Origin of the sequence: Pseudomonas spelaei, assembly GCF_009724245.1 — a bacterium.
Classification (GTDB): Bacteria; Pseudomonadota; Gammaproteobacteria; order Pseudomonadales; family Pseudomonadaceae; genus Aquipseudomonas; species Aquipseudomonas spelaei.
Window position 1 is genome coordinate 57023 of sequence record NZ_WNNK01000018.1, and the last position, 56978, is coordinate 114000.

The 56978-nt window shown below is 61.0% G+C and carries 55 protein-coding genes (2 of these 55 running past the window's edge); 40 read left to right on the top strand and 15 right to left on the bottom strand.

Annotation, left to right across the window (positions count from 1 at the left end; all coding sequences use genetic code 11):
* Positions 1–502, top strand: the 3' end of a protein-coding gene (locus GNF76_RS20105; protein WP_155584870.1) for an MATE family efflux transporter. Its footprint begins 842 nt before the window's first position; the window shows 502 of its 1344 coding nt (coding positions 843–1344); its start codon lies beyond the left edge, outside the window; it ends in the stop codon at positions 500–502.
* Between the two features lie 63 nt (positions 503–565).
* Here GNF76_RS20105 and speA read toward each other — a convergent pair whose 3' ends face one another.
* The 4 genes from speA to GNF76_RS20125 form a co-directional block, all read right to left on the bottom strand.
* The gene (speA, locus tag GNF76_RS20110) at positions 566–2479 is read right to left on the bottom strand and encodes an arginine decarboxylase (RefSeq protein ID WP_155584871.1); all 1914 of its coding nucleotides are present in this window, start codon (positions 2477–2479) and stop codon (positions 566–568) included.
* A gap of 212 nt (positions 2480–2691) precedes the next feature.
* The gene (locus tag GNF76_RS20115; RefSeq protein ID WP_017849660.1) at positions 2692–3063 is read right to left on the bottom strand and encodes a translation initiation factor Sui1; all 372 of its coding nucleotides are present in this window, start codon (positions 3061–3063) and stop codon (positions 2692–2694) included.
* Between the two features lie 185 nt (positions 3064–3248).
* The gene (locus tag GNF76_RS20120; RefSeq protein WP_155584873.1) at positions 3249–3785 is read right to left on the bottom strand and encodes an NUDIX hydrolase; all 537 of its coding nucleotides are present in this window, start codon (positions 3783–3785) and stop codon (positions 3249–3251) included.
* A 2-nt stretch (positions 3786–3787) separates the two neighbouring features.
* Complete coding sequence (locus tag GNF76_RS20125; protein WP_155584874.1) at positions 3788–4855, bottom strand: DUF2333 family protein; 1068 nt, start codon at positions 4853–4855, stop codon at positions 3788–3790.
* A gap of 298 nt (positions 4856–5153) precedes the next feature.
* Between GNF76_RS20125 and GNF76_RS20130 the strand changes: the two genes are divergently transcribed.
* The 13 genes from GNF76_RS20130 (at position 5154) to GNF76_RS20190 (ending at position 22264) form a co-directional block, all read left to right on the top strand.
* Entirely contained in the window at positions 5154–6824 is a 1671-nt protein-coding gene (locus tag GNF76_RS20130; protein WP_155584875.1) for a response regulator, read from the top strand.
* Between the two features lie 972 nt (positions 6825–7796).
* A complete protein-coding gene (locus GNF76_RS29975; RefSeq protein WP_425502851.1) occupies positions 7797–8840 on the top strand; it encodes a methyl-accepting chemotaxis protein in 1044 nt (347 codons plus the stop codon).
* Positions 8841–9137: 297 nt separating this feature from the next.
* Positions 9138–9593, top strand: coding sequence for a type II 3-dehydroquinate dehydratase (gene aroQ, locus GNF76_RS20140; RefSeq protein ID WP_155584877.1), 456 nt, complete (start codon positions 9138–9140; stop codon positions 9591–9593).
* A 24-nt stretch (positions 9594–9617) separates the two neighbouring features.
* A complete protein-coding gene (gene accB / locus GNF76_RS20145; protein ID WP_155584878.1) occupies positions 9618–10079 on the top strand; it encodes an acetyl-CoA carboxylase biotin carboxyl carrier protein in 462 nt (153 codons plus the stop codon).
* 17 nt (positions 10080–10096) lie between these two features.
* The gene (accC, locus tag GNF76_RS20150; RefSeq protein ID WP_155584879.1) at positions 10097–11455 is read left to right on the top strand and encodes an acetyl-CoA carboxylase biotin carboxylase subunit; all 1359 of its coding nucleotides are present in this window, start codon (positions 10097–10099) and stop codon (positions 11453–11455) included.
* 281 nt (positions 11456–11736) lie between these two features.
* Positions 11737–12615: a 50S ribosomal protein L11 methyltransferase gene (gene prmA, locus GNF76_RS20155; RefSeq protein ID WP_155584880.1), complete on the top strand. Its 879-nt coding sequence runs from the start codon at positions 11737–11739 to the stop codon at positions 12613–12615.
* Between the two features lie 30 nt (positions 12616–12645).
* Positions 12646–13875 (top strand): DUF3426 domain-containing protein, encoded by a 1230-nt coding sequence (locus GNF76_RS20160; protein WP_155584881.1) that lies wholly within the window; start codon positions 12646–12648, stop codon positions 13873–13875.
* Between the two features lie 185 nt (positions 13876–14060).
* On the top strand, positions 14061–15074 hold the full coding sequence (gene dusB, locus GNF76_RS20165; RefSeq protein ID WP_155584882.1) for a tRNA dihydrouridine synthase DusB: 1014 nt from the start codon (positions 14061–14063) through the stop codon (positions 15072–15074).
* Complete coding sequence (gene fis / locus GNF76_RS20170; protein WP_003186237.1) at positions 15071–15391, top strand: DNA-binding transcriptional regulator Fis; 321 nt, start codon at positions 15071–15073, stop codon at positions 15389–15391. Before dusB ends, fis begins: the two co-directional genes overlap by 4 nt.
* A gap of 81 nt (positions 15392–15472) precedes the next feature.
* Positions 15473–17080, top strand: a complete 1608-nt coding sequence (gene purH / locus GNF76_RS20175) for a bifunctional phosphoribosylaminoimidazolecarboxamide formyltransferase/IMP cyclohydrolase (protein ID WP_155584883.1) — start codon at positions 15473–15475, stop codon at positions 17078–17080.
* Between the two features lie 204 nt (positions 17081–17284).
* Positions 17285–18577, top strand: a complete 1293-nt coding sequence (purD, locus tag GNF76_RS20180; protein ID WP_155584884.1) for a phosphoribosylamine--glycine ligase — start codon at positions 17285–17287, stop codon at positions 18575–18577.
* A 101-nt stretch (positions 18578–18678) separates the two neighbouring features.
* Entirely contained in the window at positions 18679–21450 is a 2772-nt protein-coding gene (locus GNF76_RS20185; RefSeq protein ID WP_178123441.1) for a hybrid sensor histidine kinase/response regulator, read from the top strand.
* Between the two features lie 217 nt (positions 21451–21667).
* On the top strand, positions 21668–22264 hold the full coding sequence (locus GNF76_RS20190) for a MarC family protein (protein ID WP_003217330.1): 597 nt from the start codon (positions 21668–21670) through the stop codon (positions 22262–22264).
* Between the two features lie 3 nt (positions 22265–22267).
* Here GNF76_RS20190 and GNF76_RS20195 read toward each other — a convergent pair whose 3' ends face one another.
* The 5 genes from GNF76_RS20195 to cobG form a co-directional block, all read right to left on the bottom strand.
* Positions 22268–23047: a hypothetical protein gene (locus GNF76_RS20195; protein WP_155584885.1), complete on the bottom strand. Its 780-nt coding sequence runs from the start codon at positions 23045–23047 to the stop codon at positions 22268–22270.
* Positions 23048–23284: 237 nt separating this feature from the next.
* Positions 23285–24925, bottom strand: a complete 1641-nt coding sequence (gene cobJ, locus GNF76_RS20200) for a precorrin-3B C(17)-methyltransferase (RefSeq protein WP_155584886.1) — start codon at positions 24923–24925, stop codon at positions 23285–23287.
* Positions 24925–25656 carry a precorrin-2 C(20)-methyltransferase gene (locus GNF76_RS20205; RefSeq protein ID WP_155584887.1) on the bottom strand — a complete coding sequence of 244 codons (732 nt, stop codon included), beginning with the start codon at positions 25654–25656 and terminating at the stop codon, positions 24925–24927. Before GNF76_RS20205 ends, cobJ begins: the two co-directional genes overlap by 1 nt.
* Positions 25656–26282 carry a precorrin-8X methylmutase gene (locus GNF76_RS20210; RefSeq protein ID WP_155584888.1) on the bottom strand — a complete coding sequence of 209 codons (627 nt, stop codon included), beginning with the start codon at positions 26280–26282 and terminating at the stop codon, positions 25656–25658. Before GNF76_RS20210 ends, GNF76_RS20205 begins: the two co-directional genes overlap by 1 nt.
* Complete coding sequence (cobG, locus tag GNF76_RS20215; protein ID WP_281354933.1) at positions 26275–27567, bottom strand: precorrin-3B synthase; 1293 nt, start codon at positions 27565–27567, stop codon at positions 26275–26277. The genes GNF76_RS20210 and cobG overlap by 8 nt, the downstream gene beginning before the upstream one ends.
* A 111-nt stretch (positions 27568–27678) precedes the next feature.
* Here cobG and cbiE point away from each other — a divergent pair, with 111 nt between their 5' ends.
* The 24 genes from cbiE to GNF76_RS20335 all read left to right on the top strand — a co-directional run bounded on the left by cbiE (position 27679) and on the right by GNF76_RS20335 (position 50141).
* A complete protein-coding gene (gene cbiE, locus GNF76_RS20220) occupies positions 27679–28884 on the top strand; it encodes a precorrin-6y C5,15-methyltransferase (decarboxylating) subunit CbiE (RefSeq protein ID WP_155584889.1) in 1206 nt (401 codons plus the stop codon).
* The gene (locus tag GNF76_RS20225; protein WP_155584890.1) at positions 28881–29600 is read left to right on the top strand and encodes a cobalt-precorrin-6A reductase; all 720 of its coding nucleotides are present in this window, start codon (positions 28881–28883) and stop codon (positions 29598–29600) included. Before cbiE ends, GNF76_RS20225 begins: the two co-directional genes overlap by 4 nt.
* A gap of 246 nt (positions 29601–29846) precedes the next feature.
* Positions 29847–30149 carry a type II toxin-antitoxin system RelE/ParE family toxin gene (locus GNF76_RS20230; RefSeq protein ID WP_155584891.1) on the top strand — a complete coding sequence of 101 codons (303 nt, stop codon included), beginning with the start codon at positions 29847–29849 and terminating at the stop codon, positions 30147–30149.
* Between the two features lie 3 nt (positions 30150–30152).
* The gene (locus GNF76_RS20235; RefSeq protein ID WP_155584892.1) at positions 30153–30443 is read left to right on the top strand and encodes an addiction module antidote protein; all 291 of its coding nucleotides are present in this window, start codon (positions 30153–30155) and stop codon (positions 30441–30443) included.
* A gap of 97 nt (positions 30444–30540) precedes the next feature.
* A complete protein-coding gene (locus tag GNF76_RS20240; protein ID WP_155584893.1) occupies positions 30541–30936 on the top strand; it encodes a DUF2946 domain-containing protein in 396 nt (131 codons plus the stop codon).
* Positions 30937–30982: 46 nt separating this feature from the next.
* Positions 30983–31462: a copper chaperone PCu(A)C gene (locus tag GNF76_RS20245; RefSeq protein WP_155584894.1), complete on the top strand. Its 480-nt coding sequence runs from the start codon at positions 30983–30985 to the stop codon at positions 31460–31462.
* Between the two features lie 21 nt (positions 31463–31483).
* Complete coding sequence (locus GNF76_RS20250; RefSeq protein ID WP_155584895.1) at positions 31484–31909, top strand: DUF2946 domain-containing protein; 426 nt, start codon at positions 31484–31486, stop codon at positions 31907–31909.
* A gap of 92 nt (positions 31910–32001) precedes the next feature.
* Entirely contained in the window at positions 32002–34077 is a 2076-nt protein-coding gene (locus GNF76_RS20255) for a TonB-dependent copper receptor (RefSeq protein WP_155584896.1), read from the top strand.
* A gap of 126 nt (positions 34078–34203) precedes the next feature.
* Entirely contained in the window at positions 34204–35586 is a 1383-nt protein-coding gene (locus GNF76_RS20260; RefSeq protein WP_155584897.1) for a PepSY-associated TM helix domain-containing protein, read from the top strand.
* Positions 35587–35757: 171 nt separating this feature from the next.
* Complete coding sequence (locus tag GNF76_RS20265; RefSeq protein ID WP_155584898.1) at positions 35758–36546, top strand: ABC transporter ATP-binding protein; 789 nt, start codon at positions 35758–35760, stop codon at positions 36544–36546.
* Positions 36543–37490, top strand: a complete 948-nt coding sequence (locus GNF76_RS20270; RefSeq protein ID WP_155584899.1) for an ABC transporter substrate-binding protein — start codon at positions 36543–36545, stop codon at positions 37488–37490. The genes GNF76_RS20265 and GNF76_RS20270 overlap by 4 nt, the downstream gene beginning before the upstream one ends.
* On the top strand, positions 37487–38497 hold the full coding sequence (locus GNF76_RS20275; RefSeq protein ID WP_155584900.1) for a FecCD family ABC transporter permease: 1011 nt from the start codon (positions 37487–37489) through the stop codon (positions 38495–38497). Before GNF76_RS20270 ends, GNF76_RS20275 begins: the two co-directional genes overlap by 4 nt.
* 184 nt (positions 38498–38681) lie before the next feature.
* Positions 38682–39947: an urea ABC transporter substrate-binding protein gene (gene urtA, locus GNF76_RS20280; RefSeq protein ID WP_155584901.1), complete on the top strand. Its 1266-nt coding sequence runs from the start codon at positions 38682–38684 to the stop codon at positions 39945–39947.
* Positions 39948–40082: 135 nt separating this feature from the next.
* Entirely contained in the window at positions 40083–41585 is a 1503-nt protein-coding gene (gene urtB, locus GNF76_RS20285; RefSeq protein WP_155584902.1) for an urea ABC transporter permease subunit UrtB, read from the top strand.
* Positions 41585–42664 carry an urea ABC transporter permease subunit UrtC gene (gene urtC / locus GNF76_RS20290; protein ID WP_155584903.1) on the top strand — a complete coding sequence of 360 codons (1080 nt, stop codon included), beginning with the start codon at positions 41585–41587 and terminating at the stop codon, positions 42662–42664. Before urtB ends, urtC begins: the two co-directional genes overlap by 1 nt.
* Positions 42661–43521: an urea ABC transporter ATP-binding protein UrtD gene (gene urtD / locus GNF76_RS20295; protein ID WP_155584904.1), complete on the top strand. Its 861-nt coding sequence runs from the start codon at positions 42661–42663 to the stop codon at positions 43519–43521. The genes urtC and urtD overlap by 4 nt, the downstream gene beginning before the upstream one ends.
* 130 nt (positions 43522–43651) lie before the next feature.
* Complete coding sequence (urtE, locus tag GNF76_RS20300) at positions 43652–44350, top strand: urea ABC transporter ATP-binding subunit UrtE (RefSeq protein ID WP_155584905.1); 699 nt, start codon at positions 43652–43654, stop codon at positions 44348–44350.
* A gap of 30 nt (positions 44351–44380) precedes the next feature.
* Positions 44381–45220, top strand: a complete 840-nt coding sequence (locus GNF76_RS20305; RefSeq protein WP_155584906.1) for an urease accessory protein UreD — start codon at positions 44381–44383, stop codon at positions 45218–45220.
* 177 nt (positions 45221–45397) lie between these two features.
* The gene (gene ureA / locus GNF76_RS20310) at positions 45398–45700 is read left to right on the top strand and encodes an urease subunit gamma (protein WP_003171437.1); all 303 of its coding nucleotides are present in this window, start codon (positions 45398–45400) and stop codon (positions 45698–45700) included.
* Between the two features lie 9 nt (positions 45701–45709).
* Entirely contained in the window at positions 45710–46231 is a 522-nt protein-coding gene (locus GNF76_RS20315; protein WP_155584907.1) for a GNAT family N-acetyltransferase, read from the top strand.
* Between the two features lie 5 nt (positions 46232–46236).
* Entirely contained in the window at positions 46237–46770 is a 534-nt protein-coding gene (locus GNF76_RS20320; protein ID WP_155584908.1) for a GNAT family N-acetyltransferase, read from the top strand.
* Complete coding sequence (locus tag GNF76_RS20325) at positions 46767–47072, top strand: urease subunit beta (protein ID WP_155584909.1); 306 nt, start codon at positions 46767–46769, stop codon at positions 47070–47072. Before GNF76_RS20320 ends, GNF76_RS20325 begins: the two co-directional genes overlap by 4 nt.
* 140 nt (positions 47073–47212) lie before the next feature.
* Entirely contained in the window at positions 47213–48913 is a 1701-nt protein-coding gene (ureC, locus tag GNF76_RS20330) for an urease subunit alpha (RefSeq protein ID WP_155584910.1), read from the top strand.
* Between the two features lie 100 nt (positions 48914–49013).
* Entirely contained in the window at positions 49014–50141 is a 1128-nt protein-coding gene (locus GNF76_RS20335; protein WP_155584911.1) for a sensor histidine kinase, read from the top strand.
* A gap of 141 nt (positions 50142–50282) precedes the next feature.
* Here the strand turns inward: GNF76_RS20335 and GNF76_RS20340 are convergent, their stop codons facing one another.
* Both GNF76_RS20340 and GNF76_RS20345 read right to left on the bottom strand, forming a co-directional pair.
* Positions 50283–50591, bottom strand: coding sequence for a chaperone modulator CbpM (locus tag GNF76_RS20340; protein ID WP_155584912.1), 309 nt, complete (start codon positions 50589–50591; stop codon positions 50283–50285).
* 2 nt (positions 50592–50593) lie between these two features.
* Positions 50594–51541, bottom strand: a complete 948-nt coding sequence (locus tag GNF76_RS20345) for a DnaJ C-terminal domain-containing protein (protein ID WP_155584913.1) — start codon at positions 51539–51541, stop codon at positions 50594–50596.
* A gap of 299 nt (positions 51542–51840) precedes the next feature.
* Between GNF76_RS20345 and GNF76_RS20350 the strand changes: the two genes are divergently transcribed.
* Positions 51841–53109: an Hsp70 family protein gene (locus GNF76_RS20350; protein WP_155584914.1), complete on the top strand. Its 1269-nt coding sequence runs from the start codon at positions 51841–51843 to the stop codon at positions 53107–53109.
* 642 nt (positions 53110–53751) lie between these two features.
* Positions 53752–54021: a hypothetical protein gene (locus GNF76_RS20355; protein ID WP_155584915.1), complete on the top strand. Its 270-nt coding sequence runs from the start codon at positions 53752–53754 to the stop codon at positions 54019–54021.
* 35 nt (positions 54022–54056) lie between these two features.
* Here the strand turns inward: GNF76_RS20355 and GNF76_RS20360 are convergent, their stop codons facing one another.
* From GNF76_RS20360 to GNF76_RS20375, 4 genes are all read right to left on the bottom strand, one after another.
* A complete protein-coding gene (locus tag GNF76_RS20360) occupies positions 54057–54551 on the bottom strand; it encodes a peptidylprolyl isomerase (protein ID WP_155584916.1) in 495 nt (164 codons plus the stop codon).
* Positions 54552–54721: 170 nt separating this feature from the next.
* Entirely contained in the window at positions 54722–55735 is a 1014-nt protein-coding gene (locus GNF76_RS20365; protein ID WP_155584917.1) for an AI-2E family transporter, read from the bottom strand.
* Positions 55736–55840: 105 nt separating this feature from the next.
* Positions 55841–56155: a PsiF family protein gene (locus tag GNF76_RS20370; RefSeq protein ID WP_155584918.1), complete on the bottom strand. Its 315-nt coding sequence runs from the start codon at positions 56153–56155 to the stop codon at positions 55841–55843.
* 71 nt (positions 56156–56226) lie between these two features.
* Positions 56227–56978, bottom strand: partial view of an AraC family transcriptional regulator gene (locus GNF76_RS20375; protein ID WP_155584919.1) — the 3' portion only. The gene runs 37 nt beyond the window's last position; the window shows 752 of its 789 coding nt (coding positions 38–789); its start codon lies off the right edge, out of view — the gene reads right to left on this strand; its stop codon occupies positions 56227–56229.

Consider the following 56978-nt stretch of genomic DNA (forward strand, 5'->3'; position numbering starts at 1 on the left):
CGGCCTGTTGCTGACGGCCCACGCCCTGGATGGCCTGGCCCATGCGGTTGAAGCATTGTGCGGTCATGCCATCGGCGCCCATGACCGCCAGGCCCTGCGCCGCTCGCTGGTGGTTGCCTGCGGCTGGTCACTGCTGGCCAGCGCAGGTTTCGCCCTGCTGTTCGCGGTGTTTGGCCATTTGTTTATCTCCATGCAAACCGACATCCCCAGCGTGCGCGAAACAGCCGACCTGTACCTGCCCTATCTCGCGGTGCTGCCATTGATTGCGGTGTGGAGCTATCTGCTGGACGGCCTGTTCATAGGCGCCACGCGGGCCCGGGAAATGCGCAACGGCATGCTGCTCAGCGTCGCCCTCTTGGCACCCTTTGCCTGGGCGCTGAAAGGTCTGGGCAATCATGGCCTGTGGCTGAGTTTCTTGCTGTTCATGATCCTGCGCAGCGCAATCCTGGCCGCCTTTGCCTGGCACTTGAGCCGCCAGAACCAATGGTTCCCTCAAGGCTGAGCCCGGCGAGCACCCATAAAAAAACCCACCGGGATCGGTGGGTTTTATTTAGCTACTAATGACTCACGAAGACAGGTATGACGAACGCGTCAACCCCAACCGCAACGCATCCAGGAACTGAGTCCGCTCCGCCGCCGTGATCTTCGCGCTGGCGCACTTGTCGCGGTAGTGAGTCATCAACTCTTCCGGCGACAAGTGCACGTAGCGCAGCATGTCTTCGATCGTGTCGTGGGTCTCGATACCGGCGCTGTACACCGAACCATCTTCGCGCTGATAGATGTTCACCGAGTCGGTGTCACCAAACAGGTTATGCATGTCGCCGAGGATTTCCTGGTAGGCGCCCACCAGGAAAATGCCCAACAGGTAGTCTTCACCTTCGTTCACCGCATGAACCGGCAAGCTGGTCTCGATGCTCTGCTCGTCAACGTACTGCTTGATCTTGCCATCGGAGTCGCAGGTCAGGTCTTGCAGCACGGCGCGGCGCAGCGGCTCTTCGTCCAGGCGATGCAGCGGCAGGATCGGCAGCACCTGGCCGATGGCCCAGGTGTCCGGCAGGCTCTGGAATACCGAGAAGTTGCAGATGTACTTGTCGGCCAGCTTGTCGTTGAGCTCGTCCAGCACCTGACGGTGGGAACGCTGACGGGCTTTCAACGAGTCGTGCAAGCGACGGCACACAGCAAAGTAGCACTGCTCGGCCAGGGCTTTTTCGGCCAGGGTGATCTTGCCATCGGCGTACTGGGTGGCCACGTCGCTGATGTAGTGGCTGGCGCGCCAGTAGGTTTCGGTGACCATTTCAATGTCGGTCGGGCCCAGCAGGTCCACCAGCCATTGCACGGTTTCCGGCAGGCTTTCCTTGTTTTCGATCAGGGGCACGTCGTCGTTGTGCTTCTCGACGTCGGTGACTTGCACCACCAGCATGGCGTGGTGGGCGGTCAGGGAACGGCCGCTCTCGGAGAAGATGTGCGGGTGCGGCAGGCTCTGCGCATCGCAGAACTCCTTGAGCATACCCACCACGACACCGGCGTAATCGTCCATGTCGTAGTTGATGGAACTGGCGTTACGCGAGTGGGTACCGTCGTAGTCCACGCCCAGGCCGCCGCCGACGTCAATGTGGTCCACCGGCAGGCCGAGGTTGCGCAGTTCGCCGTAGTACCGAATGGCTTCCTTGAACCCGTGCTGGTAGTCCGCCAGGTTGGCGATCTGCGAACCCATGTGGAAGTGCAGCAGGCGGATGCCCTGGTCCAGGCCGGCAGCGCGGAAGCGCTCCACCACGGACAACAGTTGTGCAGCCGACAGGCCGAACTTGGATTTCTCGCCGCCGGTGTCGGCCCACTTGCTCGACGCCAGGGACGACAGACGCACCCGCAAGCCAACCTGTGGCTTGACCTTGAGGTTGGCGGCTTCTTCGATCACCAGGCCGACTTCGGACTCTTTCTCGATCACGATAAAGACGTTGTGGCCCAGTTTCTGGCCCATCAGCGCCAGACGGATGAACTCGCGGTCCTTGTAACCGTTGCAAACGATAGTGCCGCCTTTCGGCGCCAGCGCCAGCACGGCCAGCAGCTCAGGCTTGGAGCCGGCTTCCAGGCCGATGGATACGTCCTGGGTAGCGATGATGTTCTCGATCACCGCTTCCTGCTGGTTCACCTTGATCGGGTACAGCGCGGTGTATTGGCTCTGGTATTCCAGGCGCTCGATGTTGGCGTCGAAAGCGCCGGTCAACTGGCGTACACGGTCTTGCAGAATATCCGGGAAGCGCACCAGCAGCGGCAAGGACAGGCCGCTTTTACGCAGCTCGTCCACTTGCTCGTACAAGTCGATGGGCGAACTGTTCGGGCCGTTCGGACGAACTTCGACGCGACCGGCGTCATTGATCGCGAAATATCCGGCCCCCCAATGGCGAATCCCGTAAACACTGCGGCTGTCCGCAACTGTCCATTGGCTGCCATCGTCTTTGCGTGTGCGTCGTACGGACATCGAAGTCCCCTATAAATGAAGTCGAAGTGCACCAGCCTGATCAGAGGCTGGGGCAGTCTAAAAAATGAAAGTGACGATTTGCCTGTGCGAGGGATAGACCCCGCTTGCAGGACAGAGTTTAGACACCGGTCAGGAACAGGCTCTGTGAAAACCATGGGGACGACAGCGCAGGTTCAGCGAGTGGGTCGTCAGGGTGGTTTTCACAGAGGCTGCTAGCCGCCGGATTTCTTCGCCTTGTAACCGAGCTTGATCAACTCGGCCAACAGCAACTCGACGTGGTCGCCCTGGATTTCGATGACCCCGTCTTTCAGGGCGCCACCGGTGCCACAGCGCTTTTTCAGCGTGGTGGCCAGTTCCTTGAGCGCGTCTTCAGCCAGGGGCACGCCGGTGATGGTGGTCACCGTCTTGCCGCCACGGCCTTTGCTCTCGCGACGTACGCGGGCAATGCCATCGCCTTCGGGAATCAGGGTTTGTTTGCAGGTACAAGCGTCCACGGGCTGACGACAGTCCGGGCAATGTCGACCTGCGTCGGTGGAAAATACCAGGCCACCAAGGGCGGCGAAGGATGCGGCTTTTTTGGCCACCGGCAATCCTCTTGGGAGGACAAAGACTGATCAGCGCCCAACCGGGTCACCGACCGCGAAGCCCCACTCAGGCAGGGGCAGCGCTACTGAACCGGGGCAACGCGCCGGTTCAGTTTGAAAAGTCGCGCAGTGTAACGACAAAACGCCTGCTTGCTAAGAGCCAAATGGCGCCAATTTATGCAACTTTAGCGACGTGAGGCCAGATAACGACGCAAGCCTTCCTGAGCGTCCGGGCAGTAAGGCTTTTCGTCAGCTTCTCGCAATACCGCATCGAGTGGTATGAAGCGTGCTTCCATGACCTCTTCAGGCTGCAGGTGCAGAGGGCCATCCCAAACGGCGGAGAATGAAGTACACCAGAGCCGGCTGTTGCCGTCTTGAAAGTAGAAGTGGTCGTGAGCAGTCAACTCCACACCACTGACGCCCAACTCTTCTGCCAGTTCGCGAGCAGCCGAGTCGGCATACGACTCCCCTGCCGCGACCATCCCGCCCGCCGCCGTATCCCAAAACCCGGGATAGATGGCTTTACTCAGGGTACGCCGATGCACACAGAGTTCACCGGCAGAGTTGAACAGGAAGATAAAAGTGCAGCGGCCGATCAGACCTCGCTGACGCAGGTCGGAACGCACCAGGGCGCCGAGCAGGTTGTCCTGCTCGTCGACCCAGGCGATCAGTTCGGCATCAGAGGCCGCGCGATGGGCGGCCTCCTGGGAGGAAGCGTCCATTATCAGCCTTGGTTAAGGAGCTGACGCAAGTCGATCACTGCAGCGTTCGCCCGGGAAATGTAGTTGGCCATGACCAGCGAGTGGTTGGCCAGGATGCCAAAGCCGCTGCCATTGAGAATCATGGGGCTCCACACTGGCTCCTGGGAAGCTTCCAGCTCACGAATGATCTGGCGCACGCTGACCGTGGCGTTCTTCTTGGCCAATACATCGGCGAAGTCGACTTCAATGGCACGCAGCAGATGGGACAAGGCCCAGGCCTGGCCACGCGCTTCATAGAACACGTTATCGATCTGCATCCATGGCGTTTCCACCACTTCTTCATCGACCTGCGGCACTTCACCCGGGGCCAGGGCCTCGGTCTTCAGCGCGGTATTGAGCTTGACCCGGCCAACGCTGGCCGACAGCCGTTGGGACAACGACCCCAAGCGCGTCGCCACATCACCCAGCCAGTTGTTCAGGTTGTCGGCACGGGCGTAGAACAGCGCGCCTTTCTGGTTAGGATCCGACAAGCGGGCTTCATAGCGGCTCAGGGAATTGATGCCTTCCTGGTATTCCGACTCAGTGGACGGCAGCACCCAGCTCTTGTTGTCGAAGTTGAAACGCGGTTCGGCCTTGGCCAAGTCGGCATCTTCAGCGGACTGCGACTGCGAGCGGGCGAAGTCTTTACGCAGGGCACGGGTCAGGTCACGCACCTGCACCAGCACGCCATATTCCCAGCTCGGCATGTTGTCCATCCACAGGCCTGGCGGGAAACGGTCGTTGGAGATGTAGCCGCCCGGCTTGTTCAGCAAGGTGCCGACCACAGTCTTGAGGGTTTCCACGGTGGTGTAACCCACCACCATCTGCTTGCCTTCCTTCTCGGCGGCAAGCTGGGCGTTCTGCTGGACCGGAAACAGGGCAGGCTCTTCGCTCCAGTACCAACCCAGGGCACCTGTCACCAACAGGTACAGGGCAATCAGGGAGAGCAAGGCCCGGCTCATCAGCAGGTTACGAAAATAGCTGCGGGGAGCCGACTTGGGCTCGGGGGCCGGGCCCTTGGCGCTGTCTGCACGGTTTTTCCAGTCCAGCATGGCGATATCCTTTCAATCACTTGAGTTGATGCACTTGAATTAACAGCATGCGTTAAAAACTACGACCACAACCCTACCCCATCGTGCTGGTAAACGGCGCTTTTAATCAAACTGGCGCGTGGCAATAGCTCGACTATAAAGGATGCACGCTTTTTTGCGCCTACGCGACCAACAGGTCGGCAAATGAATAACCGGGACCTTGCAGTTAATTGACGTATGACACTCGTGCGATGGAAAAGAGATGCTAGCATAGAGCCACCAGTCGACCTCAGCATGCACCCTAACTAGTAGTCAGGATATGACCGAGCCAGAAGACCCCAGCCGTGAGCGCCTCAAGCACCATTTTGCCCAGCGGGTAATTCATCAGGCACGTCAAATTCTTGAGATCTGGCAGCGCCTGCAACGCAGCGAGTGGTCGAACGCCGACTTATCCGAACTCAACGAGGCCAATCTGCGCCTGCTGCGTTTTGCCGAGCGTTTTGAACAGCCTGAACACAGCCAACTGGCGCGACATATCAGCGACTCCCTCCAAGCCGTGGACGACAATCGCGGCCGCTTGAGCAGCCACCTGATCACCGACCTCAACCGCTTGATGCAGCGCCTGTCGCGCACCGGCCTGCGCCAGGGCGATCAGTTGGAACAAACCTTGCTGCCGCCCATGCGCAAGCCGATCTACGTGATGCTGGCCGATCACGACCGGGCCGAGCGCCTGGCCAAGCAGTTGGAGTTCTTCGGCTTGAGCGCCCAGCACCTGGACAGCGTGGCGGCGTTCCGCGCATCCATGGCCGAGCGTCTGCCGGCGGCGATTGTGATGGATGTGGATTTCTGCGGCCCGGGACTGGGCCTGAAGCTGGCGGCCGAAGCCCAGGAAGGCCTGGAGCAAAAGCTGCCACTGCTGTTTTTCAGCCTGCACGAAACCGATACCCCGACCCGCCTGGCCGCCGTGCGCGCCGGTGGCCAGGAATTCCTGACCGGCACCCTCGAAGCGTCGAGCCTGCTGGAAAAAATCGAAGTACTGACCTGCGTCGCTCAGTACGAGCCTTATAAGGTGCTGATCATCGACGACTCCAGGGCCCAGGCCTTGCACACCGAACGCCTGCTCAACAGCGCCGGTATCGTCACCCGCACCCTGATCGAACCGATCCAGGCCATGGCCGAGCTGGCAGATTTCCAGCCGGACCTGATCATCCTCGACATGTATATGCCGGCCTGTACCGGTACTGAATTGGCCAAGGTTATTCGCCACAATGACCGCTATGTCAGCGTGCCAATCATCTACTTGTCCGCCGAAGACGACCTGGATAAGCAACTGGACGCCATGAGCGAAGGCGGCGATGACTTCCTCACCAAGCCGATCAAGCCGCGCCACCTGATCACCACCGTGCGCAACCGGGCAGCGCGCGCGCGTAACCTCAAGGCGCGGATGGTCCGCGACAGCCTGACCGGGCTGTATAACCACACTCACATTCTGCAATTACTCGAAGACTGCAGCTTCCGCTCCCGGCGCGAGAGCAAGCCGTTGAGCTTTGCCATGCTCGACATTGACCACTTCAAGCGAGTCAACGACAGCCACGGCCATCCCATGGGCGACCGGGTGATCAAGAGCCTGGCGCTGTTCCTCAAACAGCGTTTGCGCAAGACCGACTACATTGGCCGATACGGCGGTGAAGAATTCGCCATCGTCATGCCCGACACCGACCTCGACGCCGCCTGCCAGGTGCTGGATGAAATCCGCAGCCGCTTCGCCGAGATTCACTACCCTGCCCAGCCCCAGGATTTGTGGTGCACCTTCAGTGCCGGCGTGGTGGAGCTGACGGAAGGCTGCGACAGCCTGATGATGGCGGCCCAGGCTGATGAGGCCCTCTACCGGGCCAAGGATGCCGGACGCAATCGAGTACAGCCGACGCGAGCATCAAAGCAAAGTGCCACCTTTTCACCGGAATCCGCCGAATCCGTCATAACCTTGTAATGAAAACGCAATAACTTCAGGCGCTTATCCTACAGCCGTTGGTTGAAACCACGCATGCGCCTGAAGCTGCTGACGAATCTGAACACCCTTCTTCTGGTCGCCGTTTGCCTGGCCCTGGGCGCTACGCTCTGGTGGTCGCAACGGGCGCTGGAACGACCTTATCTGTTAATGGAACGCTACCTGGGCCTGTCGCAGGCCTTTCAGAACCAGGCCGCGCGCAATATCGACGACTACCTGGCCAGCGGCGACGCCCTGCGCTTGAGCAGCGCCGGCCAGAGCCTGGAAAGTCTGTTGCAGCATCTGGACGAACTGCCAGCCGACCTGGCGCAAAGCCTGCGGCCCAGCCTTGTCGACCTCGATAGTTTCAGCAAGACCGACCTGCTGGCTGCCGGCAAGCTGGCAGGCGACCCGCAAGCGTTGCTGCTGCAAGCCGAACGGGAGTTAGGGGCCAATCTGGAACAACTCAGCCAGTACGCCAGCGGGGTCAGTTCACCGGAGGCTGCGCGTTATCTGCCGCCCTTGCTGGCCGCGTCCCAGCACCTGGCCAAACTGTCCCTGGCCCGGGACAAGCTGGTCAGCAGCGGGCGCAGCGAACTGGCCGACGATGTCGAACGCGAAGTGACCAATATTCGTAGCCAAGCGGATCAGCTTGAACAGCTGCCGTTGCTCGGCGTCACCACCAACACTGAATCCAGTACCGATGATTTCTCGGCACTGATGGGCCTGGAAAATACCGAAAAAACCGTCGCCCAGGACTCCGGCGTCGACCTCAAACGTGAACTCAACAGCCTGTTGACCCGCTACCCTGCGGAGCTCAAGCGCACCCGCGAGCAAATCCGCCAGCGGGCAGACCTGGCCAGCGCCACGCACCTGAAAATCGACGCTGTGCAGCAATCCATCGCCGGCCTGGAACCGGTGGTGCGGGCCCAGCATGGAAAAATCCAGGGCGAAGTGAGAGTGATGCAAGGCGTGATGATTGGCTTGATTCTGCTGATCGCGCTGCTGATCGACACCTTGCAGCGTCGCCTGGCCCGGGTACTGACCAACCTGGCGCCGGCGCTGTCGACCTGGGCCGAAGGCAATTTCAGCCAGCCTATCGCCCTGGGCGCTACCAATCGCGAGTTGCACGATATTGAAGAGTCCCTCAATCGCCTGCGTGCCTATCTGGTAGAACTGGTGGGCACCATCAGAGACAACGCCGAACAAGTGGCCGGCAGCAGCCGCACCCTGGCAGAACTGAGCAGCGGGCTGCACGACGGAGCCGAACGACAGGCCGGCGATACCGCGCAAATCCGCGACTCGCTGGGGGAGCTGGAAGCCACGATTCAGCAAGTGGCGGGCGATGCCAGCCAGGCTGCCGGTGCCAGCCGCAGTGCCGGGCAGGCGGTGGAACAGGGCCAGCGGGTAATCGGCCTGAGCCTGACCGGACTGCACGCACTGGTGGGCGAAGTGCAGGGCAATGCGCAGATGATCGAAAAACTGGCCGAAGAATCCGCCACCATTGGTGGCGTACTGACGGTGATCCGCTCGATTGCCGACCAGACCAACCTGCTGGCCCTCAATGCCGCCATCGAGGCGGCCCGAGCGGGTGAAGCCGGTCGCGGGTTTGCCGTGGTCGCCGATGAAGTCCGCTCCCTGGCCCAGCGCACCGCCGGCGCCACCGCCGAAATCCAGGCCCTGATCGCCAGCTTGCAAACCGCGGCCAGGCAGTCCGTGGAAGGCATGCGCGCCCAGGTCGAGCACGCCGAAGCCACAGCCCAGCAAGCCCAGGCGGCTGACGGCGCACTGGATGAAATCGTCGGCGCAATCCAGACCATTTCCGACACCGCCGTACGTATTGCTGACGTGACCGCCCAGCAGAGTGGTGCTGTGAGTGAAATTCGCGATAACAGTGAGCGGATTCACCAACTGGGTGAAGATAATCTGCTGCGCATTGGTCAGGGGCGTAGCCAGGGCGAGCACTTATTAGTGCTAGGCGGGCAACTCAACACCGCCGTGCAGGCCTTTCGTGTCTAACCCGACCCCTTGCCTTATGGAGATCAAAATGTGGGAGCTGGCTTGCCTGCGATAGCGGTGTATCAGGTTGCAAATCTGCCACTGAGGCACCGCTATCGCAGGCAAGCCAGCTCCCACATGGAATCAGCGCTGTCTTCAAGACCGTATTACCCATGACCAAATCCTGCCACTTGGTCACATACTTTGCGCAATCCTCGCTAATCGTGCTGGCTATTGCAGGGAACTGGACAGTCACAAAGGCTTTGCGGCATAGTCGCCGGGTTCTGCCGTACCCACACTAATAACTAGGAACAGCCGATGGCGACCTTACTGGTTCTGCACGGACCCAACCTGAACCTGCTTGGCACCCGTGAACCGGGCGTTTACGGTGCAGTTACCCTCGAACAGATCAACCTTGATCTGGAACGACGGGCCCGTGATGCCGGCCACCATTTGCTCTACCTGCAAAGCAATGCCGAGTACGAATTGATTGATCGCATCCATGCCGCGCGCGGCGAAGGTGTGGACTTTATCCTGATCAATCCCGCCGCTTTTACGCATACAAGCGTTGCATTACGTGACGCGCTGCTGGCGGTGAGCATCCCATTCATCGAAGTGCATTTATCGAACGTGCACAAACGAGAACCTTTCCGCCATCACTCTTACTTCTCCGACGTTGCGGTAGGAGTGATCTGCGGCCTTGGCGCCAGCGGTTATCGACTGGCCCTGGAGGCCGCCCTGGAACAGCTTGAAGAACAGGCTAAACGCCCCTGACCGACCCTTGGGAGTTGATGATTCATGGATATCCGTAAAGTTAAGAAATTGATCGAACTGCTGGAAGAATCCGGTATCGACGAGCTGGAGATCAAGGAAGGCGAAGAATCCGTACGGATCAGCCGTCACAGCAAGACCCCGGCCCAGCAGTTCTACGCACCACAAATGCAAGCCCCGGCGCCTGTTGCAGCACCTGTAGCGGCCGCTCCGGTCGCCACCGTTGCTGAAGCGCCAGCCGCGCCGAAGCTGAACGGTTTCGTGGTCAAGTCGCCAATGGTCGGTACGTTCTACCGCACCCCGGCACCGACCTCGCCAGCCTTCGTTGAAATCGGCCAGACCGTCAAAGTCGGCGACACCATCTGCATCGTTGAAGCGATGAAGATGATGAACCACATCACCGCCGAAAAAGCCGGTGTCATCGAATCCATCCTGGTAGAAAACGGTCAGCCGGTTGAGTATGACCAGCCGCTGTTCACCATCGTTTGAACCGCGGAGTACCTTCGATGTTGAAACCTGCGAAGCTGGAAAAAGTCCTGATCGCCAACCGCGGCGAAATTGCCCTGCGCATCCTGCGTGCCTGTAAGGAAGAGGGCATCAAGACCGTCGCGGTGTACTCGACTGCCGACAAAGAGCTGATGCACCTGGGTCTGGCGGACGAGACGGTTTGCATCGGCCCGGCCCCTGCCAACCTGTCTTACCTGCACATCCCGGCGATCATCGCGGCCGCTGAAGTGACCGGCGCTACCGCCATTCACCCAGGCTACGGTTTCCTCGCGGAAAACGCCGATTTCGCCGAACAGGTGGAAAAATCCGGTTTTGCCTTCATCGGCCCGAAAGCCGACACCATTCGCCTGATGGGCGACAAGGTATCGGCCAAGCACGCCATGATCGCTGCCGGCGTGCCAACCGTTCCAGGCTCCGACGGCCCACTGCCTGAAGACCCGGAAACCGCTCTGCGCATTGGTCGCGAAGTCGGTTACCCGGTGATCATCAAGGCCGCTGGCGGCGGCGGTGGTCGCGGCATGCGCGTTGTGCATAAAGAAGAAGACCTGATCGAAGCGGCCAAGCAAACCCGTGAAGAAGCGGGCGCCTGGTTCAGCAACCCGATGGTCTACCTCGAGAAGTACCTGACCAACCCACGTCACGTGGAAGTTCAGGTGCTTTCCGATGGCCAGGGTCACGCGATTCACCTGGGCGACCGTGACTGCTCGCTGCAACGTCGTCACCAGAAGGTTCTTGAAGAAGCACCGGCACCGGGCCTGGATGAAACTGCCCGTGCCGAAGTGTTGGCGCGTTGCGTCAAGGCATGCATCGACATCAACTACCGTGGCGCCGGCACGTTCGAGTTCCTTTACGAGAACGGCCGCTTCTACTTCATCGAGATGAACACTCGTGTGCAGGTAGAGCACCCCGTATCGGAAATGGTCACCGGTATCGACATCGTCAAGGAGATGCTGAGCATCGCCGCTGGCAACAAGCTGTCGTTTACCCAGGATGACGTGAAGATCCACGGTCACTCGCTTGAGTGCCGGATCAACGCCGAAGACCCGAAAACCTTTATCCCAAGCCCTGGCATGGTCAAGCATTTCCATGCACCCGGTGGCAACGGCGTTCGCGTCGATTCGCACCTGTACAGCGGCTACAAGGTTCCGTCGAACTACGACTCCCTGATCGGCAAGCTGATCACTTGGGGCTCGACCCGCGATGAAGCCATGGCACGCATGCGCAATGCCCTGGATGAAATCGTGGTAGACGGCATCAAGACCAACATCCCGCTGCATCGGGATCTGGTTCGCGATGAAGGGTTCTGCGAAGGTGGTGTGAATATTCACTACCTGGAACACAAGCTGGCTAATCAGTAAGTGCTCCACCCAACAAAGCCGCCTTCGGGCGGCTTTGTTGTTTATGGGGTACCAGGCTTGCCCGCGATCGCAGTTGTAGCCGCTGCCGAGGTACGAGGCTGCGATGCGTGTCCGCAGGACCGCCCTTGGGGCCGCTACGCAGCCCATCGCAGCCTCGTACCTTGGCAGCGGCTACAGCCAGGTGTATCCAACGGTGTCGTCTTCTGCCCCCCGCTCGCGTAAACTTGCGCGCTTTCACAGCCTCACCCGGCTGCACACTCATATTTTCAAAGGTGCCCGCCATGCCTTGGCTGCAAGTCCGTCTCGCCATCAGCCCAGAACAAGCCGAAACCTACGAAGACGCGTTCCTTGAAGTGGGCGCCGTGTCGGTGACCTTCATGGACGCCGAAGACCAGCCGATCTTCGAGCCGGAACTGAACACCACCCCACTGTGGTCCCACACCCATCTGCTGGCCCTGTTCGAAGACGGCACCGATGCCGCCAGCGTCCTGGCCCACATGGAACTGCTCACCGGCAGCCCGCTGCCCGAGCACCACAGCGAAATCATCGAGGACCAGGATTGGGAACGCAGCTGGATGGACAACTTCCAGCCCATGCGTTTCGGCCAGCGCCTGTGGATCGTACCCAGCTGGCACGCCGCTCCCGAGCCTGACGCAGTCAACCTGCTGCTGGACCCGGGCCTGGCTTTCGGCACCGGCACTCACCCGACCACCGCCCTGTGCCTGGAGTGGCTCGACGGCCAGGACCTTGCTGATTGCAACGTGCTGGACTTCGGCTGCGGCTCGGGCATCCTCGCCATCGCCGCCCTGCTGTTGGGCGCCAAGGAAGCCGTCGGTACCGATATCGACGTGCAGGCCCTGGAAGCCTCCCGCGATAACGCCGGGCGCAACAACATCCCGGAAGACAAATTCCCGCTGTACCTGCCCGAGCAACTGCCTCAAGTGCAGGCCGACGTGCTGGTCGCCAACATCCTCGCCGGACCGCTGGTCTCGCTGGCACCACAACTGTCCAGCCTGGTCAAACCGGGTGGTCGCCTGGCGTTGTCGGGGATCCTCGCGGAGCAAGGCGAAGACGTCGCCGCCGCCTACGCCAAGGATTTCGAGTTGGATCCGATCGCCAACCGTGATGGCTGGGTACGCATCAGCGGTCGTCGGCGCTAGAATGAGCGCCTGCATGAATCGGATGGCCGCATGACCGACAGTTTCGTCACCCAGTGCCCGCATTGCCAAGCGCGCTTTCGCGTCAACCACGCTCAACTGAGCGTGGCCCGCGGCGTGGTTCGCTGCGGCGCATGCCTGCAAACGTTCAATGCTGCCCGCCAGTTATTGGAACAACATGCCAGCCCCGCTGCGCCAGCACCTCAAGCGCCGGCAGCCGCAGAACCGATACCTGAATCACCGCGCGCCATCAGCCAAAAACAATGGACTGCCGAAGAGCTGGACCTGGACAACCTGGACCTCGACGAAGAGTTGGCCAAGCTTGAGCGCCGGGAGATCCAACACACCCAGCCGCCGGGCACCGATCGCCGGCAAAAGGAAGACACCCTCAGCGCCACCCGAGACTCGGCCAAGGCCGAAGAAGAACAATGGGCCGCCAGCCTGTTCAGTGACACACCCGACGAACGGGCCAAGGCCATAAAACCAACAGACGATGAGCCTGAACCGGCGGCACCGACTGTCGGCAAAGCCAAGCGCACCGAGCCCTCGATGTCGTTCAGCACTGTCAAGGCGCCGGACGAGCCTGTCCTCCACACCGAACATGCCGACGAAGACCGCGACCCTCCCGTAACGCCCGTCAGTATCGAACCGGAACCTGAACAGACAGAACGCACACAGCCACGCCGTAAACGCACTCGCCGCGACGCCAGCGCCCACGATGAGATGCTCCAGGACCTGGAAGACGACCCGCTGCACCTCTACGCCCAGAAACGCCCCTCGGGCTGGAGCAGCCGCCTGTTCTGGGGCTTGCTGGTGCTCCTGGCCGCCGCAGGCCTGGCGGGCCAGTACGTCGCCTATCAATTCGATGACCTGGCACGCCAGGACGCCTATCGCCCCTGGTTCCAGGAATTGTGCCCTAAAGTAGGCTGCGCCGTGCCATCACGGGTCGACATCGCCCACATCAAGAGCAGCAACCTGGTGGTGCGTAGCCATCCGGAATTCAGCGGCGCACTGGTGGTGGATGCGATCATCTATAACCGCGCGACCTTCTCCCAGCCCTTCCCGCTGCTGGAGCTGCGCTTCGCTGACCTCAATGGCAACCTGATCGCCAGCCGGCGCTTCAAACCCGCCGAGTACCTCAACGGCGAGTTGGCAGGCGTGACCGAGATGCCATCCCAGACACCTATTCACATCGCCCTGGACATCCTCGACCCAGGCAACAAGGCCGTGAATTACAGCCTGAGTTTCCACTCCCCCGAGTGAATCGGCTCAGGCACTGAGGTTTGACGGCGGATTATTGACTGCGCCCTCCGCGACCAAACCGGCGGCGATAAGAAAATAACTGTTCAGATTTTATCCAATTCAGCCTTTATCCAGTCATCGAGAGCGGGTATCATGCCAACCCTTTTTCGAACTCTAATGATCCGGCCCCACAACAGGGAAGTCCTATGTCGGCGGTACGCATCGGCCCATACACATTGCACAACGGCTTGATTCTCGCCCCCATGGCGGGCGTCACCGACCAGCCCTTTCGTCAGCTTTGCAAGCGATTGGGAGCAGGCCTTGTAGTCTCGGAAATGGTCACCAGCGACATGAGCTTGTGGAACACCCGCAAATCGCGGATGCGCATGATCCACGAAGGTGATCCCGAGCCCCGCTCGGTACAGATCGCCGGCGGTGATGCGCAGATGCTGGCGGATGCGGCCCGGGCCAACGTCGAGTTGGGGGCGCAGATTATTGATATCAACATGGGCTGTCCGGCAAAAAAAGTCTGCAACAAAGCGGCAGGTTCTGCTTTGCTCAAGGATGAAGCACTGGTGAGCGAGATCCTGCATGCCGTTGTCGCTGCAGTGGATGTGCCGGTCACCTTGAAGATTCGCACCGGCTGGGACCGGGACAACAAGAATGGCCTGACAGTGGCGAAGATCGCTGAACAGGCGGGCATTACAGCGCTGGCGGTGCATGGCCGCACCCGCGCCGACCTTTATACCGGTGAAGCCGAGTACGACACCATTGCCGCGATCAAGCAGGCGGTGTCGATTCCGGTCTTTGCCAATGGCGACATCGACTCGGCCGAGAAAGCCCGGCACGTGCTGCACGCGACCGGTGCCGATGGTCTGTTGATTGGCCGGGCCGCCCAGGGGCGGCCATGGATTTTTCGTGAGATCGAGCATTTTCTGCGTACCGGCGAAACCTTGCCGGCACCGGAGTTGATCGAGGTGGAACGTATTCTGCTGGAGCATCTGGCCGCCCTGCACGTCTTCTACGGAGACGTGATGGGAGTACGCATTGCTCGCAAGCATGTCGGCTGGTATCTCGCAACCCTGCCGGGCGCCAGGGAGTTTCGCGCCCACTTCAATCGTTTGGATGATACGGAAGCACAGTGCGCCAACGTTCGTGAGTTTTTCAGCGAGCGTTACAAGAGCCTGGGGACAGGGGACGGAGAAGGGGTGGCCGCATGACGATGATGACCGAGACTTTAGTGAGTGGAACAACACCCGTGAGCGACAACGTCAATTTGAAACAGCACCTCAACACGCCGAGCGAAGAAGGCCAGACCCTTCGCGGGAGTGTCGAGAAAGCGCTGCACAATTATTTCGCCCACCTTGAGGGCGCAGCCGTCACGGACGTGTACAACCTGGTGCTCTCCGAAGTCGAGGCGCCCTTGCTCGAAAGCGTGATGAACTACGTCAAGGGCAACCAGACCAAAGCCAGTGAGCTGCTGGGCCTCAACCGGGGTACCTTGCGCAAAAAGCTCAAGCAGTACGATTTGCTGTAAGCATTCAATCAAACCAGAAAGGCGCCCGCGTAAAACCGGTCGCCTTTTTTGCTGACTCCTTTGCTTTTGATGGAAATTGAGATGACCGACCAGACTACCCGCCTGCCGATCCGCCGTGCCTTGATCAGTGTCTCCGACAAGACCGGGATCCTCGAATTTGCCCGGGAGCTGGAAGCCCTTGGCGTGGAGATTCTCTCCACCGGCGGGACCTTCAAACTGCTGCAGGACAACGGCGTGGCCGCAGTAGAAGTCGCGGACTACACCGGTTTCGCAGAAATGATGGACGGTCGGGTCAAGACCCTGCACCCGAAAATCCACGGCGGGATCCTCGGCCGCCGCGGTATCGACGACGCCATCATGACCGAACACGGCATCAAGCCGATCGACCTGGTGGCCGTTAACCTCTACCCGTTCGAAGCCACCATCAACAAGCCAGGCTGCGACCTGCCGACCGCTATCGAAAACATTGATATCGGCGGCCCGACCATGGTCCGCTCGGCGGCCAAGAACCACAAAGACGTGGCCATCGTGGTTAACGCCAGCGATTACGCCAACGTACTGGAAAACCTGAAAGCCGGTGGCCTGACCTACGTCCAGCGCTTCGACCTGATGCTCAAGGCGTTCGAACACACCGCCGCCTACGACGGCATGATCGCCAACTACATGGGCACCGTGAACCAGGCGGCACAAACCCTGAGCACTGAAGGCCGCAGCCAGTTCCCGCGCACCTTCAACAGCCAGTTCATCAAGGCCCAGGAAATGCGCTACGGCGAGAACCCGCACCAGAGCGCGGCGTTCTACGTGGAAGCCAAGCCAGCCGAAGTCGGCATCGCCACCGCCACCCAACTGCAAGGCAAAGAGCTGTCATACAACAACGTGGCCGACACCGACGCCGCGCTGGAATGTGTGAAGAGCTTCGTCAAGCCGGCCTGCGTGATCGTCAAGCACGCCAACCCGTGCGGCGTAGCGGTGAGCCCGGACGCTGAAGGCGGTATCCGCCAGGCGTACGAACTGGCCTACGCCACCGACACCGAATCGGCGTTCGGCGGCATCATCGCCTTCAACCGTGAGCTGGACGCCGAAACGGCCAAGGCCATTGTTGAGCGTCAATTCGTTGAAGTGATCATTGCGCCAAGCGTCAGCGAAGAGGCCCGTGCCATCGTGGCCGCCAAAGCTAACGTGCGCCTGCTGGCCTGCGGCGAGTGGTCGGCTGAGCGTGCTGCTGCCTGGGACTACAAGCGCGTCAATGGCGGCTTGCTGGTACAGAGCCGCGACATCGGCATGATCGGTAGCGAAGACCTGAAAGTTGTAACCAAGCGTGCGCCGACGGAGCAGGAAATCAACGACCTGATCTTCGCCTGGAAAGTCGCCAAATACGTTAAATCCAACGCCATCGTCTACGCCAAGAACCGCCAGACCATCGGTGTCGGCGCCGGCCAGATGAGCCGCGTGAACTCGGCGCGAATTGCCGCGATCAAGGCTGAGCATGCCGGTTTGCAGGTGCAAGGTTCGGTGATGGCGTCGGACGCGTTCTTCCCGTTCCGCGATGGCCTGGACAATGCGGCCAAGGCCGGCGTCACGGCGGTGATCCAGCCAGGCGGTTCGATGCGTGATGCAGAAGTGATTGCTGCCGCAGATGAAGCCGGCATCGCCATGGTCTTCACCGGCATGCGCCACTTCCGTCACTGATTGACTTGATCCCCTGTGGGCACTGGCTTGTGGGGAGCTGGATTTATGTGGGAGCCGGGCTTGCCCGCGATAGCATCACCTCGATCTAACTGAAAGACCGAGGTGCCTGCATCGCGGGCAAGCCCGACTCCCACACAAGCCAGCTCCCACAGCAAATCAGCCCACAGTGTTCTCCCGAATTCAGCGTCATCCGAGGTTTTTGAAATGAATGTTTTGATCATTGGCAGCGGTGGCCGTGAACACGCCCTGGCCTGGAAAGTTGCCCAGGACCCTCGCGTCCAGAAAGTGTTCGTCGCCCCAGGCAACGCCGGTACCGCGATTGAAGCCAAGTGCGAAAACGTCGCCATCGACGTCTTGGCTCTTGAGCAATTGGCCGACTTCGCCGAGAAGAACGTTTCCCTGACCATCGTCGGTCCGGAAGTCCCATTGGTAGCCGGCGTTGTAGACCTGTTCCGCAGCCGCGGCCTGGACTGCTTCGGCCCTACCGCTGGCGCAGCCCAACTGGAAGGTTCGAAAGCCTTCACCAAAGACTTCCTGGCACGCCACAAGATTCCAACGGCCGACTACCAGAACTTCACCGAGATCGAGCCAGCCCTGGCTTACCTGCGTGAAAAAGGCGCCCCGATCGTGATCAAGGCTGACGGCCTGGCTGCCGGTAAAGGCGTGATCGTCGCCATGACCCTGGCCGAAGCCGAAGACGCCGTGCGCGACATGCTCGCCGGCAATGCCTTTGGTGACGCTGGTTCGCGTGTAGTGATCGAGGAGTTCCTCGACGGCGAAGAAGCCAGCTTCATCGTCATGGTCGACGGCAAGAACGTCTTGCCGATGGCCACCAGCCAGGACCACAAACGCGTCGGCGACGGCGACACGGGTCCGAACACCGGCGGCATGGGTGCCTACTCCCCTGCCCCGGTGGTCACCGCCGAAGTGCACAAGCGCGTGATGGACCTGGTGATCTGGCCGACCGTGCGTGGCATGGCCGACGAAGGCAATGTCTACACCGGCTTCCTGTACGCCGGTTTGATGATCGACAAGGCCGGCAACCCGAAAGTCATCGAGTTCAACTGCCGCTTCGGCGACCCGGAAACCCAACCGGTGATGCTGCGTCTGCAATCGAGCCTGGTGCTGCTGGTGGAAGCGGCCCTGGCTCAGGCCCTGGACAAGGTCGAAGCCCAATGGGACCCGCGCCCAAGCGTCGGTATCGTACTGGCCGCCGGTGGTTACCCTGCCGACTATGCCAAGGGCGACGCGATTGAAGGTCTGGATGCGGCTGCTACGCTGGAAGGTAAGGTGTTCCACGCGGGCACCGCGCTCAAGGATGGCAAGGTTGTGACTGCCGGTGGTCGGGTGCTGTGCGCCACGGCCATGGGTGCCAGTGTTGATGCCGCCCAGCAACAAGCTTACAAGCTGGCCGCGAAAATCGACTGGCAGGGCTGCTTCTACCGCAAGGACATTGGCTACCGTGCCATTGCCCGCGAGCGTGGCGAAGATCAGTAAGCCACTATCCGTTCGGTTAGGCAGGGGCCCTTGGCCCTTGCCGTACTATTGCGGCCCCGCGCATAGTTACCCCGTGCATTAATCTACGAAGGGATTTCGCCGTGCGCTGGCTCAGGATCGCCATAGGTTTCACTGTCAGCCTGCTGACCCTGCTCTGTCTGTTCCCGGCCCAGGCCGCGGCACAAGGCAGTGGTTGGGCGGTATTGCTTGACGAACAGGCCGATCTGCAGCTGAGCGATATCCGCTCCCCTCGCTACACCAATCAATTCAGCCCCATCGAACTGGACCGGATCACCGCTGCCGAACCGGACGGTGCGTTGTGGGTACGCTTCAGGCTGCAACCCGGCAAGCACGAACAAGTGCTGCGGGTATTCGCCCCCGACCTGGCACACCTGAACCTGTATGTACTGGACGGCGACACCCTGGTGGAGCAGCAAAGCACCGGCACCCGACAGCCCCAGACGGAACGCCCGTTGCCCAGCAGCGACTTCATGCTGCCGATGCCGCAAAGCCAAAAGCCGCTGGACGTCTACCTGCGCCTGGTCTCGGAACACGAACTGCGGCCCTATATCACCCTGGAGCCGGCAGTGCTCGCCGCCGCCAATCAGAACCAGACGTTGGTCTACGGGCTACTGTTCGGCTGCCTGCTGATGCTGATCCTGCATAACCTGACTCGCTACGCCTACCATCGCTCCCGCAGCAGCCTGTGGCTGGCCGCCTGCGAGATATTGTTGTTGATGAGCCTGCTGCTGTTACTCAACATTCTCGGCCCTTGGCTGCCAAACTGGCATGCGGCCCAGACGCCGGGTGCCTACCTCGCCTTGCTGCTGACGGCGCCCTGCGGGTTGATGTTTGCCTACCGCTTCTTCGCGCCCCTCGGCCCGCACCCGCTGAACAAGCTGCTGATGGCGGACATCCTGCTGATCATCCTGTGCGGCTTGCTGCTGTTGTTCGTTAACACCTTGCCGTTGAATATCATCACCTATGCATTGGTGGCCCTGGCCGGCCTGAGCATGCTGTTCGTCTCGGCCTATCACTGGCAAAAAGGCTACCGGCCGGCACGGCTGTTCATGTTGGCCATGGTGGTGTTCAACATCGGCACGCTGATCATCCTGCCAGCACTGTTGGGTCTGACACTGGTAGCACCCCAGGGCTTGATCGTCACCCTGTTGAGCTTTATCTGCATCAGCGGCCTGTTGATGAGCCTGGCCCTGACCGAACGCCAACGCAGCATCACCGAAGACCGCTTCAGCCTCAGCCGCGACCTGGCAGCCAGCAACGCCGAGATCGCCGCGAAGGCCGAGTTCCTGGCCAAGATCAGCCATGAAATCCGTACGCCCATGAATGGCGTGCTGGGCATGACCGAGCTGCTGCTGGGCACACCGCTGTCGGTCAAGCAGCGCGACTATGTACAAACCATCCACAGCGCCGGTAACGAACTGCTCACGCTGATCAACGAGATTCTCGACATCTCCAAGCTCGAGTCCGGGCAGATCGAGTTGGATGACGTGCAGTTCGACCTCAACGCATTGATCGAAGACTGCCTGAGTATTTTCCGCGCCAAGGCCGAACAGCAGAACGTCGAGCTGATCAGCTTTATCCAGCCCCAGGTGCCACGCGTGATCAGCGGCGACCCGACACGCCTGCGCCAGGCGCTGTTGAGCCTGCTGGAAAATGCCCTGCACAAGACCGATGAAGGTGAAGTACTGATCGTCGTCGCCCTGGATGAGCGCAGCAGCAAGCCGCGCCTGCGCATTGCCGTGCAAGACAGCGGCTTGCCAATGGAAGCCGCCGAACGCGACGCCCTGCTGCACAGTGAACTGCACAGCAAGAACTTCCTTTCGGCCACCCGTTTGAGCGGTCACCTGGGGCTGGTCATCGCCCGTCAGTTGATCCTGCTGATGCACGGCGAATTCGGCATCAAGAGCGGCAGCCATCAGGGCAGCACCCTGTGGCTGACGCTGCCACTGGACCCGGAACGCCTGGAACATCCGACCTCCGATCTCGACGGCCCACTCAAGGGTGCACGGGTACTGGTGGTGGACGACAACGACACCTGCCGCAAGGTCCTAGTGCAGCAATGCACGGCCTGGGGCCTGAACGTCAGCGCCGTCCCTTCGGGCAAGGAAGCCCTGGCCCTGCTGCGGACCAAGGCGCACCTGCGGGACTACTTCGACGTGGTCCTGCTCGACCAGAACATGCCGGGCATGACCGGCATGCAACTGGCGGCGAAGATCAAGGAAGACCCGAGCCTGAACCACGACATTCTGCTGATCATGCTCACCGGCATCAGCAATGCGCCGAGCAAGATCATCGCGCGCAATTGCGGGATCAAGCGCATCCTCGCCAAACCGGTGGCCGGCTACACCCTCAAGACCACCTTGGCCGACGAGCTGACCCAACGCAGCAAAGGCGTCGTCCCGCCACGCCAGCCGACCCTCGGCGCGCCCACAGTGGTGACCGTGCCCAGCGATTTCCGCATCCTGGTGGCTGAAGACAACAGCATCTCCACCAAGGTGATTCGCGGCATGCTCGGTAAACTCAACCTGCAACCGGATACCGCCAGCAATGGCGAGGAAGCCCTGCAGGCGATGAAGGCCCAGCGTTACGACCTGGTGCTGATGGATTGCGAAATGCCGATTCTCGATGGTTTCTCCGCAACTCAACAATTGCGGGCGTGGGAAGTCAGCAACCAACGCATTCGCACGCCGATCGTGGCGCTGACGGCGCACATCCTTTCGGAACATAAGGAACGTGCACGCCAAGCCGGGATGGACGGGCACATGGCCAAGCCGGTGGAGCTCTCGCAACTGCGGGAGTTGGTGGAATATTGGGTGGCGCAGCGCGAGCAGAAAACAGCACACACTTCCTGATATGCCTGTAGCCGCTGGCGCAGCCTGCGATCGGCTGCGCAGCAGTCGCCAGTCTCTTGAAACCGCTGAAGGTCCTTCGGCCCTTATCGCAGCCTCGTGCCTCGGCAGCGGCTACAACGGGCCAAATGCAAGACGGTATCTACATGTATCGATACAAGCCCGTTTACATCAGGCCTGATAAACTCCCGCTCGCCCTCCTTCGCTGTGAGCTCCCACCATGCTCCATGTGTTGTTCAGCGTTTATTTGAAGATGCTGGTGCTGTATAGCCCCTTCTTCGTACTTTCCTGCTTTATCAGCCTGACCCGCGGCTACTCCAGCAAGGAGCGGCGACGCCTGGCCTGGAAGGTGGCCCTGGCAACCCTGGTATCAAGCGTCCTGCTCTACCTGTTTGGCCGAGTGATTTTCAGCGTGTTCGGCATCACGGTGGACGCCTTCCGCATTGGTGCCGGCAGCGTGCTGTTCATCTCGGCGCTGGGCATGGCCCAGGGCAAATCAGCGGTACAAACCGACAACGTGCAGCAGGACGTGACCATCGTCCCGCTGACCATCCCCCTGACCGTCGGCCCCGGCACCATTGGTGCGCTGCTGGTGATGGGCGTCAGCCAGCCCCACTGGGACGACAAGATCACCGCGATCCTCAGCATCGCCCTGGCCAGCCTGACGGTCGGCGTGGTGCTTTACCTGTCCAACCGCATTGAACGCATTCTCGGCGACCAGGGTTTGCAGATTGTCAGCCGCCTGATGGGTTTGTTTGTGTGCGCACTGGCGGCACAAATCATCTTCACCGGCGTACGGGGTTATCTGGTGCCGTAAGGGTCAGATGCGGTACTTGGCGATTGCCAGTTGCACTTTGTCGCCCGCACTTTCGCGCATTAGCTGGACGGTCTTTTCGTTGACTACAGCAGTATTCAGTACCAGGCAAGTTTGCCCGCTGAAGGCCTCGAAAGAAGAACTGTCCCACTCGATAAATGGAACACCGACCTGCTTGTTGACGCCGTGAGAGCTGTAAATCACCAGCACCATCATGATTTCGCCGTTGCTCTCGGTACAGGACGCCAGGCCAAAATCCCCGCCGTCATGCACACTGCTATTACGTTTGAATAAATCGAAAGAAGCCGGTTGCTGCTTCAAGGCCTCAACCGCATCCGCTGCCAATTTCGGCAGTGCTGTCAGCAGTGGCCCCGAAAAGGATACAGCGGTGACCGTCGCGGCAATGATATTCAGGGCCGCCAACTGGACCGTCAGGCCCTTGCCGGAGGTCGAAACCCGCTCGAAGCTGCTGCGCACCGGCAACCAACCCAGGCTGATCATGACGTTGATGAACTCGTCATACCAGGCTTCGGTCCCCCGGCTGATCTTCAATACATCGCTGACATAGCTGCTGGCCAGCAGGTAACTCTTGCGGGTGTACTCCCTGTTCAGACCTGACATGCCTTCCACAAACGAGATGACACTGTTATTCACCACGGCCGCGTTGAAGTCATCATCACGGTCGACCGGTGCAAGTTGCCCCGAACCTGACGCCCCCGGAAGCTTGTAGGCCGCAATCAACTTTCTCCTTTTTGCACTATTGATCCTTCTGTTATATCGCTCCATTTGTATCTCTCCACAAACACCCCACATGGGGATTACCTCAACGGTAGTCCACTCACCAGCGGGCTTTCCATACGACAAACATGTCTGGGGAGATCGACCAGAACAGCCCCGCCCAGCAATAACAAGGCGCACATCCAAGCCTTCCAGTTTTCCTGAGCAGAAAAAGAAAAAGCCCCAAGTCACCGCAGGTAATTACCCACTGTGACTCGGAGCTTTCTGTCACAAGCATCGACCTTTTCAGGACGCCGGTTTTTCCCCATACCAGCGCGGCGTGTAGACCCACTCACCACCACCTGCCCGAGGGAACACGCAGGTGGTGGACGAGCCGATCAACACCATGGTGCGCATATCCACTTGATCCGGCGTCAGTTGCCCAAGCGTGGTGACCCGCAAGGTCTGCCCCGGACGACCGATGTCACGACCCAACACCACCGGCGTTTCAGCGGTACGGTGCAACGCGACAATCTCCAGCGCACGCCCCAACTGCCATGGCCGCGAACGGGAGATCGGGTTGTAGAACGCCAGGGCCAGGTCGGCCTGGGACGCCAGGTCCAGGCGTTTTTCGATAATCGACCAGGGCTTGAGGTTGTCCGATAAGGACATCACACAGAAGTCGTGCCCCAGCGGTGCACCTGCCTGAGCCGCCGTGGCCAGTGACGCCGAAACCCCCGGCAGAATCTCCAGGTCGACCTGCTGCCAGGTCGGGTCACTGGACTCGTGCAAGGCTTCCAAGACCGCCGCCGCCATGGCGAACACACCTGGGTCGCCGGAGGAAACCACCACCACCGAACGTCCTTGGGCAGCCAACTCAAACGCGTGACGCGCGCGCTGCATCTCTTCGCGGTTGTCAGTGCAATGCTGGACCTGGTCGGCGCGAAACGGCCCGGCCATGCGTACGTAGGTTTCATAACCCAGCACGTCGGTGCAGCGTGCCAGCTCGGCCTTGACCGCCGGCACCATCAGTTCGGCGGCGCCCGGCCCCAGGCCGATCACCGCCAGGCGCCCACGAGGGCGACCGATGAGGGACACGTCCAAGGGCTCGTCGGCTGCCGTGATCACAATATCGTCCGCGTCCGCCAGTGCGGCGAAACGCAGTGGCACCCCCAAATCCAGCGACGCTTCGTGCAGCTCCGGACTGGCCATGTCCTGGTCATTGGCCAACAGGCACGCCAGGGACTGCACAGCGATCCCGGCATCGTGCAATGCCTCGCGAACCCGCAGGGCCAATTGCGCGCCAGGTCGGCACGTCACCCAGACATTCTTCGGATAAATCAGCAACTCATTGGGCGCCGGTACGCGCTCGCGATTGCCCACGTGAATCGCCAGGTTCGCCTGCTGATCCTCAAGCAGATTGGCCTGATCCAGCCAAGGCGCTGCACCTTCAATACGCACCGATTCACCGGCCAGCAGGTCCGAGACAAAACGCTTGCCCAACTCCAGATCCGCCAACTGATAACCCTTGGGCGGGTTAAGCAGGCAGGTGCCAAAACGTAGCTCGCCGCTGGTGGTGATGGCGGCAGCAACGCCGAGTGCGGCCGCGATTTCCCGCGCCAGCACATTCACCCCGCCGAGGCCGCCGAGCAGCGGCACCACGGCGCTGCCATCCTCGGCCACCGCCAGCACCGCCGGCTCAGCGCCCTTTTCCAGCAACAGCGGCGCCAGCGTGCGGATCACGATCCCCGCCGCACACAGCGCGATGATCGGCGTGCCCTGCTGGTACAACTGGCGCAAGGTTGCGCCGAACTCGCTGTACACCCGGTCAGCGCCATCCACCCGCTCGGCCAAGCCGTGGATCAGCGCGTCGGGATACACCTGCTGGATGCTGCGGGCTGTGGCAAGGCTGCCGTTGCCCAGAATCACAATCGCGGGAGCCGTCATCAGCCTTGCCACCTTTCACCCGGAACGATGATCAGCGAGAAGTACGGTGAGGACATGGGCTCGACCTGATCCAGCGGGACGATTTTCTGATTGGCCATGGTCGCGCGTTCCACATACAACGCGCGCTCGGCCAGACCGAGTTCTTCCAGCACCTGACGCACCTTGGGAAAGTTGCGCCCCAGCTTCATGATCACCGCCGCGTCGGCATCCGCCAGACGCCGCTTGAGATCATCATGAGGCAACACACCAGAGAGCACCGACAGGCTCTGATTGCGGTACACCAACGGGGCACCCAACACCGAGGCCCCCCCCAGCATCGAGCACACGCCCGGGATAACCTGGGCCTCGTAGCGCTCGGCCAGGCGGTCATGCAAATACATGTAGGAGCCGTAGAAGAACGGGTCGCCTTCACAGATCACCGCCACGTCACGACCGGCATCCAGATGCGCGGCCACCTCAACGCTGGCGCTGTCGTAGAAATCGCTGATCACCTGTTCGTAGGACAGCGGTGCCGGCAACGCTTCAGTGGTCACTGGATAAACCAGCGGCATCAAGGTCTGCTCAGCAACCAAGTGATCTTCGATAATACCGAAGGCATTACCCTTCTTGCCCTTGGCCACGAAGTACGCCACCACCGGCGACTCACGCAGCAGGCGCAGGGCCTTGAGAGTAATCAGTTCCGGGTCGCCGGGGCCTACGCCCAAGCCGATCAAACGTCCGCGAGCCTGCATTATTCGACCTCCGTGGCCAAAGCGTTGACCGCAGCAGCCGCCATGGCGCTGCCGCCCAAGCGACCTTGCATGATCACGAACGGCACGCCTCGGCTGTCAGCGGCCAGCATCGCCTTGGATTCGGCAGCGCCGACAAAGCCCACCGGAAAACCGAGGATCAACGCCGGTTTGGGTGCGCCGGCATCAAGCATTTCCAGCAGGTAGAACAAAGCGGTGGGCGCATTGCCGATCACCACCACGCTGCCTTCCAGGTGTGGACGCCACAATTCCAGGGCGGCAGCGGAACGGGTATTGCCCAACTCGCGCGCCAGGTCCGGCACGCTGTCATCGCGCAGGGTGCAGATCACCTGATTGTTGGCGGGCAAGCGGGTACGGGTTACGCCTTCGGAGACCATGCGCGCATCACACAGGATCGGTGCACCGGCGGCCAGGGCTTCGCGCCCGGCCTTGCCCGCGCCTTCGGAAAACTGCAGGCCGTCGATGGCATCGACCATGCCGCAGGCGTGAATCACGCGCACCGCGAGTTTTTCCAGGTCGGCCGGGATGCGATCCAGCCTGGCCTCTGCGCGAATGATCGCGAAGGAGTTGCGATAGATCTCCTGACCGTCGCGGATGTAATCAATCATCGGTGTTGCTCCGTGGGCAAGCGCGCAGTATGGCGCTCGCCGCTGAAAGAGAAAGAGTGCGTGCGTGCAGGCGGCCGAAACCCGGCTGGCCTGCTTCGCGAAAATAGAGGTCGTAGTGACCGGGGCTCACCGCCAGCAGGGTGACGGGTGCCGTGTGGGCGGCGGCGCAGGAACGCGGGCAGCCGGACAGGTGCACGTTCTGGCCTTGCAGCAGTGTGGCGAGTTGCAGGGCATCGGCCTTGGTGTCGGCCAGGCCTTTGCCACAGCCCGTAGAGCCGGTGCAGGCGATCATGCGGGCCAGCGGCTGGTCCACTGAACAGAGAAAGCCCAGTTGCTCCAGGCGCTCGGTAACCGCGGCGGCGTCCTTGGCGTACACGTTGGGCAACAGCACACCTTGCCATGGCGTGAATCGCAGGCTGGCATCGCCATACTCGCTGGCCAAGCGGGCAGCGCCCTGAAGCATGGCGCCATCCAACCTACCGAGAGGCGCGACAGCGCCGACGTAAACGCGGTTTTCCTCACGCTGTGGATAGCTGCCCAAGTGCAGCGGGGCGGGGTTGGCACGGCGCGAAAAACCGGTGGCAGGCTGCAATGGCAAACGCAGTTGCCCCAGGAAGTCATCCACCGTCGTATCAGTCAACAGATGACGCATGCGCGTTTGTTCAGGCCGGGCCAGGTCGAGAAACCACTCCAACACGGCCACCACCAGCGCATGCCCTTGGGCCAGCGGCACAGCAGCCAGCGGCGCATCATGACCTGGACAACCGGCCAAGCCGAACGCCAGCAGCGTCTCGCCATTCGCCGCAAAGGCCGACAACCACAGGTCATGGTGATGCTCGAGCATCGCCAGGGCCTCACCACCATCCAACTGCACGGCGAATTTGGCCGACAGTTCATGAAAACGCGGATGGGTTTGCAGGGTGGCAAGGATTTGATCCGCCAGGGGCCGGGTATCGAACAACATCTGGCGGTCGATCCCGGCGCTGGGGCTGAGCATCACATTGCGTACATCGTCCCCGCCGGCGCTGCTCGGGCCGAGGCCCGCCGCCAGCAGCATTGCAATGAGGGCGTCGTGCCTGGCGCCGATTCCACGAATCTGCAGATTGGCGCGGTTGGTCGCTTCGATCACCCCGCCTGCGTAGGTCTGCGCCGCGTCTGCCACCGCGCTGGCCTGCTCGGCAGTGATCGACCCGCCCGCCAGTTTGATCCGGCAAATCCCGCCATCCAACGCCTGGACAATACGCAGCAACCCCGGACAACCCGAGGGACGCAATGGCGTGGACAGTGGCAGTGGTTTCACGGGGGCTACCGGTTAACGGGTAAAGGCGCGGTATTATGCCTGCTTTGTCCGACGGCATGAAAAGCCTGCCCGTCGGATGTCGTTCAAGGAATTCATATGTCGCCCTGGCTGACGGTAGTAGGCATCGGTGAAGACGGCTTCAAGGGCCTGGGCAGAAATGCCCGGCACGCCCTGTTGCGCGCCTCTCGCATTATTGGCGGCCAGCGCCAGTTGGACCTGTTGCCGGTGTGTATTCGCGGTGAACGCGCGCTGTGGCCCAGCCCGTTTTCCCTGGAGCCGGTGCTGGCGCAGCGCGGCGAAGCGATCTGTGTGCTGGCCAGCGGCGACCCAATGTTCTATGGCGTGGGGGCCAGCCTCGCACGGCACGTGCCCGCCGACGAATTGCTGATTCTGCCCGCGCCCTCTTCCGTCTCCCTGGCGGCAGCACGCTTGGGCTGGCCGTTGCAGGACGTGGTGACGCTGTCGGTGGTGGCCCGCCCGTTGGCCGCACTGAATGCCCATCTTTCCAGCGGCGTACGCTTGCTGGTGCTGAGCAACGACGGCCAGAGCCCTGCGGCGATTGCCGCGCTGTTGCGCGCCAGTGGCTTCGGCCCGAGTCGCTTGAGCGTCTTCGAACACCTGGGCGGTACGGATGAACGGCGTGTCGACGGCGTCGCCCAGGATTGGCAGGACCTGCCGGTTGCGGCCCTGAACCTGGTGGCCATCGACTGCGTTGCCGACGCCAACACCCCGCGCCTGTCGCGCCTCGCCGGGCTGCCCGACTCAGCCTTCCAGCACGACGGGCAACTGACCAAACGCGATGTCCGCGCCATGACCCTGGCCCGCCTGGCGCCCATCCCCGGCGAACTGCTGTGGGATGTCGGCGCTGGCAGCGGCTCTATCGGTATCGAGTGGATGCGCACCCACCCCAGCTGCCGAGCGATGGCCATTGAAGCGGATGACGGCCGGCAACGGCTGATCGAACATAACCGCGACGCCCTCGGCGTCCCCGGCCTGCAACTGATTCGCGGCAGCGCGCCCCAGGCCCTCGCAGGCCTGGAAGCACCAGACGCAATCTTCATCGGCGGCGGCGTGACCCGCGACGGCGTGCTGGATACCTGCTGGCACCACCTGCGCCCCGGCGGCCGGCTGGTGGCCAATGCCGTGACGCTGCAAAGCGAAATGACCCTGATGGCCTGGCGCGAACAGCACGGCGGCGAGCTGACGCGCATCCACATTGCCCAGGCACAACCCTTGGGTAACTTCGACACTTGGCGCCAGGCGCTGCCGATCACCTTGTTGGAAGTGATCAAGCCGCTATGAAACGCATCTTGCTGCTGGGCGGCGTCACTGAAGCACTGGCCATTGCCCGTACTTTGGGGCCAGAACATATCTACAGCCTGGCGGGCATCGGCCGAGTGCCCACCGACCTGACGTGCCAGGTGCGTGTCGGCGGCTACGGCGGCGTTGACGGACTGGCGCAGTTCATTTGCGACGAAGGCATCGAGCTGGTGCTGGATGCCACGCACCCCTATGCCGCGCAAATCAGCCATAACGCCGCCCATGCTGCGCGCTTATGTGGCGTCCCCTGCTGGGCCTTGCGACGCCCCGCCTGGCGGCCACAAGCCGGGGATGATTGGCGAGAAGTCAGTGACTGGGATGAGTTGACCGAAGCGCTGAAACCCTTCAAACGTCCACTGTTCACCCTCGGCCGTGAGCCCCTGCAACATCTGGAAGAGATCCCTGCCGAGCAGTTCTGGACCTTACGGGCGCTGGATGTTTATCCGGGCAACGAGCGTTGCGAAGTGATCGGCGCTCGCGGGCCGTTTCTGATCGAGGATGAGCGCGCGTTGTTCGAACGACGGCAGATTGATGTACTGATCAGCAAGAACAGCGGCAGCAGCGCAACAGAGCCGAAGCTGGAAGTGGCGCGGGAGCGTGGGGTGCCGGTGCTGATTTTGAAGCGCCCGGCGCTGGTTGGGGTGGATCGGGAGTTCTCCTCACTGGAAGAAACAATGGCCGCACTCTCAGCTCTTTGACCTACACATTCGGCGCCATTACCTCGCAAGAAAACGCCTCAGCCATCGACATCCTTTTGACTAGCCTGCGTTAAAAGACGATTGGCCTCACATCTCTCTCCGAACTCGCTATCTAGTTCAACCAAAAGTCACCGCCCTAAGCTTCTCCCTCACGTTTTTCTAACTCAGAAAGTCGCGATCAGGGCGCCGTGTCTAGCGCAGCGTGCAACGACTTGCCATTCTGTATCCCAAGGAATACGATTCGAGATGATCGATTTTGATGAGTCCATCGAGTTTGTCCGCTGGCTGGAAGCACTTCGAGACCCGCTCGCAAAAGTACGAGTTCTGACAAGACTGCGAGCGGCAGAACTAGGAAACTTCGGCGACTGTGAGCCTGTAGGTCACGGCGTTTGCGAAATGCGAATCCACTATGGCTCAGGATATCGTGTCTACTTTACCCGTCGAGATAAGGTGGTTTACCTGCTGTTGATCGGCGGCGACAAATCAACACAAAAGCGAGACATCAAACGTGCAAGGCAAATGGCAAAAAACCTCGGCATCAAGGAGTGACTGATGAGCGAATCCTTTACCCGTTTCGATGCAGCAAATTACCTCAAGACCCCCGAAGACATGGCCGCTTATCTTGACGCCTGCTTCGAGGAAGATGCCGGCGACGGCCTGCTTATTCGCACAGCCCTGAACGATATCGCGCGAGCCCAAGGAATGACTCAAGTCGCCCGCAATGCGGGACTTGGACGAGAAAGTCTCTACAAAGCCCTCTCCAGCACTGGCAATCCCGAGTTCGCGACTATCATGAAGGTCATGAAAGCCCTTGGCCTCAAGCTGCACGCCACGGCAATCTGATGTCACTGCGACACCAAACCGCACACCCACTTTTTACTTATCACCCCCGATCAGGCTAAATACCCACCTGATCGCTTAATCCTACGGATAGTCCGCCATGGCCCGTCAACGCTTTGCATTTGCCTGGATCGCCTGCTTTGCAGTGCTGTTCAACGCCTTTGCCATGCCGCTGGCCGGGGCGATGCAACCGTCGACAAACTCCATCGAGCAGTTGCTGTGGGGCAGTTTCTGTTCCGCCAGCGGCACCAAGCTGGTAGCGATTTCCTTAGGGAGCCTGGAGCAAAAGGCGCCGCAACAGGATGATCACTCCACCATGCAGCATTGCTGGTGCTGCTCGGGGTCGGCGCCGATGGTGGCGTTGCCAGGGCATGTGCCGCAGTTGTACTTCGCGCGATTCGACGCGGTACAAAGCCTGCCGCCGCCGTCACTGCAATCCCCCACGCCACGCCAGCAATGGCCCAGCCTGAATCCCCGCGCCTCTCCAACAGCCTGATCACTTCGCAATTGAACTGCGTTTTGAACTGTTCTGGAGAACTGCCATGCTCAAATCTTCCCTGCTTCTGGCTGCGTTGTTGCTGCCGATGTGTGCCGCCAATGCGGATGACTTCAAGGTCGGCGAACTGGTGGTCAGCGAGCCCTGGTCACAGGAATTGCCGCCCAACGCGCCTACGGTCGCCGCTTATTTCGTGATTCATAACAAGGGTGAAAACCCTGATCGCCTGCTCAGCGTCGATACGCCTGTGGCAGCCAAGGCCGAGCTGCATGAGCATGTGATGCAGGGCGACTTGATGAAAATGCAGCAGGTGCCCAGCGTTGCCGTTCCGGCGGGCGGCGACCTGACCTTCGCGCCCATGGCCTACCACGTGATGCTGCTGGACCTCAAAGACCGTAGCGTGCTGCGCGACGGCCAGCATTTCCCGCTGACCCTGAACTTCGAAAAAGCCGGCCCGGTGAAAGTCGAAGTCTCGGTGCAAAAGCAGGCGCCGATGGCCGGTCACGAGACTATGCACGCCCACTAAACCTTTCAGGCCTGCACCCGGATGGGCGCCTCACGCGCCAGGTTATCCACCTCCCGCCGTAAGCCAATGAGCCTTGCGCGCGGCAGTTGGATCAGCCTGTTCGCCATGCTGATGATCTTTATCGGACCGCTGATTTCCCAAGCGATGCCGATGGACCATCACGCCGGCATGTCCATGCAAATGCCCATGGACGCACCCAGTTGCCATGGCGAGCCGCAACACCCCGCAACGCACAATAAAGCCCCGGACGAGCACCATGTACTCTGGGAAAAGTGCGGCTACTGCAGTCTGCTATTCAGTTGCCCGGCATTGCCTGGCAGCGTGTCGTTCGTCAGCCTGGGCTCTGCGCCCCCGGCCAACGCCATCATCCCCGCGCCGCGCCTGGGCCATGCCCGGCAGAGCATCTTCCCCGGCGCCCGTAGCCGCGCCCCGCCTGTCATCGCGTAGACACTTCACCGCGTTACTTCACCCGGCCGACTTCAGATAGACAGCCGCAGGCTGCTGGCCGTGTTGTTTACGATTGATTGATGGAATTTGTCATGTCCAGGTTTTCTGCTGACTCCCGATTGGGATATACCCCTGTGTTTGCCATTCTGTGCGGCGCGTTGTTGGCGCCACGGGTTCACGCCGACGAACCCGCCGAGCACACCAATGAACTGGCTCCGACGGTGATCACCGCCATTGCCCCCAGCTCACCGCTGACGGTCATCACCAACCCCAAGGACCCGCGCCAACCGGTGCCGGCCAGCGACGGTGGCGACTACCTCAAGACCATCCCCGGCTTCGCCCTGATCCGCAACGGCGGCACCAATGGCGACCCGGTGCTGCGTGGCATGTTCGGCTCGCGGCTGAACATCCTCACCAACGGCAGCATGATGCTCGGCGCCTGCCCCGGCCGAATGGATGCGCCTACCTCCTACATCTCACCGGAAACCTACGACAAGCTGACGGTGATCAAAGGCCCGCAAACCGTACTCTGGGGCCCCGGCGCCTCGGCCGGCACGATCCTGTTCGAGCGTGAGCCGGAGCAGTTCGGCGAACTGGGCACACGGGTCAACGCCAGCGTCCTGGCCGGCTCCAACGGGCGCTTCGATAAAGTCGTCGACGCCGCTGCCGGTGGGCCATTGGGCTACATCCGGGTGATCGGCAACCAGGCCCATGCCGACGACTACAAGGACGGCAACAACGACACCGTCGCGTCACGCTATGACAAATGGAACGGCGATGTGGCACTGGGCTGGACCCCGGACGCCGACACGCTGCTGGAACTGACCGCAGGCAAGGGTGACGGCGAAGCCCGTTATGCCGGGCGAGGCATGGACGGTTCGCAGTTCAAGCGCGAAAGCCTGGGCCTGCGTTTCGAGAAGTCCAATATCGGTGACGTGCTGGACAAGGTCGAAGCCCAGGTCTACTACAACTACGCCGACCACGTGATGGACAACTACACCCTGCGCACGCCGTCGGGCACCGGGATGATGGCCGGGCCCATGGCCTCAAATGTCGACCGCCGCACCCTCGGTGCCCGGATCAAGGCGACCTGGCGCTGGGCCGATGTGCAACTGATCAGCGGCCTCGACGCGCAGACCAATGAACACCGCGAGCGCAGTGCCATGGGCGTCGACACCTACAAGAACCTGCCGCGCGACAAGGACGCCAACTTCCACAACTACGGCGTGTTCGGCGAACTGACCTGGTACGCCGCCGAGCGCGACCGCCTGATCACCGGCGCCCGCCTGGACCGTGCCTCGGCCAAGGACTTTCGCCAGACCCTCAGCTCAGGAATGATGAGCCGCCCCAACCCCACCGCCGACAAGACCCGCGCCGACACCCTGCCATCCGGTTTTGTGCGCTATGAGCACGACCTTGAAGGCAGCCCGACCACGGTCTATGCCGGCCTGGGCCACGCCGAGCGTTTCCCTGATTACTGGGAACTGTTTTCCCCCAAAACCGGCACCGCCGGTTCAGCGAATGCCTTCGATGGCGTGAAGCCAGAGAAGACCACTCAGCTGGACTTCGGCCTGCAATACAAGTCCGCCGACCTGGAAGCCTGGGCCTCGGGCTATGTCGGCCAGGTGCGTGATTACATCCTGTTCGACTACCGCACGGGCATGATGGGCACCACCACTCAAGCGCGTAACGTCGACGCACGGATCATGGGCGGCGAACTGGGTGCAGCCTACAAACTGACCTCCAACTGGAAAGCCGATGCCACCCTGGCCTACGCCTGGGGCAAGAACACCAGCGACGGCAAGGCCCTGCCGCAAATGCCACCGCTGGATGCACGGTTCGGCCTGACCTACAGCCAGGATGACTGGAGCGCCGGCGCCTTGTGGCGCGTGGTCGCGGCGCAAAACCGCATCGACCAGAACAAGGGCAACGTGGTCGGCAAGGACTTCGACAAGAGTTCAGGCTTTGGCGTGTTCTCGCTGAACGCGGCGTATCGCATCAACAAAAACTTCAAGGTCAGCACCGGCGTCGACAACCTGTTCGGCAAGGCGTACGCCGAGCACTTGAACCTGGCGGGCAACGCCGGTTTCGGCTACCCGGCCAATGACCCGCAAGCCATCAAGGAACCGGGGCGCACGCTCTGGACCAAGGTGGACATGAGCTTCTAAAAGCATCGCGGGCAAGCCCGCTCCCACATGTTGATGGGTGAATACCTTCCAATGTGGGAGCGGGCTGCCCGCGATGAGGCCTTAGGCAACACAAAAAAATCCAAGCCTTTTGCGGAGCACACCCCGATGACCCCTCCAAAGATTTCCTTCTACAACCTGGCCTGGCGCTGGCATTTCTACGCCGGGCTGTTTGTCGCTCCGTTCATGGTGCTGCTGGCCCTGACCGGCATCATCTATCTGTTCAAACCCCAGCTCGACCCGCTGATGTACGGCGACTTGCTCAAGGTCCAGAGCGCCGAGCATGCCTTAAGTGCCGACGAGCAACTGCTGCGGGCCCAGGCGGCCTATCCACAGGGCACGATCAGCAAGTACCTGCCGCCCGTCGACGCCACCAGCAGCGCGCAATTTGTCATGCTCAACGCCGGGCATGAGCTGACGGTATTCGTCGACCCCTATCGCGGTACCGTGCTCGGCGAACAGGACGCAAAAACCAATCTGCAAGCCATCGCCCGCGCCCTGCACGGCGAGTTGATGATCGGTACCGTCGGTGATCGCCTGGTGGAGCTGGCCGCCGGCTGGGGCGTGATGCTGGTAGTTTCCGGCCTGTACCTTTGGTGGCCGCGCGGCAAATCGGCGGCCGGGGTCTTGTGGCCGCGGCTTGGCAGTCGGGGTCGGCTGTTCTGGCGTGACTTGCATGCGGTCACCGGTTTCTGGGGCGCTGCATTTTTGCTGGTGATGCTGCTCAGCGGCATGACCTGGACCGGCTTCTGGGGCAAGCAATACGCCGAACTGTGGAACCGCTTCCCGGCCGCGATGTGGAACAGCGTCCCGCAGTCCGACCAACAGGCTCGTATCCTCAATACCGCGACACAACAGACCGTGCCCTGGGCCATGGAAAATACGCCGATGCCCATGTCCGGCGAGCATGCCGAACACATGAACCACGCCGGCATGAGCCAGGGCCCCGCGGCGCCGAGCATCCGCTTGCAACACGTCATGGACCTGGCCACCGCCCGCAAGGTCGAACCCGGCTACAGCATCACCTTCCCGACGACCGCCGAAGGCGTGTTCACCATCGCGGTGTTCGCCAACGACCCACGCAACGATGCGACCCTGCACGTCGACCAATACACCGGCAAGGTCCTGGCCGATGTGCGCTGGGAACACTACAACGGCGTCGCCCGCGCCACGGAAGTGGGTGTGATGCTGCATGAAGGCAAGATGTTCGGGTGGGTCAACCAGATCCTGGTACTGCTGATCTGCCTGATGATCCTGCTCAGTGCCGTCAGCGGCGTGGTGATCTGGTGGAAGCGCCGGCCACAGGGTGGCCTGGGAGTGCCGCCGTTGCGCCATGACCTGCCGAAGTGGAAAACCGCGATGGTGATCATGCTGGGGCTGGCGATTATTTTCCCGCTGGTCGGCGCATCGTTGGTGTTGGTCTGGGTATTGGATCGCCTGCTGTTGTCGCGGCTCTGGGGCCAACGTGAATCGGCCTCACCTTCGTCATGAGGCTTGTGATATGCCCTACATAGAGGCGCCATGTAGTCTTACGCGGGCTTTCATCTCCCACCCACAAAATGTTAACTTGTAACATCTTTTCACAATCTAAGCTCGCCACGCCTCGTGGCGAGCCGCGGCCGTTATTCGTGACGGCGGGCTACACCTTCTAATGAGAACTGCATGACCTCACTCAACCTCACCCACCTCGCCTGGACCCCACTGGGCCACGGCCACTGTCATCACCAGTTCCAACTGCGTGACGCCAGCTTGCAGGTGGATGCAGGGGAGTTTGTCGGTTTGATCGGCCCCAACGGCAGCGGCAAGTCCAGCCTGTTGCGCTGCGCCTATCGGTTCAGCAAGCCCGGGAAGGGCGAGGTCTTGCTCGAACATCAAAACGTCTGGAAGCAATCCTCACGCTGGTGCGCCCAACGTATCGCCGTGGTGTTGCAGGAGTTTCCCGACGCCTTCGGTTTGCGAGTGGACGAAGTGGTCGCCATGGGGCGAACACCCCACAAGGGGTTGTTCGACAGTGATACGGAGCAAGACCGGCAACTCATCCAGCAAGCCCTCGAATCCGTCGGACTGCTGGGCTTTGAAGACCACGCTTTCGCCACCCTCTCCGGCGGCGAAAAGCAGCGCGTGATCCTCGCGCGCGCCCTGGCCCAGCAACCGCAGCTGCTGATCCTCGACGAACCCACCAACCACCTCGACCCACGCTATCAGTTGCAATTGTTGCAACTGGTCAAGCGCCTGAACATCGGCACCCTGGCCAGCATTCATGACCTGAACCTGGCCGCCGCCTTTTGTGATCGCCTGTACGTGATCAACCACGGGCGCATCATCGCCAGCGGCACACCCCACGAAGTACTGACCGTCGAACTGCTGCGCGAAGTATTCGGCGTCGAAGCATTGATCGACACTCACCCCCTGTCCGGCTACCCCCGAATCACCTGGATAACCCAACCATGATCCTGCGCTCCCTGCTGTCAGTCGCCCTGTTGCTCGGTGCTTCTCAAGCCTTCGCCGAAGCCACCCGCTACCCACTGAAGATCCAGAGCTGCAACCGTACGGTGGCCTTTCAGGAAGCGCCAAAGCACGCGGTCAGCCATGACATCAACATGACGCAGATGATGCTTGCCCTGGGGTTGAAGTCTCATATGGCCGGCTACAGCGGCGTCACCGGCTGGAAGTCAGTAACGCCGCAAATGGCAAAGATCCTCGACGGCCTGCCGGAACTGGCGAGCAAATACCCGTCGGTGGAAACCCTGCTCAACGCCAACGTCGATTTCTTTTTCGCGGGTTGGGATTACGGCATGCGCGTCGGTGGCGATCTCACGCCGCAAACCCTGCAACCCTTGGGTATCAACGTCTATGAGTTGACCGAGTCCTGCGCGTTTGTGATGAAGCGCCCGGCCGCGACGCTGGACGACACCTATAACGACCTGCGCAACCTGGGCAAGATCTTCGACGTACAGGACCGCGCCAATGCGCTGATCGCACAGATGCAGGCACACGTCGCCGAGGTGCAGAAAACGCTGCCCGCCGACAAGCCTCGCGTGTTCCTCTACGACAGCGGCGAAGACCGCGCCATGACGTCCGGCCGACTGGGCATGCCCCAGGCGCTGATCGACGCCGCCGGCGGGCGCAATATTCTCGATGACGTGGCGTCCAGCTGGACCCGGGTCAACTGGGAAACGGTAGTAGAGCGCAATCCACAGGTAATCGTGATCGTCGACTACAGCGAAATCACCGCCGAGCAGAAAGAACAATTCCTGCTGAACAACCCGGCGCTGCAATCAGTGGACGCCATCAAGAACCAACGCTTTATCGTCATTCCGTATGTGCAGGCCACGCCGGGCATCGACAACGTGCTGGCGGTTGAAACCCTGGCCAAGGGGTTCCACGGCGAATGATCAACCGTCGCTATGCCTTGTTGCTGAGTGCCCTTGGCGCGTTGTTGCTGATCTCCTGTGTGGTCTCGCTGGGATTCGGCTCGGCGCGGGTGCCGGTGGACGTGGTGTGGCGGATCTTGCTGCACAAGGCGTTCGGGATCGGCGAAGTGAATTGGACCGTCGGCCAGGAACATATCGTCTGGCTGATCCGCGTACCACGCATGCTGCTCGGCGCGCTGGTAGGCGCCGGGCTGGCGCTTATCGGCGCAGTGTTGCAGGCGGTGACGCGTAACCCACTGGCGGATCCGCACCTGCTGGGTGTCACGTCCGGCGCCACCCTCGGCGCGGTGATCGTGGTGCTGCATGTGGGTGAAATCATCGGCCTGCTGACCTTGCCCATTGCCGCCTTTATCGGCGCACTGTTGAGCATGATCGTGGTACTGGCCGTGGCCAGCCGCAACGGGCGCATGGAGAGTGATCGCCTGCTGCTGTGCGGCGTGGCCGTGTCGTTCGTGATGATGGCGGTGGCCAACCTGCTGCTGTTCATGGGCGATCATCGGGCGGCGTCGGCAGTGATGTTCTGGATGCTCGGCGGCCTGGGTCTGGCGCGTTGGGAGTTGTTGGTTATTCCGACCGTCAGCGTGTTGCTCGGCTTGCTGTTGCTACTGGGAATGGCCCGTCCGTTGAACGCCTTGATGGCCGGCGAACAAACCGCCGTGACCCTCGGCCTGAACGCCCGCAATGTCCGCCTGAAGGTATTTCTGATCGCCTCGCTGATGACCGGTGTGCTGGTGTCCATCAGCGGTTCCATCGGCTTTGTCGGGCTGATGGTGCCGCACATCGCTCGGCGCCTGGTGGGCGCCGAGCACCGCCGGCTGCTACCGGTGTGCGTGCTGCTGGGCAGCCTGTTCCTGGTATGGGTCGATGTCGCAGCACGCACCCTGATCGCACCGGAAGACTTGCCCATCGGCGTAGCCACAGCAGCCATCGGCGGGCTGTTTTTTATCGGGCTGATGCGCAAGCGCTGACATCGCCCCGTTGTAGCGCATCTTGGCGCACCAACCCCACGAAGCTGCCAGCTCATGGTGCATCAATGCAGCCAGGCCCTGAGTAAAGCGACCATTTCCTGCCTTTGTACGACTAGGCACACCGCTTGCAAAGCTCCACTCAACTTGTCCCTCAATCACAACGTTGAGTCACGGAGATCGCACCATGAAGCGTCGCAGTTTGATCAAGGCTTTCACTCTGTCGGCATCCATTGCCGCCATGGGCCTGACCTGGACCGTCCAGGCCGCCGAGACCATCAAGGTCGGCATCCTGCACTCGCTGTCCGGCACCATGGCCATCTCCGAAACCTCGCTTAAAGACATGGCGTTGATGACCATCGACGAGATCAATGCCAAGGGTGGTGTGAACGGCAAGATGCTGGAACCGGTGGTGGTGGACCCCGCGTCGAACTGGCCGCTGTTCGCCGAGAAAGGCCGGCAGTTGCTGACCCAGGACAAGGTGGCCGTGGTGTTCGGCTGCTGGACCTCGGTGTCGCGTAAATCGGTGCTACCGGTGTTCGAAGAACTCAACGGTTTGCTGTTCTATCCCGTGCAATACGAAGGCGAAGAGATGTCGCCCAACGTGTTCTACACCGGCGCCGCGCCGAACCAGCAAGCGATCCCCGCCGTGGAATACCTGATGAGTGAAGAAGGCGGCAGCGCCAAGCGCTTCTTCCTGTTGGGCACCGACTACGTGTACCCGCGCACCACCAACAAGATTTTGCGTTCGTTCCTGCATTCCAAAGGCGTGGCCGACAAGGACATCGAAGAGGTCTACACCCCGTTCGGTCATAGCGATTACCAGACCATCGTGGCCAACATCAAAAAATTCTCTGCGGGCGGCAAGACAGCGGTGGTCTCCACGGTGAATGGCGACTCCAACGTGCCGTTCTATAAAGAACTGGCCAACCAGGGCCTGAAAGCCACCGACGTTCCCGTCGTCGCCTTCTCGGTGGGTGAAGAAGAGCTGCGCGGTATCGACACCAAGCCGCTGGTGGGCAACCTCGCGGCGTGGAACTACTTCCAGTCGGTGGAGAACCCGGTGAACAAGAAGTTTGTCGCGGACTGGAAAGCCTACGCCAAGAAACACAACCTGCCGGGCGCCGATAAAGCGGTGACCAACGACCCGATGGAAGCCACTTACGTGGGCATTCACATGTGGGCGCAGGCGGCGGAAAAAGCCAAGTCCACTGACGTCGACAAGGTCCGCGAAGCCCTCGCCGGCCAGACCTTCGCCGCGCCGTCGGGCTACACCCTGACCATGGACAAAACCAACCACCATCTGCACAAGCCGGTGATGATCGGCGAGATCCAGGCCGATGGGCAGTTCTCGGTGGTGTGGCAAACCGAAGGGCCGATCCGCGCCCAACCGTGGAGCCCGTACATTCCAGGGAATGACAAGAAGCCGGATTATGCGGTGAAAAGCAACTAAGCCAGGGGTGTCGATCTGAAGTCGACACAAACCCTGTGGGAGCTGGCTTGCCTGCGATGCAGTGCAACTGTCGCACCGCGGTGATGCCATCGCAGGCAAGCCAGCTCCCACATTGTCCGTGCAAGGCCCAACAATATGCCCACTGCCCTCCACCGCTTCATCCTGGCCATCCTGCTTGTGCTGTCCTTCGCCGCACACGCCGGCGACGCCGAAGACTTCATCAGTGCCAACCCGATGCAACAAGCCAAGTTCCTGCAGGACTGGGCCGCCCAGCCCGACCCGGCCCGCATTGAGTTGGTCAACGCATTGCAACAAGGCCAACTCACGGTCAACGGTGAGCCCAAAACCGTGCGCCTGAACAACCGCCTGCGCGGCCTGATCGACAACGTGCAAGCCAGCCAACAGCTGCTCGCCGCCGATCCCAAGGTACGTCTGGCTGGCGCGCAACAACTGCAAAAAAGCGCCCAACCCGCGCAACTGAAATTTCTCGACCAGCAACTCGCCGCCGAAACCAACGACGACGTCCACACCGCCCTCAGCCTGGCCCTGGCCAACCTGCAATTGGTGGACACCGACCCGGTCGTGCGCCTGGCCGCCGTGCGTTTGCTCGGCGGCACGGGTGACCCTTTGGCTCGTACCCGCCTTGAAGCCTTGCTCGCACCTGGTGTCGAAGCGGACGCAGCCGTACACACCGCCGCCGAAACCAGCCTGGCCCAAGTCAAACGCAAACTGATGGTCGGCGAAATCCTCGGCCAGGCGTTCAGCGGCATGTCCCTGGGTTCGATCCTGCTACTCGCCGCCCTCGGCCTGGCGATCACCTTCGGCTTGCTGGGGGTGATCAATATGGCCCACGGCGAGATGCTGATGCTCGGCGCCTACTCCACCTACGTGGTGCAGTTGCTGATGCAGCGCTACGTGCCGCAAGCCATCGAGTTCTATCCACTGATCGCGCTGCCGGTGGCGTTTTTCGTCACCGCCGGGATTGGCATGGCCCTGGAGCGCACGGTGATTCGCCACCTCTATGGCCGCCCGTTGGAAACCCTGCTCGCCACCTGGGGTATCAGCCTGATGCTGATCCAGTTGGTGCGCCTGGTATTTGGTGCGCAGAACGTCGAAGTGGCCAACCCGGCCTGGTTGTCGGGCGGGATCCAGGTGTTGCCAAACCTGGTGCTGCCGTACAACCGCATCGTGATCATCGCCTTCGCACTGTTTGTGGTGGTGCTGACCTGGCTGCTGCTGAACAAGACCCGCCTGGGCCTCAACGTGCGGGCCGTGACCCAGAACCGCAACATGGCGGCTTGCTGCGGCGTGCCCACCGGACGTGTCGACATGCTCGCCTTTGGCCTCGGTTCCGGCATCGCGGGCTTGGGCGGCGTGGCCTTGAGCCAGATCGGCAACGTCGGCCCGGACCTGGGCCAAAGCTACATCATCGACTCGTTCCTGGTGGTGGTACTCGGCGGCGTCGGCCAGTTGGCCGGCAGCGTCATGGCCGCCTTCGGCCTGGGGATCGCCAACAAAATTCTTGAACCACAGATCGGTGCCGTACTCGGCAAGATCCTGATCCTCGCGCTGATCATTCTGTTTATCCAGAAACGCCCGCAAGGACTCTTCGCACTGAAAGGACGGGTGATCGACTGATGAACCAGCCATTGATGCTGACGGCCACGCAAAAGGCCGGCCCCAAGGTAACGATTGCGGTCGGCGCAGTGATCCTGACCCTGCTGCTGGCCATGCCACTGTTTTCCCTGCTGTCGCCGGACAACCCGCTGCACGTCTCGGCCTACACCTTGACCCTGGTGGGCAAGATCCTCTGCTACGCCATCGTCGCCCTGGCCTTGGACCTGGTGTGGGGTTACGCCGGGATGTTGTCCCTGGGCCATGGTTTGTTTTTCGCCCTCGGTGGCTACGCGATGGGCATGTACCTGATGCGCCAGGCCTCCGGTGATGAGCTGCCGGCGTTCATGACCTTCCTGTCGTGGACTGAACTGCCATGGTATTGGGTCGGCACCAATCATTTCCTCTGGGCGATGTGCCTGGTGGTGTTGGCGCCAGGTTTGCTGGCCTTGGTGTTCGGTTTCTTCGCCTTCCGCTCGCGGATCAAGGGCGTGTATTTCTCGATCATGACCCAGGCCCTGACCTTCGCCGGAATGCTCTTGTTCTTCCGTAACGAGACCGGGTTTGGCGGCAATAACGGCTTCACCAATTTCCGCAGCATTCTCGGGTTTGGCATCACGGAACCGGGGACGCGGGCGGTGTTGTTTGTGGCCACGGTGCTGTTGCTGGTGGCGAGTTTGTACATCGGCTGGCGCCTGGCACAAAGCAAGTTCGGCCGGGTACTGACGGCGCTGCGCGATGCCGAAAACCGCCTGATGTTCTGCGGTTACGACCCGCGCGGCTTCAAGCTGTTTGTCTGGGTATTGAGCGCCGTGCTGTGTGGGCTGGCCGGCGCGTTGTATGTGCCGCAAGTGGGGATCATCAACCCCAGCGAAATGTCGCCGACCAACTCCATCGAAGCCGCCGTGTGGGTGGCGCTCGGCGGGCGCGGCACGTTGATAGGGCCGCTGTTGGGTGCCGGTGTGGTCAACGGTATGAAGAGCTGGTTTACCGTGGCGTTTCCCGAGTACTGGCTGTTCTTCCTGGGGGCGCTGTTCATCATCGTCACCCTGTACCTGCCCAAGGGCATCATCGGCCTGCTGAAGAAAAGGGGCGACCAATGAGAATCACCGCGACGGCAGAATTCATGCTCGAACCGATCCTTGAACCGAACAAAGACCAGGGCACCAGTCGTGATGCCATCGGCATCGGCCAGGTCGCCGGAAAGGGCCTGAACACCCGCCACGGGACCATCCTGACCCTGGAAGACATCAGCGTCAGCTTCGACGGTTTCAAGGCCCTCAACGACCTGAACCTGTACATCGGCGTCGGCGAATTGCGCTGCATCATCGGCCCCAACGGCGCGGGCAAGACCACGCTGATGGACGTGATCACCGGCAAGACCCGCCCCAGCCACGGCAAGGCCTGGTTCGGCGAAACCCTGGACCTGACAAACATGAGCGAAGTGCAGATCGCCCAGGCCGGGATCGGGCGCAAGTTCCAGAAGCCCACGGTGTTTGAAGCCTTGAGTGTGTTCGAAAACCTGGAGCTCGCGCAGAAGACTGACAAGTCGGTGTGGGCCAGCCTGCGGGCGCGCCTGAACGGTGAACAGAAGGACCGTATCAGCGAAGTGCTCGACACCATCCGCCTGACCGCGTCGGTCAATCGCCCGGCGGGCTTGTTGTCCCACGGTCAGAAGCAGTTCCTGGAAATCGGCATGCTGCTGATGCAAGACCCGCAACTGTTGCTGCTGGACGAACCGGTGGCGGGCATGACCGACGCCGAAACCGAATTCACCGCCGAACTGTTCAAGCGCCTGGCGGGCAAGCACTCGTTGATGGTGGTGGAACACGACATGGGGTTCGTCGGCTCGATTGCCGACCACGTGACTGTATTGCACCAAGGCAGCGTGCTGGCCGAAGGGTCGCTGGAACAGGTGCAGGAAAATGAACGGGTGATCGAGGTTTACCTCGGTCGCTAGGCGTGACACCGACTGCTTTATATGGGAGCTGGCTTGCCTGCGATGGCATCAACTCGGTGCTACTGATAGACCGAGTCGTCTGCATCGCAGGCAAGCCAGCTCCCACAAGGGAATTGAGGGGAATTTGAACATGCTGCACGTCGACAAACTGCACCAGTACTACGGCGGTAGCCACATCCTGCGAGGCCTTTCGTTCGACGTGAACGTCGGCGAAGTCACCTGCCTGCTGGGCCGCAACGGCGTGGGTAAGACCACCTTGCTCAAATGCCTGATGGGCTTGTTGCCGGCCAAGGAAGGTGTGGTGAACTGGGAAGGCCGTGCCATCACTGGATTCAAGCCGCACCAGCGGGTCCACGCCGGAATCGCCTACGTGCCCCAGGGCCGGGAGATTTTCGGGCGATTGACGGTGGAGGAGAACCTGTTGATGGGCCTTTCGCGCTTCCCCGGCTCCGAAGCCAAGGAAGTCCCGGCCTTTATCTACGAACTGTTCCCGGTGCTGCTGCAAATGAAACAACGCCGTGGCGGCGACTTGTCCGGCGGCCAGCAACAGCAGTTGGCAATCGGCAGGGCCCTGGCCAGCCGCCCACGGCTGCTGATCCTCGACGAACCCACCGAAGGCATTCAGCCGTCGGTGATCAAGGAGATCGGCGCGGTGATCAAGAAACTCGCGGCCCGTGGCGACATGGCGATCCTGCTGGTGGAGCAGTTCTACGATTTCGCTGCCGAACTGGCCGACCAGTATCTGGTGATGTCCCGGGGTGAAATCGTCCAGCAGGGCCGTGGAGAAAATATGGAAAGCGAGGGTGTGCGCGGGCTCGTTACGATCTAATCTGTAGCGTCCTGACGATAAGCACTGACCATGACCCTGCCTGCCGCAACCGCCCTGTTCACCCCCAGCTGGCACGCCGAGCTGGAACTTGGCTACGCCCGTTTTGGCGACACCACACGTCCGGTCCTGCGCCGTCACCTGGGCCCGCTGCGGGTGCAGAAACACCTGTATGCCGAAGGCCCCGAGGTGTGCCAGCACATCATCGTCCACCCGCCGGGCGGGATTGCCGGCGGTGATCGCCTGAATATCAACGTGGATGTCGCCGAAGGCGCCTGGGCGCAGTTAACCAGCCCGGGCGCGGCCAAGTGGTACCGCGCGGGTGGCCCGGCCTATCAGCAGGTCGAGTTGACCGTGAAAGCCGGCGCCACCCTGGAGTGGCTGCCCCAGGAAACCATCGTGTTCAGCGCCGCCCAGGCCGAGCTGACGACACGCATTGACCTTGAAGGCGACGCCCGGCTGTTTTACTGGGACGTGATAGCCCTGGGACGTCCGGCCAGTGGCGAGCGCTTCGACCTCGGACACTTCCAGTCGGCCCTGGATATACGCCGCGACGGCCAGTTGATTTGGCACGAACGCCAGCGCATTGTGGGCGCCGACGAGTTGCTCGACTCGCCGATTGGCCTCGACGGACAGCCGGTGTTTACCACCTTGCTGGTGACCGGTGAGATCGACAGTGAGTTGCTGGAGCAGTGTCGCTCCCTGCCCCATGCGGTGCGCGGCGACCTGACCCAATTGCCCGGCCTGCTGGTGGCGCGCTGCCTGGCCGGTGAAGCGCTGCTGGCGCGGGGTTGGTTGATTGATGTGTGGCGCCTGCTGCGTCCGGTGATGCTAGGGCGTGAGGCGGTTTCACCGAGAATCTGGAGCACATGAGGATCCAGAATGGGGCTTGGCTCATGTGGGAGCCGGGCTTGCCCGCGATGCAGGCGACTCGGTTAATCATTAACACCGAGGTGATGCCATCGCAGGCAAGCCAGCTCCCACATAAGCCTGCTCCTATATTGGATCTTCGGTGTTTTTAAGCATGTTTTTTATGGCGGACCTTGAACGATGGACCTGACCCCACGGGAAAAAGACAAACTGCTGATCTTCACCGCCGGCCTGGTAGCCGAGCGGCGGTTGGCGCGCGGTGTGAAGCTCAACTATCCGGAAACCATCGCCTACATTTCGGCCGCGCTGATGGAAGGCGCCCGCGACGGCCGCACCGTGGCCGACCTGATGCACTACGGCACCACCCTGCTCAGCCGCGAGCAAGTGATGGAAGGCATTCCGGAAATGATCCCGGATATCCAGGTGGAGGCCACTTTCCCCGACGGCACCAAGCTGGTCACCGTCCACCAACCCATCGCCTGAGGCCCGGCCATGTCCTTGCTGATTCGTGACGCAGTACACGGCGACCTGCCGGCGATCCGCGACATTTACAACGACGCGGTGCTCAACACCACGGCGATCTGGAATGAACAACCGGTGGACCTGGGCAATCGCCAGGCCTGGTTCAGTGCCAGGCAGGCACAGCTCTACCCGATCCTGGTGGCCGTGGACGACGATCAAGTGGTGGGTTACGCCTCGTTTGGCGACTGGCGGCCGTTCGAGGGTTTTCGCCATACCGTTGAGCACTCGGTGTACGTGCGCAGCGACCAGCGCGGCAAAGGCCTCGGCCCGCATCTGATGGAAGCCCTGATCGAACGGGCAAAAACCTGCGACAAGCATGTGATGGTCGCCGCCATCGAAAGCGGCAACCAGGCCTCGATCCGCCTGCATGAGCGCCTGGGGTTCATCACCACCGGGCAGATGCCGCAAGTGGGTACCAAGTTCGGCCGTTGGCTGGACCTGACCTTCATGCAACTGACGCTCAACCCAGGCGCTACGCCTTCCAAGGAGTGACACCGATGAACGCCGCCCAACTGCGTCGAGTCAATGCTGAAAGTTTTGCCCATTACCGTCAGGGCCTGATTGAGCTGTTGCTGGACGCTGTGAAGCATGGGGCGTCCGTGGGGTTCATGGCGGATTTCGACGAGGCCCAGGCCCGTACTTATTTGAATGGCGTGCAGGCCGGTGTCGAAGACGCCAGCCTGCTGCTATGGGTGGTGGTGCGCGACGAACAGGTAGTGGCCAGCGTGCAATTGGCGCTGTGCCAGAAAACCAACGGCCTGAACCGCGCCGAGGTGCAAAAGCTGCTAGTGCACAGCGAGGCCCGCCGTAGAGGCCTGGGCCAGCAACTGATGAACGCCCTGGAGCTGAGCGCCCACCAACACAAACGTGGCCTGCTGTACCTGGACACCGAAGCCGGCTCCGACGCCGAAGCCTTCTACCAGTCCCTGCGCTACACCAAGATCGGTGAACTGCCCAACTACTGCCAAAGCCCGGACGGACGCTACAGCCCGACCGCCATCTACTTCAAGACCCTGGGGCAACCTGAATGATTCCTGGCGAATACCGGATCCAGCCTGGTGATATCGAACTCAACGTGGGCCGTCGCACCATCAGCCTGAGCGTGGCCAACAGCGGCGACCGACCGATCCAGGTCGGCTCCCATTACCATTTTTTCGAAACCAACGACGCGTTGACGTTCGACCGCGTCGCCAGCCGTGGCATGCGCCTGAACATTCCAGCGGGCACGGCGGTGCGGTTCGAGCCGGGGCAGAGCCGGGAAGTTGAACTGGTAGAGCTGAGCGGCAAGCGCCGGGTGTTCGGCTTTGCCGGGCGGATCATGGGCGACCTGTAGTTTTTCTGGTGTCTGCTCGGGCCTCATCGCAGGCAAGCCAGCTCCCACAGGGGAATGCATTCCAAATGTGGGAGCGGGCTTGCCCGCGATAGTGAGCGAAGCGAACGATCTCGAATTCAACTGAATCTCAAGGCAAGCACATGAAGATTTCCAGACAAGCCTACGCCGACATGTACGGCCCCACCGTCGGAGACAAGGTCCGCCTGGCCGATACCGAGCTGTTCGTCGAGGTGGAACAGGACTTCACCACCTACGGCGAAGAAGTGAAATTCGGCGGCGGCAAGGTGATCCGTGATGGTCAGGGCCAGAGCCAGTTGCTGGCCGCCGAGGTCGTCGACACGCTGATTACCAACGCCCTGATCATCGACCACTGGGGTATCGTCAAGGCCGACGTGGGCCTGAAAAACGGCCGCATCGCCGCCATCGGCAAGGCCGGCAACCCGGATATCCAGCCTGGCGTGACCATCGCCGTCGGCGCCAGTACCGAAGTGATCGCCGGTGAGGGCATGATCCTCACCGCCGGTGGCATTGACACCCACATACACTTCATTTGCCCGCAGCAAATCGAAGAGGCCCTCACCAGCGGCGTCACCACCATGATCGGCGGCGGCACTGGCCCGGCCACCGGCACCAATGCCACCACCTGCACCTCAGGTCCCTGGCACCTGGCACGGATGCTCCAGGCTTCGGACTCGTTCCCAATGAACATCGGGTTCACCGGCAAGGGCAACACCAGCCTGCCAGAGCCGCTGATCGAACAGGTCAAGGCCGGTGCCATTGGCTTGAAGCTGCATGAAGACTGGGGCACCACGCCCGCGAGCATCGACAACTGCCTGAGCGTTGCCGATGAGTACGACGTGCAGGTGGCGATTCACAGCGACACCCTCAACGAATCCGGCTTCGTCGAAACCACCCTGGCCGCGTTCAAGGGCCGCACCATCCACACTTACCACACCGAAGGTGCCGGTGGCGGTCACGCGCCGGACATCATCAAGGCCTGCGGTTTTGCCAACGTGCTGCCCAGCTCCACCAACCCGACCCGGCCGTTCACCCGCAACACCATCGACGAACACCTGGACATGCTAATGGTCTGTCATCACCTCGACCCGAGCATTGCCGAAGACGTGGCCTTCGCCGAAAGCCGCATCCGCCGCGAAACGATTGCCGCCGAGGACATTCTCCACGACCTCGGCGCGTTCTCGATGATCAGCTCCGACAGCCAGGCCATGGGCCGCGTCGGTGAAGTCATCACGCGCACCTGGCAAACCGCCGACAAGATGAAAAAACAGCGCGGCCCCCTGCCAGGCGACGGCGAAGGCAACGATAACTTCCGCGCCAAACGCTACATCGCCAAGTACACCATCAACCCGGCGATCACCCACGGCATCAGCCATGAAGTGGGCTCCATCGAAGTGGGCAAGTGGGCCGACCTGGTGCTGTGGCGCCCGGCGTTTTTTGGGATCAAGCCTACCCTGATCCTCAAGGGCGGAGCGATTGCCTCAAGCCTGATGGGCGATGCCAACGCCTCAATCCCCACGCCGCAACCAGTGCACTATCGCCCGATGTTCGCCAGCTTCGGCAGCTCACTGCACGCCACCAGCCTGACCTTTATCAGCCAGGCGGCCTTGGCGGAAGGCTTGCCACAAGCGTTGGGGTTGAAGAAGCAGATTGCAGTGGTCAAGGGCTGTCGCGGGGTACAGAAGACCGATCTGATCCACAACGACTACCTGCCGCAGATCGAGGTTGATCCACAGACCTATCAGGTCAAGGCCGACGGGGTGTTGCTGTGGTGTGAGCCAGCGGACGTGCTGCCAATGGCCCAGCGCTACTTCCTGTTCTGACCGTTCATCGGCAGGAACCTGCTGCGTCAGTGAAGCGAAGAGGTGTAAGGCGCTACGATGCGCCACACCTCTTCACTGCCTTGCACTTGGGAACCCGGCCATGCGCCTATCCGAATTCATCGTGTTACGTGCCGATCAGATCGTCGATGAATGGGAGCAATTTGCCGAAACCCTGACCCCCGCCGCCGATACCTTGAACCGCACACAACTGCGCGACCACGCTCGTTCGATCCTGATGGCCGCTGCACGGGACATGAACACCCGCCAGAGCGCCAGCGAACAAGCCGCCAAGGCCAAGGGCGAAGGCCCCGAGAAAACCCCAAGCCTGGACGAAGCTGCCGCCAGCCATGGCGAGTTGCGCCACACCGTGGGTTTTGACCTGGTGCAGATGACCTCTGAGTTCCGCCACCTGCGCGCCTGTGTGATTCGGCTGTGGGTCAACAGCCTGGAGTCACCGGAGCTCGCCTACTTCCAGGACATGATCCGCTTCAATGAAGCCATCGATGAAGCCCTGGCCGAATCCACGGCGGCTTACGCCGAGCAGGTCAATCGTTCGCGGGATATTTTCCTGGCCATCCTCGGCCACGACCTGCGCGCGCCGTTGCAGGCGGTGAACATGTCGACCGAGATGTTGCTGCGCAAAGCCCAGTTGGACGACAACGGGCTGAACCTGGTGGGCAATATCAAGAATGGCGCCCGGCACATGGGAGTGATGGTCAGCGACCTGCTGGAGTTTGTGCGCAGCCGACTGGGCAGCAGCCTGCCCATAGAGCCCAAGCCCATGAACCTGGCCGACGCGGCGCAAGCGGCCATTGATGAAGCCTGTGCTGGCCAACCGGATTACCACCCGAAATTGCACATCCATGGCGACACCCAAGGGCAATGGGATCGTGGGCGAATTGACCAGTTATTGCAGAACTTGATTGGCAATGCGTTGCAGCATGGCCAGAACAGCCAAGCGGTAACGCTGACCCTCAACGGCATGGCCGACACGGTGGTGCTCAGCATGCACAACTACGGCACACCGATTCCCCCGGCCGCCATCGGCACCGTCTTCGATCCGCTGGTACGCAGCGCCAGCGAAGAACTGGGCAGCGCTTCGACGAGTCTTGGGTTGGGGTTGTTTATCGTCAAGGAAGTGGTGGACGCCCATCGGGGGACGATTGAAGTGACGTCCACCGAGGCTGACGGCACCACGTTTACTGTGATGCTGCCGCGCCAGCCTTAAATCCCGTAGCAGCTGTCGAGCGCCAGCGAGGCTGCGTAGGCCTCGCCACCACTCTCCATCCGATCCAGCACCGAAGCGCTCCCGACGCAGCCTCGCTGGCGCTCGACAGCTGCTACGGGAGTGTTGTGGCTGGTGCGGGTTTCAGGGGGTTTGTACCAAGCGCCCCAGCCTCTGCTTGAGCATCTGGTTCTCAGCCCGCAATTGCTGGACCTCTTCCAGCAGGTTCAGCGCCAGGGCGACGCCTTCCCATTCCAGGTCCAAGTCCTTGCGCAGGGTCGACGCTCGCTTGGCCAAAGCCAGCTCGTAGTCGGTGAAATGCCAGGACTCGGGATTTGTCCCCTCGGGTTCAACGATGCCGTGTTCAACGATTTCGATCACGTAGGCCACCGACAACTCGGTGGCCTCACAAAACTCTGTCATGTTCACTTGAACCACACGGGGACTGCTCATCGTTAGCTACTCCATGTTTCTCTTGGATCAAAAGCGGCTTTTTTCGCCAGTTCTTGCCACAACGCCTTGACCTCGTCATCGGTGTTTTTCGGCATGACCGCCTTGAGTTGCACAAACAGATAACCGCGCTGCCCCGCCTTGTTCATCAGGCCGTGGCCCTTGGCACGCATGCGTTGGCCGTTCTGGCTGCCGGCAGGGACCTTGAGGTTGATCTTGCCGGTCAGGGTCGGCACGGCGACTTCCGTCCCCAGCGCCAGCTCCCATGGAGCCAGCGGCAGGGTAATGATCAGGTTTTCGCCTTCCACATCGAATTTCGGATGCGGTGCGAACTTGATGATCAGGTACAGATCACCATGGGTGCCGCCACCAATCCCCGGGGCGCCCTGGCCCTTGAGGCGGATGCGCTCGCCGTCGGCCACACCGGCCGGAATCTTCACATTCAGGCTTTTCGTGGTGTTGCTGACGTGCTGACCGGCCGCGTTGTACTGCGGCACCTGGAAGTTGATCGGCTTGGACTCGTTGGACAGGGTCTCTTCCAGAAACACCGGCAATTCCATTTCCACATCTTGCCCTCGACGCCCGGCGCTACGGCCCTGGGCACCACCAAAACCATTACCGCGCGAACCGAAGATCGAGCTGAAGAAGTCCGAAAAGTCGCCTGTGTCCTCACCGCCGCCGCCATAGCCACCACGGCTCTGCCAACCTGGTGGCCCCTGGAAGGGCTGGCCGTGCTGGCCGTATTTGCGCAGATCGTCGTATTCGGCGCGTTTATCGGCGCTTTTCAGCGCTTCATAGGCCTCGGACGCGTCCTTGAATTTGGCTTCCGCGTCCTTTTCCTTGCTGACGTCGGGGTGATATTTGCGCGCCAGCTTGCGATAGGCGGCCTTGATCGCCTTGTCGTCTGCCGTCGGCTCAACGCCGAGAATCTTGTAATAGTCTTTGAAGTCCATCGGGGGCATCACCATCCATTATCAATATCGCACTGCCAGCAGCACAGCATGCGCCTGTTTGCGGCGTCTGGATTGACCGATCTCAATCTTGTGACCTGAGGGTGCGTCAGAAGTTTATCGGCGGCGTGACAGACAAACTTGATCCTTGTGTCAGCCACCAACCGTATGGAGGGGATTTGGGGGCAAAGACTGATCTTTCAAGGTAACAAGTACGATGACTTTAGCGGATAGTCGGCCTACGCATCTGGACGCGGGTGACATACACTGCGCGGCCGTTTTTTAACCGGAACCTGAAAGACATGAAAAACGAATCCCCAGCCCGTGCCTGCGGCATCGACTTTGGCACGTCCAACTCCACTGTCGGCTGGATCCGCCCCGGCATGGAAACGCTTATCGAGCTGGAGGACGACAAGATCACCCTGCCCTCGGTGGTGTTCTTCAACTTCGAAGAACGCCGTCCGGTCTACGGCCGCCTGGCGCTGCACGAGTATCTGGAAGGCTATGAAGGGCGCTTGATGCGCTCGCTCAAGAGCCTGCTGGGCTCCAAGCTGATCAAACACGACACCAGCGTGTTGGGCACGGCGATGCCGTTCACCGATTTGCTGGCGCTGTTTATCGGCCAGCTCAAAAGCCGCGCCGAGGCCAATGCCGGTCGCGAGTTCGAGGAAGTGGTGCTGGGCCGCCCGGTGTTTTTCGTCGACGATGACCCGATGGCTGACAAAGAGGCCGAAGACACTCTGGTGGACGTCGCCCGCAAGATCGGCTTCAAGGATATTTCGTTCCAGTACGAACCGATTGCCGCGGCGTTTGACTACGAGTCGACCATCGAGCGCGAAGAGCTGGTGCTGATTGTCGACATCGGCGGCGGTACCTCGGACTTCTCCCTGGTGCGCCTGTCCCCTGAACGCCGCAACCACGACAACCGCCACGACGACATCCTCGCCACCGGTGGCGTGCACATCGGCGGGACCGACTTCGACAAGCAACTGAGCTTGCAAGGCATGATGCCGCTGTTCGGCTACGGCAGCCGCATGAAAAGCGGCGCCTACATGCCCACCAGCCATCACATGAACCTGGCGACCTGGCACACCATCAACTCGGTGTACTCGCAAAAGTCCCAGTTGGCCTTGGGCAGCATGCGTTACGACATCGAAGACACCGGTGGCATCGACCGCCTGTTCAAGTTGATCGAGCAGCGCGCCGGGCACTGGTTGGCCATGGAAGTGGAAGAAACCAAGATCCAGCTGACCCATGACGAGAGCCGCCATGTGCTGCTGGATCGGGTCGAGCCGGGGTTGAGCGTGGAACTGAGCCGGGCACTGTTCGAATCAGCCATCGACAACCTGTTGGAGCGGGTGCGCAACAGCGTTACCCAGTTGCTCAACGACGCCTCGGTGGACGTGGCCCAGGTGGACACGGTGTTCTTTACCGGTGGTTCCAGCGGCATTCCGGCGCTGCGCCAGAGTGTGTCGGCGATGCTGCCGAATGCGCGGCATGTGGAAGGGAACATCTTTGGCAGTATCGGCAGCGGGTTGGCGATTGAGGCCAGCAAGCGGTACGGCTACTGACTGCTTTAGCGAGGCTGCGATAGCGGTGGGGCAGGCACCCTCAATGTTGGCTATGCCGACGTCATCGCAGCCTCGCTAAAGCTCGACAACTCCCACCTTTGATCTTCGCTGCCCTGAGCTGGGTGTTTCAACCGTATTTGGCTGCGTTCTCAAAGACCTTGAAAGAGCTGGTCTTTAAGACGGCCTGTTGTCATCTACGGTTTGCAAAGTCATGGCATGGCTCCCATTGGAAAACTCACTACGAAGTGATTTTTTCGCTACAGCAGCCAACTGACAACGCCAACCACAGTCAGCTGTCAGAACCAACAGGTACAGACGAGTAGCCTCCCTTGGTCGTCGTCCACGACACTACCGCATTCAGACCAACCTGCGCCTTGCACGATTTCCGCAATGAAGCTTATAGTCCGCCGGTCGCCCATATGGCGACACGGGTTTGGCGACCCGGTGGATGGTGCAAAAGCGCTCTGCTTGTTTGCAGGCTCTTTTGCGTCCGCAATAGCCGCTTTATGGCGGCTGTGCGCGGGAGACCTTCGGGTCTGCCGGTCTCCATTCCCGGTTCGCCAACCTGCGTACAGCTGCCACCCATTTCGTTTGGCGACGGATGAGTGTGTAGCCCACCTCTACTTGAATGGGTTTTCAAACATGAATCGATACATACCCTTAACCGGACACGACTGCACGCTCCCCTCTCTGCTCATCGATACCCAAGCCCCGCTGGACGTACTCCACGACGCGGCCGCTTACCGCATTCGCGCAGTGACCCAAGTCCTAGAAAATCTCGCCTTTCGCGATACGCTCAAAACCGACACCATCATCCTCCAAGACTTCGCTCTGCTCTGCGCCATTCCATTGCGTGATGGTTGCGATTTGATGGATGTGATTGGGAGAAGGCTGAGTTCACAGGTTTCATAAACGAAATGGGGCGGCTTTGGGACCGCCCTCACTGCCTACATCTGACCGCAATTGTCGATTACGGTTTTAACTTTAGGCTTGCCTGACTGTGTACCCGTCGACTCGACTTTCTTAACGATGTCGTAGCCTTCGATAACTTCGCCGAATACCACGTTCTTGCCGTCTAGCCAAGGGACAACAACAGTGGGGATAAAGAACTGACTACCGTTGGTGTTCGGACCCGCGTTGGCCATGGACAACAGACCTGGCTTGGTGTGCCGCAAAGTAAAGTTTTCGTCGGCGAACTGTCCACCATAGATCGACTTACCGGAGGTACCATCGCCGCGCATGAAATCCCCGCCTTGCAACATGAAACCCGGGATGACCCGATGAAATGCGCAGCCCTTGTACCCAAACCCCTTTTCACCCGTACACAAGGCTCGAAAGTTCTCAGCAGTTTTCGGGACAATGTCATCGAATAGCTCCATGACAATACGACCTGCCGGATTGCCATCGATGGATATATCGAAAAAAACCTTGGGCCTGGCCATGGGGTTACCTTTTCCTTTTAGCAATTAAAGAAACAGGAAAACGCGTGCGTTCACCGTCATCCATTCATCAGCACAAGGAAAAGGTAGAGGCATTTCGCCCGACATACACCTGTAAGAACTGACAGTTCTTTAGACGATTTGGCAATCAGCCTGAAGGCACTCAAGTCCTTTCAAACCATCCCCGCCAGCTTCAACTCACTCTTCAAATACGCATAATAAATCGGCCCCGCCACCACACCTGGCAGGCCGAATGCGGCTTCAAATACCAGCATCGCCAATAACAGTTCCCACGACTTGGCACTGATCTGCCCGCCGACGATGCGCGCGTTGAGAAAGTATTCCACCTTGTGGATCACGATCAGGTAGCCCAGCGCCGCCACCGCCACCCAGATCGACAGCGACAACGCGACGATGGTGATCAGGGTGTTGGACATCAGGTTACCGATCACTGGCAGCAAGCCCAACAGGAAGGTCAGCACGATCAGGGTTTTGGTCAGCGGCAGGTGAATCCCGCACAGCGGCAGGACCACCGCCAGGAACACTGCAGTGAACGCGGTATTGAGTGCAGCGATTTTGATTTGCGCGAAAACGATATTGCGAAAGGCCTGGGCCAGCAGGTGCAGACGATCAAACAGCGCTGCCGCCAGAGGTTTGCGCTTGGTCAGGTCCGGCACGCGCTGCAAGGCGATGATCGCCCCCAGCACCATGCCGATCAGCAAGGTTACGAACATGTGCGCCGCGTCCTTGCCCACCAGTTGCAACTCGCTCAGGTGCTTGCTCAGCCAATCACCAATCGCCACCCGAAATTCGGCGGCGCTGGCGGGGAGGTAGGCATCGAGAAACGGCGGCAGTTGGCCACGTGCCCGATCGACTACGCCCATGAATTTGTCCAGGGAAGCCCCGGGATTTTCCGCTTCGTGGAGCAGGAAACTGATGGCGCCGGCAAAGATCAGGGTCAGGATGCTGACGATCAAGGTTCCCAGCAAGGCTACCGCCAGCCAGCGCGCACGTCGGCCTTCGATCAACCGCTGCAACTGCGGGGTGAGCATGTTGACCAGTTCATAGACCAGCAATCCAGCCAGCAGGCTGGGCAGCAGTTTCAACGGCAGTACCAGCAGCAACCCGCCGAAAATGATGACGCAACTGACCAGCAACAACACGTGACGCTGAGAAAACGTTGGCATACAGCCTCAAAACGAACGGCGTTAAAGGATGTCGCGGGAGCGAGCGTGCTCGTTCCCGCAAGAGGGCTGCGTGCGAGTGTCGCAGCCTTCCATAGCCCGGGGCTATTATTTCTTCAGGCAGGTGCTCATAAAGGTTTTACGCGCATCGCCCTTCAGCGCCTGGGTCTTGGCCGTCGCGTTGCAGTCTTTCATTTTCTGCTGCTGCGGGGTCAGGGTCTTGGCATCGTTGGCAGCCGGGGCGGCCTTGAGGCAGGTGCTCATGAATGCCTTGCGATCATCACCGGTCTTGCCACTGGTCTTGGCTTCGGCGTTGCAAGTGGTCATTTTTTGTTGCTGAGCCGTCTGTGCGGCAGTCGCGGCAAAGCCTTGGGAACACAGCAGCAGGCCCATCATCAACAACGGAATACGCAGCATCTTCATGGAGTTTTCTCCCTGTTACCGTGCCGAGGGGCACGGCCTCCCCCGCAGTGTAGACAAACCGTGTTACACCTTCACCTGCTACGTATGTTTGCCCGACGATATTGCTCCGGCGTACACCCGGCCTGGCGCTGAAACATGGCTATAAACGCTGAAGCGGTGCTGTAGCCCAGATCAAACGCCACCTCCTGGACACTGCGCGCACTATCGAGAGCCTCGATGGACGCCAGAAAGCGCAGGCGCTGGCGCCATTCACCGAAACTCATGCCCAGCTCGCGGACAAATTGCCGGGCCAGGGTGCGCTCGCTGACGTGCACCTGTTGCGCCCACAGGGCCAGGGCGCGGTTATCCCCCGGATCCGCCTGCATGCCTTCAAGCACACTGAGTAGCCCGGGGTTGCTGGCGTACGGCAGGAAGCAGTCATGCACCGGGGCCTGCTTGAGTTGGTCCACCAGGACCTGGGCCAGGCGCACATCGGCTTCGCTCTCGGGGATATTCACATCACGTTCGGCGAAGTCACTGAGGATCGCCTTGAGGATGTCGCTGATGGTCAAGGTGCACGGCTGCGGCGGCAGTTGCTCGCACAACTCCGGTGCCAGATACACCGAGCGGTAGACAATGGCCTGGGCGTTGTAGGAACTGTGCTGGGTGTTCGGCGGAATCCACAGTGCGTATTGCGGCGGCGACATAAAGCGGCTGCCGGCGACCTCGAAACGCATCACGCCCCGGGCCGAATAGTCCAGCGAGCCCCAGGCATGCTGGTGGGCGCTGGCATGGGTGTCGGCCTCGAACTCCGAATAGCGAAAGTACACCGGGGCCGGCAGCG

Excerpts from the sequence above, each read along its gene's own strand:
- speA (WP_155584871.1), bottom strand. The coding sequence starts at position 2,479 with ATGTCCGTACGACGCACACGCAAAGACGATGGCAGCCAATGGACAGTT.
- GNF76_RS20120 (WP_155584873.1), bottom strand. The coding sequence starts at position 3,785 with ATGGACGCTTCCTCCCAGGAGGCCGCCCATCGCGCGGCCTCTGATGCC.
- GNF76_RS20125 (WP_155584874.1), bottom strand. The coding sequence starts at position 4,855 with ATGCTGGACTGGAAAAACCGTGCAGACAGCGCCAAGGGCCCGGCCCCC.
- GNF76_RS20130 (WP_155584875.1), top strand. The coding sequence starts at position 5,154 with ATGACCGAGCCAGAAGACCCCAGCCGTGAGCGCCTCAAGCACCATTTT.
- GNF76_RS29975 (WP_425502851.1), top strand. The coding sequence starts at position 7,797 with ATGATTGGCTTGATTCTGCTGATCGCGCTGCTGATCGACACCTTGCAG.
- aroQ (WP_155584877.1), top strand. The coding sequence starts at position 9,138 with ATGGCGACCTTACTGGTTCTGCACGGACCCAACCTGAACCTGCTTGGC.
- accB (WP_155584878.1), top strand. The coding sequence starts at position 9,618 with ATGGATATCCGTAAAGTTAAGAAATTGATCGAACTGCTGGAAGAATCC.
- accC (WP_155584879.1), top strand. The coding sequence starts at position 10,097 with ATGTTGAAACCTGCGAAGCTGGAAAAAGTCCTGATCGCCAACCGCGGC.
- prmA (WP_155584880.1), top strand. The coding sequence starts at position 11,737 with ATGCCTTGGCTGCAAGTCCGTCTCGCCATCAGCCCAGAACAAGCCGAA.
- GNF76_RS20160 (WP_155584881.1), top strand. The coding sequence starts at position 12,646 with ATGACCGACAGTTTCGTCACCCAGTGCCCGCATTGCCAAGCGCGCTTT.
- dusB (WP_155584882.1), top strand. The coding sequence starts at position 14,061 with ATGTCGGCGGTACGCATCGGCCCATACACATTGCACAACGGCTTGATT.
- fis (WP_003186237.1), top strand. The coding sequence starts at position 15,071 with ATGACGATGATGACCGAGACTTTAGTGAGTGGAACAACACCCGTGAGC.
- purH (WP_155584883.1), top strand. The coding sequence starts at position 15,473 with ATGACCGACCAGACTACCCGCCTGCCGATCCGCCGTGCCTTGATCAGT.
- purD (WP_155584884.1), top strand. The coding sequence starts at position 17,285 with ATGAATGTTTTGATCATTGGCAGCGGTGGCCGTGAACACGCCCTGGCC.
- GNF76_RS20190 (WP_003217330.1), top strand. The coding sequence starts at position 21,668 with ATGCTCCATGTGTTGTTCAGCGTTTATTTGAAGATGCTGGTGCTGTAT.
- GNF76_RS20195 (WP_155584885.1), bottom strand. The coding sequence starts at position 23,047 with ATGGAGCGATATAACAGAAGGATCAATAGTGCAAAAAGGAGAAAGTTG.
- cobJ (WP_155584886.1), bottom strand. The coding sequence starts at position 24,925 with ATGACGGCTCCCGCGATTGTGATTCTGGGCAACGGCAGCCTTGCCACA.
- GNF76_RS20205 (WP_155584887.1), bottom strand. The coding sequence starts at position 25,656 with ATGCAGGCTCGCGGACGTTTGATCGGCTTGGGCGTAGGCCCCGGCGAC.
- GNF76_RS20210 (WP_155584888.1), bottom strand. The coding sequence starts at position 26,282 with ATGATTGATTACATCCGCGACGGTCAGGAGATCTATCGCAACTCCTTC.
- cbiE (WP_155584889.1), top strand. The coding sequence starts at position 27,679 with ATGTCGCCCTGGCTGACGGTAGTAGGCATCGGTGAAGACGGCTTCAAG.
- GNF76_RS20225 (WP_155584890.1), top strand. The coding sequence starts at position 28,881 with ATGAAACGCATCTTGCTGCTGGGCGGCGTCACTGAAGCACTGGCCATT.
- GNF76_RS20230 (WP_155584891.1), top strand. The coding sequence starts at position 29,847 with ATGATCGATTTTGATGAGTCCATCGAGTTTGTCCGCTGGCTGGAAGCA.
- GNF76_RS20235 (WP_155584892.1), top strand. The coding sequence starts at position 30,153 with ATGAGCGAATCCTTTACCCGTTTCGATGCAGCAAATTACCTCAAGACC.
- GNF76_RS20240 (WP_155584893.1), top strand. The coding sequence starts at position 30,541 with ATGGCCCGTCAACGCTTTGCATTTGCCTGGATCGCCTGCTTTGCAGTG.
- GNF76_RS20245 (WP_155584894.1), top strand. The coding sequence starts at position 30,983 with ATGCTCAAATCTTCCCTGCTTCTGGCTGCGTTGTTGCTGCCGATGTGT.
- GNF76_RS20250 (WP_155584895.1), top strand. The coding sequence starts at position 31,484 with ATGGGCGCCTCACGCGCCAGGTTATCCACCTCCCGCCGTAAGCCAATG.
- GNF76_RS20255 (WP_155584896.1), top strand. The coding sequence starts at position 32,002 with ATGTCCAGGTTTTCTGCTGACTCCCGATTGGGATATACCCCTGTGTTT.
- GNF76_RS20260 (WP_155584897.1), top strand. The coding sequence starts at position 34,204 with ATGACCCCTCCAAAGATTTCCTTCTACAACCTGGCCTGGCGCTGGCAT.
- GNF76_RS20265 (WP_155584898.1), top strand. The coding sequence starts at position 35,758 with ATGACCTCACTCAACCTCACCCACCTCGCCTGGACCCCACTGGGCCAC.
- GNF76_RS20270 (WP_155584899.1), top strand. The coding sequence starts at position 36,543 with ATGATCCTGCGCTCCCTGCTGTCAGTCGCCCTGTTGCTCGGTGCTTCT.
- GNF76_RS20275 (WP_155584900.1), top strand. The coding sequence starts at position 37,487 with ATGATCAACCGTCGCTATGCCTTGTTGCTGAGTGCCCTTGGCGCGTTG.
- urtA (WP_155584901.1), top strand. The coding sequence starts at position 38,682 with ATGAAGCGTCGCAGTTTGATCAAGGCTTTCACTCTGTCGGCATCCATT.
- urtB (WP_155584902.1), top strand. The coding sequence starts at position 40,083 with ATGCCCACTGCCCTCCACCGCTTCATCCTGGCCATCCTGCTTGTGCTG.
- urtC (WP_155584903.1), top strand. The coding sequence starts at position 41,585 with ATGAACCAGCCATTGATGCTGACGGCCACGCAAAAGGCCGGCCCCAAG.
- urtD (WP_155584904.1), top strand. The coding sequence starts at position 42,661 with ATGAGAATCACCGCGACGGCAGAATTCATGCTCGAACCGATCCTTGAA.
- urtE (WP_155584905.1), top strand. The coding sequence starts at position 43,652 with ATGCTGCACGTCGACAAACTGCACCAGTACTACGGCGGTAGCCACATC.
- GNF76_RS20305 (WP_155584906.1), top strand. The coding sequence starts at position 44,381 with ATGACCCTGCCTGCCGCAACCGCCCTGTTCACCCCCAGCTGGCACGCC.
- ureA (WP_003171437.1), top strand. The coding sequence starts at position 45,398 with ATGGACCTGACCCCACGGGAAAAAGACAAACTGCTGATCTTCACCGCC.
- GNF76_RS20315 (WP_155584907.1), top strand. The coding sequence starts at position 45,710 with ATGTCCTTGCTGATTCGTGACGCAGTACACGGCGACCTGCCGGCGATC.
- GNF76_RS20320 (WP_155584908.1), top strand. The coding sequence starts at position 46,237 with ATGAACGCCGCCCAACTGCGTCGAGTCAATGCTGAAAGTTTTGCCCAT.
- GNF76_RS20325 (WP_155584909.1), top strand. The coding sequence starts at position 46,767 with ATGATTCCTGGCGAATACCGGATCCAGCCTGGTGATATCGAACTCAAC.
- ureC (WP_155584910.1), top strand. The coding sequence starts at position 47,213 with ATGAAGATTTCCAGACAAGCCTACGCCGACATGTACGGCCCCACCGTC.
- GNF76_RS20335 (WP_155584911.1), top strand. The coding sequence starts at position 49,014 with ATGCGCCTATCCGAATTCATCGTGTTACGTGCCGATCAGATCGTCGAT.
- GNF76_RS20340 (WP_155584912.1), bottom strand. The coding sequence starts at position 50,591 with ATGAGCAGTCCCCGTGTGGTTCAAGTGAACATGACAGAGTTTTGTGAG.
- GNF76_RS20345 (WP_155584913.1), bottom strand. The coding sequence starts at position 51,541 with ATGGACTTCAAAGACTATTACAAGATTCTCGGCGTTGAGCCGACGGCA.
- GNF76_RS20350 (WP_155584914.1), top strand. The coding sequence starts at position 51,841 with ATGAAAAACGAATCCCCAGCCCGTGCCTGCGGCATCGACTTTGGCACG.
- GNF76_RS20355 (WP_155584915.1), top strand. The coding sequence starts at position 53,752 with ATGAATCGATACATACCCTTAACCGGACACGACTGCACGCTCCCCTCT.
- GNF76_RS20360 (WP_155584916.1), bottom strand. The coding sequence starts at position 54,551 with ATGGCCAGGCCCAAGGTTTTTTTCGATATATCCATCGATGGCAATCCG.
- GNF76_RS20365 (WP_155584917.1), bottom strand. The coding sequence starts at position 55,735 with ATGCCAACGTTTTCTCAGCGTCACGTGTTGTTGCTGGTCAGTTGCGTC.
- GNF76_RS20370 (WP_155584918.1), bottom strand. The coding sequence starts at position 56,155 with ATGAAGATGCTGCGTATTCCGTTGTTGATGATGGGCCTGCTGCTGTGT.